The following is a 56,292-nucleotide window of genomic DNA, read 5'->3' as shown; positions in this document are numbered from 1 at the left end:
GCCAAGGCCGAATCCGCGTCCACGCCGTACTGCCGCCCATCGCCGCAAACGGCACCTGCCTGTCGCTGCGCGTCCTGCGCCCGGTGACTCACGACCTAGCCGCACTACAAGCACACGGCTCCATCGACGCAACCGCCCGGAGCATCCTCGAAGCAATCCTCAAGCACCGCCTAGCCTTCCTCATCACCGGCGGCACCGGTGCCGGAAAGACGACCCTCCTGAGCGCCCTGCTGGGCGCGGTAGCCCCGACCGAACGAATCGTCTGCGTAGAAGACGCCGGTGAACTACGCCCGACCCACCCACAGTTCGTGAGCCTCGTCGCCCGCCCCGCCAACGTAGAAGGCGCCGGTGCCGTAGAACTCCCAGAGCTGGTCCGCCAAGCCCTGAGAATGCGCCCAGACCGCCTGATCGTCGGCGAAGTCCGCGGCGCGGAAGTGTGCTCGCTGCTGAACGCCCTGAACACCGGCCACGACGGCGGTGCCTGCACCCTGCACGCGAACTCCCCCGCAGAAGCCCCCGCCCGCCTGGAAGCACTAGCCGCCCTAGGCGGTCTCTCCCGAGACGCCCTGCACAGCCAACTAGCCGCAGCAGTGCGCGTAATCCTGCACATGCGCCGAACAACCGCTGGCCGCCGCCTGACGGAAGTCGCGGTACTCCAGCGCTACCACGGAGAAGTAAAAACCCACCCCGTCTGGCGCGACGGCCACTGGACGAGCCGCCGCTCCCTCTTCACTGCCCTGACTACTCCCGGATCCAGCTCGTGACTAGCTCCCCGCGCGGCCGCTCGCCGCCTGTGCATTTGCGGCCAGCTCCCGTGCTCGCCCGGGCAGCCACTCGCCAGTCAACCTTTGCCCTCAACAGACCTCGCGCCAGCCCGGGACATGCGCTCTCCTTCCCGCCCGCCCCACTTCGTCCCGCGGCGAACCCTTCCCGCAAGAACCGCGTCCCGCCCTACCGCCGTCTGACCGCCCAGCGCGCACTGTCTCCCGGCAGAACTGCGTCTCATCCCGCCGTCCCCTGGCCGCCTCAGCGCACATTGCCTCCCGGCAAGAACCGCGTCTCATCCCGCCGTCCCCTGGCCGCCCCAGTGCACATTGCCTCCCGGCAAGAACCGCGTCTCATCCCGCCGTCCCCTGATCGCCCCGGCGCACATTGCCTCCCAGCAAAAACCGGGTCCTACCCCGCCGCCTGACCCAAGCCCCGCGCACTGCCTCCAGCATTTGCGGCCAGCTCCCGTGCTTGCCCCGGGCAGCCACTCACCAGTCGCCCCTCGCCCCAACCACCCCCGCGCCTGCCCCGGAGCACACGCACTCCCCTCCCAGCCACCAGCCCCAACGTCGTCCCGAAGCAAAGCCCCCGCAATAACCGCGCTCAACCCCGCCCCCGTCCAACCGCCCCAGCATCGAGGTGCCCCCGTTGATCTCCGCATGGCCGTTCCTCTGCGCAGGCACCGGAATCCTGTGCTGGCCCACCACCCCCAACCGCCTGCTCCCGCCGCCCCGCATCCACCTCCGCCTCCCCATCCCGCCCCGCCAGTCCCTCTGGCTTGCCCCAGCCGCCGTCGCCCTGCCCCTGGGCGGCATCGGCGCGGCGATAGCAACCGCCCTGCTCACCCTCGCCGTACGCCAGGAATGGCGCAGCAGAAAGGAAACCGCCGAAACCCTGGTCCGCGCCGAACGCACCTCGACCGTCCTCCGCACGATGGTCTCCGAACTCCGCGCCGGCGCCCACCCAGTAACCGCCGCCGAAGCAGCCGCCGACGCCGTCCCCGAACTAGCCGCAGAACTGCACAACCTCTCCACCGCCGCCCGCCTGGACGGAACCCTGGACTCGCCCGCGCTCCCCGCTCTCGCCCAATCCTGGAACCTCGCCCGCCGCCACGGCCTGCCCATCGCCGACGCCCTCGACGCCACCCGCCGAGACGTCGACGCCGAAGTCGCCTTCGCCCGCCGCCTGCACGCAAAAATGGCCGGACCGCGGATGAGCGCAATAGTCCTCACCGTGCTGCCCGTCGGCTGCCTGGCAATGGGTCAGCTGATCGGTGCCGACCCGCTAACCGTCCTCACCGAAACCCTTATCGGACAAGCATTCCTGGTCACCGGCGCAGCTTTGCTATGGGCAGGAACCGCCTGGTCCAGAGCCCTGACCAACCGCAAGGCCGCCCCATGACCGCCCTGAGTCTCGCCTTGACCGCCGCCGCACTACTGCTCTGGCCCAACTCCGCCCCACCCCGACACCTGGCCAGACCCAACCGCCCACACCGAACCCCACGACCAGAGCTCTGGCACCCCGCCGCCGCAATCGTCATAGGCCTGTCCGCCACCGTCCTCATCGGAATCCCAGCAGGACTAGCCACCGGAGCAGGAGCCTGGTGGCTCCTCCGCCGCTCCCGCCACCCTAAAAACCCTGACGACGCCTCGGAACGACTCCGCTCAGCATCCGTCCTAGACATGCTCGCCGCCTGCCTGCGCGCCGGAATGCCAGTCCCCACCGCCCTGGAAGCAGTAGCACCCGGCGCACCGCCGGACACCGAAAACGCCCTGCACGCAACAGCGAACCTGCTAGCCCTAGGCGCTGACCCAGTCCCCTCCTGGGCACCGACCCGAGCCAGACCAGGCTTCACCGAACTGGCAGTCGCAGCCACCCGTACCGCGCGGTCCGGGGCAGCACTCGCCTCGACCGCGGCCGACCTGGCCCGCCGCATCCGCGACGGACTGGGCGTCGAAGCCGAAGAACGCGCCGAACGAGCCGGGGTCGCCCTGGCCCTTCCGGTCGGTTTGTGTTTCCTGCCAGCGTTCTTCGCCCTCGGCGTGCTGCCGGTGGTGCTCGGCCTGGCCGGGCGAATCGGCGGCCTGCTGTGAACCCATCCACGACAGAAAGGGAAACCGACCATGTGGTTCTTGCCCGGAGACGAGGGCACCACCACCGCCGAATACGCCATCGGCACGGTAGCCGCGGCAGCGTTCGCCGTGGCACTCTACGTGCTGCTCAGCGGAGACTCCGTTTCCGCGGCGTTGGCGGGACTGGTGCAAAAAGCCCTGACGGTGGCCACCTGATGGCCAGCCGTCGCCGGGACGGCGGATTCGTCACGGTGGAAGCCGCTCTTTCGCTGGGCGCGCTGACCGCCGTGCTGGCGCTCTTGCTCGCGGGAACCAGCGCGATCGCCGGACACCTCCGATGCCTGGACGCAGCCCGCGAAGCCGCCCGCCTCACCGCGGCCGGACAGCCAGGAGCCGCCGACTCAGTGGTCCAAACCATTGCCCCGCACGGCGCGCACCTCACGATCCACCGCACCGGCGACGGCCTCACCGCCGAAGTAACCACTGACACGTTGGCGGCCCTCCGCCTGAGCGCAACCGCCTACGCCATCGTCGAACCAGGCTCAACCTCATGACCCAAGAACAACCAGCCGACGCGGGCGTCGCCACGATCTGGACGGCCCTGGCCGCAACCACCCTGATCGCCCTGACAGTCCTGGTGTGGTGGCTAGCCGCGGCCATCACCGCCCGCCACCGCACCGAAGCCGCCGCCGACCTAGGCGCACTGGCCGCGGCCGCCCACGCCGCCGCCGGACCGACCAACGCCTGCGCCCGAGCCCAAGAGGTCGCCGACCACGAACGTGCCGTGATGACAAGCTGCCGCTGGCACGACCGCGACGCTTACATCGAAGTCCGCGCCACCATCGCCCCGATCCCCGGCCTGCCCACCCCAACCGCGAAAGCCCGCGCTGGCCCAGTAGACGAACCTCCCTGACTGGGAAACCGCTGCGGGCCTGCCCGGTTGGGCATCTGCGGGCCTAGCCGACCTGTCTGCTGACCGGCCCAGTAAGCGGACCTCCTGACCGGGCGATCGCTCCGGGCCTGCCCAACTAGGCACTTGCTGGCCTGGCGGACCTGCCTGTTCACCGGCCCATCAGGCGAGCCTCCTTGGTCGGGAACCCGTTCCGGGCCTGTCCGGCTAGACGCCTGCTAGCCCGGCGGACCTGTCTGCCTAACCGGGCAACCGCTCCAGGCCCGCCCGGGGCCAGCTGTCGGTCGCTTGGCCGAGGTGGGCTGCCTCCGAACCTGCCCGATTTGCCACTACGAGACCGGTACGCGGTCTGCCGCAACGACCCCACCACCAGCCCGCCGACCAGCCCCCCGAACCAACACCGACCCGACCTCTCCCACCCCGACCGAAAGGAGTTGCAACCTGCCAACCGCCCCCGCGCACCCCTCCCGCCCCGTCACCGTGCGCCGCCGTAAACGGCGTTCCGGTCACCCACCGGAACCGCTCATCGGCGGCGCGCCGGGCCGGTGACCGGTCCCCGGGTCAGCCCGTCCGTCCGGACTTTTCCGGCACCAGCGACGAGTGGCGTACGCCACGAGCAGCGGTCGCTGGCGCACGCCGAACGGTTAAATCCCCAGGTCAACGGGCTGCTTTGCGGGATGCGCCAGCACGCGTGCGAAAAGGCGAGAAACTGTCGAATCCCGTGGTGGGCCCGTTCTCGCGGGTCGGACGGCGGGGTCAGCGGCCGGTGATCGGCGCGTTGTTATCGGCCGGACAGTGGGCTACTGGGCGTTCATCGCTCGGTAACCGCCGGTTGTCGCGTGGAGTCTTCCCGGCAATGTGCAACTTGCCGTTTAGTGAGACATGCGCCACCACGGCCCCGACCCGGACGGCGCGAAAACCGGACCTCGAAGGCAGGAAAGCAATGTTGGACGCGAATTGGCCGGACAGCTGGCGGAACGCCTTCCGCATCGAACTGCGTGCGGAGGCGATCGGCCTCGCCTGGCGCGGCTGGCCGGTGCTCCCGGGGGCGACCCCGGAAGCGATCACCGCGGAGGGGGACGACCTGACCTGGCGCCGGCCGATGCCGGTGCGCGACGAGTGGCGTGAGCTGGTCGGCTCGCACGCCCACGAGGTCGCCAGCTGGTTCAGCGACCGCACGCACAGCCTGCTCGTGGCGACCGGCACCGTGCTCGACGCGGTCGAGGTCGACCAGGAACTGGGCAAGCGCGCCGCGCGGCTGCTGCGGTCCATCGGGCACCCCGCCCCGATCGTCGCGATGCCGAACGGCCGGTGGCTGTTCCTCACCTTGCCCGCCGAGCACCTTCCCGCCGAACTCGCCGACGAGATTTCCGTGCAGTGGCACGGCAAGGACAGCTACATCCCGCTGCCTCCGTCGCCGTTCCAGCACGGTGTCGTGCACTGGCGCGTGAAGCCGGAGGTGTGCGGCTGGCAGCTGCCGCCCGCCGCCGAGGTGCAGGACGTGCTGGTCCGCGCCCTCGCCGACGAGCACGCCTCGCTGCTGGTCGAGAGCACCGCCGCCTGATCCGGTTCCACCCCGGCAGGCAGCACGCGACAACCGAAGACAGTCTTCACGTTCCACCGTGGCCACACTGTTCCCCGTGCTGACGCAACGCCCCGAGCACGGCTCCCAGTACGGCCACCGCCCCTGCCTTGTCCAGCGGATCGTTGCCGTTCCCGCACTTCGGCGACTGGACGCAGGACGGGCAGCCCGTCGGGCACTCGCAGGAGACGATCGCCTCCCGCGTAGCGGCCAGCCACGGGACAATCGCGGCATAACCGCGGTCGGCAAACCCCGCACCCCCGGGATGCCCATCGTGCACGAACACCGTCGCCTCCCCGGTGTCGTCGTGCCACGCGGTAGACACCCCGCCGATGTCCCAGCGGTCGCACGTAGCGAACAGCGGTAGCAGGCCGATCGCCGCGTGCTCGGCGGCATGCAGGGCACCGGGGACGCGCGCCGGAAGCAAACCGGCGCCCCCCGGTGCCCTGCCAGCACCCCCGGTCCCCACCGGCCCCACCGCAACACCGAGTTCCACTCCGGCACCGGGCCCCCGCCCAGCCGCCGGATCGCCCGAAACTTCGCCGGTTACCCCGACAACCGACGAGGCACCCCCGGTCCCCACCGGTTCTTCAGCCGCTGCCCCCGCAGCGGTCTCGCCGATTCCAGCGGCGGTTGGCGAAGTGCTTCCGGTCCCCACTGGTTCGTCAGCCGCATGACTGGTCGCCGACCCCGCAGTGGCCCCGCCGATTCCCGTGGCGGTCGGCGATGTGCTTCCGGTCCCCACTGGTTCGTCAGCCGCATGACTGGTCGCCGACCCCGCAGTGGCCCCGCCGATTCCCGTGGCGGTCGGCGAAGCGCTCCCGGTCGGTTCTCCAACGGTTGCCCCCGCAGCGGCTCCGCCGGTTCCAGCGGCAGTTAGAGAAGTGCTTCCGGTCTCGACTGGTTCGCCAGCCGCACGGCTGGTCCCCGATTCCGCAGCGGTCCCGGTGATCTCCGTGGCGGTCGGCAACGTGCTTCCGGCCCCCACCGGTTCTCCAACCGCACGACTGGCCGCCGCTCCGCCGATTCCCGTGGCGGTCGGCGATGCGCTCCCGGCCCCCGCCGGCTCGCCAACCGCACTGCTGTCCGCCGACCCCGCAGCGGTCCCGCCGATTTCCGCAGAGTCCGGCGACAAACTCCCGGTCCCCACCGGCTCTCCAGCCCCTTCACCGGTCGTCGACTCCCCACCGACTCGGCCGAGATTCCCGGCAACCGGTGCCGTGCCCTCAGCCCCCGCCGGTCCGCCGTCCGTCCCATCGGCCGCCGACCCCGCAGTGACTCCACCGAGATCCCCAGCGCCCCGCGAGCCCGCCACCGAACCCCGGCCACCCCCAGCCGGAGATTCCAGCAGGTCGCCCGAAATTGTGTACCAAACCGCCCTCGTGTGGAGGCTCTGTTCCGGCAGGTCAAGCGGCGTATGGTCCAGCACCTCACCCGATGGCCGCCGCCGCAGATACCCCACCACCTGCGACGTCACCGCTACCTCGCCCAGGCACACCGTCACCCCGCCGTGGCGGCACTGTTCTTCCGTCGACAGCACCGAAATGTCCACGATCTCGCGCGGCGAAGTCGTCCAGTCCGGATCCTCCGCGTGCACGAGCGCGAGTCCCGTCTCCAAATCCAGCTCATCGACGACATACGACGACCCCTGATGCAAATACACCGCACCGGGGTGCACCGAATAGCAGGCCGAGCCGGGGTCGACGGTGCCAAGCATTCGGCCCGAGTCCGCTTCCACTACCGCGATCTGGTCGCCGCCCGAGCCGCGGATGCCGACGTCCACGTGCGGGCGGTCGCGCGAGGTCCAGTACCAGCCGCTCGACCGACGGCGCAGCAACTTTTCCGACGCCAGATCCGCCAGCACCGCCCGGGCCGCGTCGCCGCCGAAGGTTTCCAACTCTGGTTCGGTGAGCGGCAACTCCGCGACGGCGCACGCGAGCTGCGGGCCCAGCACATAAGGGTTCGTCGGGTCCAGCACCGCCGTCTCCACCGGGCGTTCCAGCAACGCGGCCGGATGGTGCACCAGGTACGTGTCGAGCGGATCGTCTCGCGCGACGAAGACCACCAAGGCCTCATCGCCCGAACGGCCGGCGCGGCCGGATTGCTGCCAGAAAGACGCGAGGGTGCCGGGATAGCCCGCCAGGACCACGGCGTCGAGGCCGGCGATGTCGACGCCCAGCTCCAAGGCATTCGTGGTCGCGACGCCTAGCAAGCGGCCAGAGAGCAGGGCTTGTTCCAGGGCCCGACGCTCCTCGGGGAGATAGCCGGATCGGTACGCGGCAACGGTATCCGCCAACCGAGGGTCCACTTCGGACAGTAGGCGGCGGGCGCCAAGCGCGGTCAACTCGGCACCGCGACGGGAGCGGACGAAAGCCAGCGATCGCGCGCCTTCGACGACCAGCTCGGTGAGAATCCGCGCGGTCTCGACCCCAGCCGGACGGCGGACAGGCGCGCCGTTCTCCCCGGTCAGCTCGTCAAGCAGCGGCGGTTCCCACAGCGCGACCGTGCGCGCCCCGCGCGGAGACGCGTCATCGGTGACCGCCGAACACTCCACCCCGGTGAGGCGCGTGGCGAAGGAAGCGGGCGAGGCGGTGGTCGCCGAAGCCAGCACGAACACCGGTGAAGCGCCGTAATGCTCCGCCACCCGGCGCAGGCGGCGCAGCAGCAGCGCGACGTGCGAGCCGAAGACGCCGCGATAGCTGTGGCATTCGTCGACCACGACGTACCGCAACCGGCGGAAGAACTGCGTCCATCGGGAGTGCGCCGAGAGGATGCCGCGGTGCAGCATGTCGGGGTTGCTGAACACCCAGTTCGCGTGCGCGCGGACCCAGTCGCGCTCTGTCATCGGGGTGTCGCCGTCGAACGCCGCGGCTCGTACGCCCGGGACGTCCAAAGAGGACACCGCGCGCAGCTGATCAGCGCCGAGCGCCTTCGTCGGCGACAGGTACAGCGCGGTCGCCCGCGCGTCCGTGGCCAGCGCGCTGAGCACCGGCAGCTGATACGCCAGCGACTTCCCGGACGCGGTGCCGGTGGACACCACGACATGCGCGCCCGAATGGGCCAGCGAAGCCGCCTCGACCTGGTGCCGCCACGGTTTCTTCATTCCGGCCGCGCCGAACGCGGCCACCACCGACGACTCCGCCCACTCCGGCCACGGCTCGTGCCGGGCCGCGCGTTCCGGCAACCGGGACACGTGCGTGACCGGATTCTCGTGCGCCGGGATCCCCGCTGTGACCCGGTCCAGCAGCCTCCGTCCTCGCTCTCCCACCACGTGCCGAAGCTTCGCACAGGGCACCGACAAAACCTGGCCGAGATCGATCCAGTGACCAATCACACAAGGTTACCGAACGTGCTGTCGCCGGGACGCATTGCGGACGCGCAGATCACTACCAATACACTCCCTCGATCCACACCCACTGTGGCGAGCGTCATGTGAGACGTGCATTGCTTGCACGGCTAGCGTGTCCTTCGGCACAGATCCCCGCCAGTGCAGGCGCGCCGGGTACGACGGGCCCGCGCTGGCCAGACGGCGTTCCCAGGAGGACGAATGTCCCGGCAGTTCCTCGCGGAGGGCGGTATCACGCTCACCGGGGGTGGCTACACCATCGTCGGTGTGGTCGCCGTGGTCGCCCTTGTCGCACTGGCCATCGGTTACGTCCTGCTCAAGGAGGTGCTGGCCGCGGGCCAGGGCACCGCCAAGATGCAGGACATCGCGAAGGCAGTGCAGGAAGGTGCGGCCGCATACCTGAAGCGGCAGCGCAACACCCTCGCCATCTTCGGCGTGATCGTGTTCCTGCTCCTGTTCGCACTTCCCGCGGACGACTGGAGCGAACGGATCGGCCGGTCGCTCTTCTTCCTCGTCGGGGCGATTTTCTCGTTCACCATCGGCTACCTCGGCATGTGGCTGGCCACGCAGGCGAACCTGCGCGTGGCCGCCGCGTCGCGCGAGGAAGGCGGTCGCGAGACGGCGATGCGCGTGGCGTTCCGCACCGGCGGCGTGGTCGGCATGATCACCGTCGGGCTCGGCCTTCTCGGCGCGGCGATCGTGGTGCTCGTCTACACCGGCCAGGCACCAAAGGTGTTGGAGGGCTTCGGTTTCGGCGCGGCGCTGATCGCCATGTTCATGCGAGTCGGCGGCGGCATCTTCACGAAGGCCGCCGACGTCGGCGCTGACCTCGTCGGCAAGGTTGAGCAGGGGATCCCCGAGGACGACCCGCGCAACGCCGCGACGATCGCCGACAACGTCGGCGACAACGTGGGCGACTGTGCGGGCATGGCCGCGGACCTCTTCGAGTCCTACGCGGTGATGCTCGTGGCCGCGCTGATCCTCGGCAGCTCCGCGTTCGGTGCCTCCGGCCTGATCTTCCCGCTGATCGTGCCCGCTATCGGCGTGATCACCGCGGTGATCGGCGTCTACATCACGAAGGCGCGCCCGGGCGAGGGCGGTCTGGTCACGATCAACCGCTCGTTCTACATCTCCGCGGTCATTTCCGCGGTGCTGTCGGCGGTCGCGGCGTTCATCTACCTGCCGAGCAGCTTCGCCGAGTTCGGCGAGGGCTACGCGCACAACACCGGCAACCCGGCGGTGATCGCGACGGTCGCGGTGATCATCGGCATCGTGCTCGCCGCGCTGATCCTGCGCATCACCGGCTACTACACCGGCACCGAGCACAAGCCGGTGCAGGACGTCGGCAAGACGTCGGAAACCGGTGCGGCGACAGTGATCCTGTCCGGTATCTCGGTCGGTTTCGAGTCCGCTGTGTACACCGCGCTGGTGATCGCCGCTGCTGTGTTCGGCGCTTACCTGCTCGGCGGCGGCGTCGCGCTGTTCGCGGTGGCGCTGGCCGGCACCGGCCTGCTGACCACCGTCGGCGTCATCGTCGCGATGGACACCTTCGGCCCGGTCTCGGACAACGCGCAGGGCATCGCCGAGATGTCCGGCGACGTCGACGAGAAGGCCGCGCAGATCCTCACCGAGCTCGACGCGGTCGGCAACACCACTAAGGCCATCACCAAGGGCATCGCGATCGCGACCGCGGTGCTGGCGGCGACGGCGCTGTTCGGGTCCTATTCGGACGCGATCGCAAAAACGGTCGCCGAACGCGGCGAGGGCGCGGTCACCACAGTGACCTCGTTCGTCAATCAGGTGGTCAGCCCGAACACGCTGGTCGGCATCATCGTCGGCGCGGCAGTGGTGTTCCTCTTCTCCGGTCTCGCGGTCAACGCGGTTTCTCGTGCCGCCGGCGCGGTGGTGTACGAGGTGCGCCGCCAGTTCCGCGACATCCCCGGGATCATGGAGGGCACCACGCGGCCCGAGTACGGCCGGGTCGTCGACATCGTCACCCGCGATTCGCTGCGGGAGCTGGCGACGCCGGGTCTGCTGGCCGTTTTCGCGCCGATCGCGGTCGGTTTCGGCCTCGGCACGGGTGCGCTCGCCGGGTATCTGGCGGGCGCGATCGCGACCGGCACGCTGATGGCGATCTTCCTCGCCAACTCCGGTGGGGCCTGGGACAACGCCAAGAAGCTCGTCGAGGACGGCAACCACGGCGGCAAGGGTTCCGACGCGCACGAGGCGACGATCATCGGCGACACCGTGGGCGACCCGTTCAAGGACACCGCCGGTCCCGCGATCAACCCGTTGATCAAGGTCATGAACCTGGTCTCGGTGCTGATCGCGCCCGCGGTGGTCACGCTGACGCTCGGCGGCGGCGCGGACACCACGTGGCGGATCGTGATCGCGGTGGTCGCGGTCGCGGTGATCGTCGCGGCGATCGTCGTGTCCAAGCGGCGCGGCAGTGTCATGGCGGAGACTCCGGCGGAGGCGAAAGCCTGACGCGTTGCTCCATTCGGGCCCGGTACGCCTTGTGCGTGCCGGGCCCGTTCGCGTCCACGGCCCGGGGCGAGTTGCGGACTACTGGCGGGTCGGTACCGTGGCCGGGACACGGATTTCGAGGCGGAGGAGTGGTGCGAGTGCGGCCGCGGTGGACCGGTTTAGCCGCGCTGGCAACAGGAATCGGCATCGGGCTGACCGGTTGTGGGCAACCGCCGCCACCGGCTGAGCAGGTCTCCTCCGGCGGGCACGCGGAGGCGGCGGGCCAATTCGATCCGGCCGCGAAATGGGCCGACGGATACTGCGGCGCGGTCACGCATCTGGTTCGCGCACTGGCGAATCTGCCTTCGATCGACCCGAGTTCGTCGGCGCGGGCCACGCGCACGTCCAGTGATCTCTTGGCGTCGGTCGTCACCGGCATCGACCAGACCGTGTCCGGGCTGCACCGGGTCGGCCCCGCGCCGCTGCCCGGCGGCGAACCGGCGCGCACGGCTTTGCTCGGCCAGTTCACCTCGGTGCGGCAACAGGCCGATCAGGTACGCGGCAAACTCGACGCGGCCGCCGATCCCGACGCGGTGAAAGCGGCGCTGGACGACGCGAAATCGGCTATCGACCAGATTTCCCGGCTCGACGTCCTCAAGGGCCTGGACGCGACGCCAGCCCTGTCCGCGGCGGGCAAGCGCGCGGCGGGCTGTCAGCAGTTGGTAGTGCCGCCCGCGCCGCGCTGATCGAACGCACGCCGAAGGGCGGCGGCCCGCTTCGCGTCATGGTGTTCGACGGCGGCCAGGTAGTGCTGAAGCAAAGCCAGCCGGGAGCGTTCGAGTTCGGTCAAGCCGACCGACGCCGCCCGGCCGTCCCGCAACGTCTCCAGCACCGGCTCGGGCAGCCGGTCGACTTCTCGCCCGTGCCAAGGATTCACGCCGTGCCGCAGGCATTCCAGCGTGATGATCTGCTCGCGAAAGTGGTCGAGCATCAAGACCGTTTGCCACGTCCGCCCGCGAGCGATGGCCGAGCGGGCATGCAACGCGTACAGCCACGCCAGGCCGATCACCTGCTCGCTGCTCGGTTTCGGGGCACTGGTCGGCTCGTTGTCCTGACCGAAAACGAGCTGGAAGCCGTCTTCGGTGGCTCGGAACAGATCGTGGGGCCAGAACGACAAGTCGATTTGGAGCGACGAGTCGAGGAGGAAGACCCGGTAGCGAACGCCCTCGCGCGAGGTCACGTCGAGGGTGTCGGCGACTCCGAATTTCTCGTCGAGCGATCGGGTCCAGCGTGCGACGACCGCGGGCTCGTCCGCGTCCTTCGCGAGCTGGAGGACGAGATCGATGTCCGACCAGCGGTCCTCGGCGTCCCGAGCAGCCGATCCGACCAGGGCGGCGCCAGTGATGTCCACGTCCTGCCGGGCCGCGGCGATCAGCTGGTCACGCACCTGGACGCGTTCGGCGGCTTCGAACATGGCAGCTCCCCAAGTATTGCTATACCGGTATTACTATACCGGCAACGCTGTGTGCCCGGGAAAAACCTCGCCGTGACGCTCGCCTTCAATCGAACTTGTGTTCTATCATCGGCCGCGTGGATCGGACGATCTCGCTGTTCTCGGCGGAGGCGACCGGCCAGGGCCTGCCCGACCTGGCCGGGCTGTTGTGCTGCCAAGGGCAGATCGCCGGGTTCGGCCGCACGGCGGCGCGGCTGTCGGTGCTGGTCGAGGAGTCGTGGCGGGCTCGGGTGCTGGCGCGGGAATGCCGGAGCCGGGGCGCGGACGCGCAGGTCGCGGTGGCCGACTGCGGCAGTCCGCAGGTGCGCACCTCGTTCCGGGTCGATCTGCTCGGGCTCGCCGAACAATGGCTCCGGCCGGGACACACCGGTCCGGCCGAGGACGACTCGGGCAAGGCGGTGCCCGGCGGGTTCCGGCTGAGCGGCGCGATGCTGCGGATGTGGGCGCTGGCGGCAGGTCGGCCCGAACCCGGCGGCTACCTGCTGGGCGTCGATCCGCTTGCTCCGGGAATGCACGAGGAGATGCTGACCGTGCTCGCGCCGCTGGGCGTCCAGGCGCGGTTGCTCGGGCCGAAGGCGGAGCAGCCCGCAGTGCGGGTCAGCGGGAGGCGGAAGCTGGCCGGTCTGCTGGAGCTGATCGGCGAACCGCCGGTGGGAGCGGAAGCGGCTTGGCCGGAGCTGCCGCCAGCCGGGGAACGTCGCGAACGGACGCAGGGAGAGGTGCGTCGCGGGGCTCCGGCGGAGAGTCCTTCACAGTATTTACTGGAGGCTGTCGGGTAGCTGCGCAAAGAAAAAGGCCCCCGTCGCCCAGCGCGGCGACGAGGGCCTTTCCGGTGGGGGTGCCTTACGGTTTCGGCAGGGTGCAGCCCTGCTGGTTGAGGTCGATCTCGTTGGCCGGGGTCAGGCAGGCGGGGATGCCGTAGGTTTCCTGGCCGTACTTGTAGTTCGGCCGCACCGTCACGTTGCCGGCTTCGTCGACCTCGCACGGGTTGTTCAGCGTGCAGCTCTCGCCGTTGTCGTTGGAGGTGTTGTTCACGCCGATGACCTTGCCGGTGCCGCGGTCGACGACCGGCGAGCCCGACGTGCCGCCGATGGTCGCGCAGCCCGGCACGTAGCGGATCGAGTCCTTCCAGACCCAGTTGTTCTCGTGTAGTTCGTGCACGAAACCGTCGATCGAGCAGGAGTAGATCTGCTTCCAGTACCCGGACACCACGTCGATCGGCGTGCCCGCCTGCGGATGGCTGTTGACCAGTTCGAGCGGCGGCACGTTGTACTTCTGCTGAATGTCGGCGTAGGTGTCGGACAGCTGGTAGAGCGAGATGTCGGTGTCGGTCATCGTCGCGTAGACGACCTTGGTCGCGGTCACGGTGCCCACCGAGCTCTGCCCGTCCGGCGACAGCAGGTCGAACGAGCGGTTCGAGGCCTGTCCGACGATCACCTGGCCCGGATCGGGCATGCCTTCTTCGAGACAGTGCCCGTTCGAGAGCACCATCGCGGGCGCGTCCATCGGCGTGGCGGCCGGTTTCACGACCGAACCAGAGCAGTTGGACAGCGCCACGGCACCGGTGAACGTGGTGGTCGCCGCGCTCGCTTCGGGGGCGGTGACCAGCGCGAATGTCGCCGTGACGGCGATCGCGGTGCCAACCAGTCGGCGGATCATGGTGGGTTCCTTTCGGCTGGGGGGAAGAATAAGTGAACCGTCGCCGTACTTGGACCCGCCACCGTCTAACGGAGGGTCTCGGTGGTATGACCGGTTACCCTGCACGGCACGTGTCCGACATCACGTGCTAGGTGTGGAGGAGAAACATCGCCGAGGTCAGCGGCGATCCGACGGGCAGGGGCCCGGCGGCTCGTCAGGGCACCTCGACGCTGCGCGGACACCGGGGACGTGCACACTGACAGGTCGAGACGCGGGCGCAGTACCCCTCTGGTGCAGGGGTGAGAGCGCCGCTGCGGCGGCGCGGAGATGAGTGGAGAGCAGGGCAGCGTGGCAGGAACACGGACCAAGAAGAGCGGTGCCGGGGGCAGCGGTGCCGATCGACGGCGGCTGGTGATCGTCGAGTCGCCAACCAAGGCCCGCAAGATCGCCCCTTATCTCGGCGGCAATTACGTCGTCGAGTCCTCCGTCGGGCACATCCGGGACCTGCCCCGCGGCGCCGCCGACGTCCCCGCGCAGTACAAGGGCGAGTCGTGGGCGCGGCTCGGCGTCGACATCGACAACGACTTCAAGCCGCTCTACATCGTCACCCCGGACAAGAAGTCCAAGGTCACGGAGCTGAAGGGGCTGCTGAAGGACGTCGACGAGCTCTACCTCGCGACGGACCCCGACCGCGAGGGCGAGGCCATCGCGTGGCACCTGCTTGAGACCTTGAAGCCCAAGGTCCCGGTGCGCCGGATGGTCTTCCACGAGGTCACCGAGCAGGCCATCCAGGCGGCGGCCGCGGCCACCCGCGAACTGGACGTCGACCTCGTCGACGCGCAGGAGACCCGCCGCATCCTCGACCGGCTTTACGGCTACGAGGTCTCGCCGGTGCTGTGGAAGAAGGTCATGCCGAAGCTCTCGGCGGGCCGCGTGCAGTCCGTGGCGACGCGGATCGTCGTGGAGCGCGAGCGCGAGCGGATGCGCTTCACCTCGGCGTCGTACTGGGACATCTCGGCGACCATGGACGCTGGCGCGGACGCTTCGCCGCGTACGTTCCCCGCGCGCCTCATCGCGGTCGACGGCTCGCGCCTCGCGACGGGTCGCGACTTCGACTCCAACGGTCAGCTCAAGGGCAACTCCGCGGACATCCGCGTGCTCGGCGAGTCCGACGCGCGGGCGCTGGCCCAGGGGCTGAACGAGCGTGACTTCAAGGTCGCGAGCGTCGAAGAGAAGCCGTACACGCGGAAGCCGTACGCGCCGTTCATGACGTCGACGCTGCAGCAGGAGGCGGGCCGCAAGCTGCGCTTCACCTCCGAGCGCACGATGCGGGTCGCGCAGAAGCTGTACGAGAACGGTTACATCACCTATATGCGTACCGACTCCACGACGCTGTCGGAGTCGGCGATCACGGCCGCGCGCAGCCAGGCAACGCAGCTGTACGGCAAGGAGTACGTCTCGCCGTCGCCGCGCCAGTACACGCGCAAGGTGAAGAACGCGCAGGAAGCGCACGAGGCGATCCGGCCCTCAGGCGAGGTCTTCCGTACGCCGGGCCAGGTCGCGAAAGAGCTGGACACCGATGAGTTCCGGCTCTACGAGATGATCTGGCAGCGCACCATCGCGTCGCAGATGGCGGACGCGAAGGGCACCACGATGTCGGTGCGCATCGTCGGCACCGCGGTGACCGGCGAGGAGTGCACCTTCGCCGCTTCGGGCCGCACGATCACCTTCGCGGGCTTCCTGAAGGCGTACGTCGAGGCAGTCGACAGCGAGGCCGGCGGCGAGGCCGACGACAAGCAGAGTCGGCTTCCGGTGCTGGTCAAGGACCAGGCCCTGACCGCGCCCGAGCTGTCCGCGGACGGCCACTCCACGTCGCCGCCCGCGCGCTACTCCGAGCCGAGCCTGGTCAGCAAGCTGGAAGAGCTGGGCATCGGCCGTCCGTCGACGTACGCGTCGATCATCAAGACGATCCAGGACCGCGGCTACGTCTGGAAGAAGGGCTCCGCCCTGGTTCCGTCGTGGGTCGCGTTCGCGGTGATCGGCTTGCTGGAGCGGCACTTCGAACGGCTGGTGGACTACAACTTCACCGCCGGTCTCGAGGACGAGCTGGACCGCATCGCCAGCGGCGACGAGCACCGCGTCGAATGGCTGTCGAAGTTCTACTTCGGCGGCGACTTCGGCGTCGAGGGTTCGGTCGGCCGTCTCGGCGGGCTGAAGAAGCTGGTCGACGGCAGCGTCGAGGGCATCGACGCACGCGAGATCAACTCGATCCCGATGTTCAGCGACGCCGAAGGCCACCAGGTCGTGGTGCGCGTCGGCCGCTACGGGCCGTATCTGGAGCGCGAGGTCAACGGCGAGTCGCAGCGCGCGAACCTGCCCGAAGACCTGCCGCCGGACGAGCTGACGGCGGAGATCGCGGAGAAGCTCTTCGCGACGCCGCAGGAAGGCCGCGTGCTGGGCACCGACCCGGTCAGCGGACACGAGATCGTGGCGAAGGAAGGCCGCTTCGGTCCGTACGTCACCGAGCTGCTCCCTGAGCCGGAGCTGCCCGAGGACGCCACCCCGGCGCAGAAGAAGGCCGCGAAGGCGAAGCTGCCGAAGCCGCGTACGGGTTCGCTGTTCAAGTCGATGTCGATCGAGACGATCACGCTCGACGACGCGCTGAAGCTGCTGTCGCTGCCGCGCGTCGTGGGCAAGGACCCGGAGTCGGGCGACGAGATCACCGCGCAGAACGGGCGCTACGGGCCGTACCTGAAGAAGGGCACGGACTCGCGTTCGATCCAGACCGAGGACCAGCTGTTCTCGATCACGCTGGAAGAGGCGCTGAAGATCTATTCGGAGCCGAAGCAGCGCGGCCGGTCGGCCACCGCGCGTCCGCCGCTGAAGGAACTCGGCGACGACCCGGTGTCGGGCAAGCCGATGGTGGTCAAGGACGGCCGCTTCGGTCCGTACGTGACTGACGGCGAGTACAACGCGACGCTGCGGAAGTCCGACAGCATCGAGGAACTCACCGCGGAGCGCGGGGCTGAACTGCTGGCGGAGAAGCGCGCGAAGGGACCGGCTCCGAAGAAGCGGACTACGACGCGCAAGGCGCCGGCGAAGTCCACCGCGGCCAAGTCGACGACGACCAAGTCCGCGGCGGCGAAGTCGACGACTGCGAAGAAGGCCCCGGCCAAGCGGAGCAGTACCGCGACGAAGTCGAAGTAACGAGGATCCGAAGGGCCACCTGGAAAACTCCGGGTGGCCCTTTCTCGTGTCAGGGGGACGGATGGGGGAGACGCAACGCGCGCGTGCCGCGGTTTCCGTGGTTTTCGCGGTGTGTGGTGCGGCATTCGCCTCGTGGGCGGCTCGAGTGCCTGCGGCGCAAGCGAAACTCGGCCTCAGCGCCGGAGAACTCGGGATCGGGCTGTTCGGGCTCGCCGCCGGTTCGGTCGTCGCGTTGCTGGCCGCGGGACCGTTGATCACGAAGATCGGCAGCCGGCGCGGGGTTCTGTGCGGGGCCGCGGTGTTGTGCGGAGGGCTGCCGCTCGTCGCTTTCGCGCCGGACGCGCCGCTGTTCGTCGCGGCGCTCGTCGTGCTCGGGGTGGGGAACAGCCTGCTGGACGTCTCGATGAACGCGCACGCCGCGCGCGTCGAAGAGGCTTACGGACGACCGATTTTCGCCGGGTTCCACGCTTTCTGGAACATCGGCGGGCTGGCTGGCTCGGGCGTCGCGGCGCTGATGGAGATTTGGCGAGTGCCGATCGAAGCGCACTTCACCGTTGCTGGCGTGGTTTTGCTGGTGCTCGCGGTGTTCGCGGCTTCGCAGTTCCTGCCGGGTGCCGACCGCGGACAGGGTGAGGCGGCGTTTGCCTTGCCCGGCAAGGCATTGATCCCGTTGGGCGTGATCGCGTTCTGCGGTTTCGTCGCGGAGGGCACGGTGAACGACTGGAGCGCGGTTTATCTCCGGCAGGTCACCACGGCGAGCGCGGCCGTCGCGTCGCTGGGCTACTTCGCGTTCTCGATCACGATGATCGCGGTGCGCACGGTGGCCGACCGGGTCGTCGAGCGCGTCGGCGCGGTGCTGTTCATGCGAGTCGCGACCGCGGTGACGGTCGGCGGGTTCGTGCTGGTGGTCGCGGTTCCGGAGCCGGTGGTCGCGGTGGTCGGGTTCGCCGTGGTCGGGCTCGGGGTGTCGGGGATGGTGCCGCTCGCGTGGAGCGCGGCCGGGCGCAAACAGCCGGACGCGCCGGGCCGGGCGATCGCGGCCGTCGCGGCGTGCGGGTACCTCGGGTTCCTCGCCGGTCCGGTGCTGGTCAGCGGCCTGAGCGGGGGGATCGGCCTGCACTGGGCGCTCGCCGTGGTGGGTGCCCTGGTGGTGACGGTCGGCTTCCTCGCCCCGACGATGCGGGTCGGCGATCCGGTTTCGCGGAGCTGACCGACCGCTCGGCGCACGGATGGGTTGACTCGAACAAAAGTTCGAGAAATTGTCGGTACCAGGGTGTTCAATGACGGGGTGAGCAGTTCAGCACCCGTCGTCTTCGACGTCATCGACGAGGTCATCGGACCGCTGCGGGCCGAGATGCTGCAGCGGCCTTCGGTGATGGAGTTCTACGACCCGCATTTCGAGGTGCCGCCCGTGCTGGCCGAGGAGGAGCCCGCCGGAGCGGCTTCGGGACTGAGCCTCGCCGAGGAGGTCCGGCAGTCGTTCGGGCCGATGCTCGGCGCCGGGCTGGCCGAGGAGGTGGAGCAGTACACGCGGTTCGTCGCCGGGATGGCCGCGCTCGGACTCGCCGCGGATGGCGAGGTGACCGCCGAGGCGGTCGAGCTGTACCGAGTGCTGCGCGGAGGGTTCATCCGGGGAGTGGTCACCGGGGTGTTCCCGGCGAGCGAGGAGCCGTGGGAGGTGCGGTTCTTCGGAGACGAGGACTTCACCACGGTGATGAGCAAACTGGGCCGCCGGGCGCGGCTGCGGTCCGGGATGCTGAGCGCACTGCCCGGGTGGGTGTTCGACGGTCTGCCGGACCGCCCGCCCGGCCCGGGGCCGGCGGTGCGCATCGAAACGGACGACAGCGGCCTGATCCCGCGGGCGGCCTGGGGAGACCTGGACGTCATCCGGGCAGCGGTGGCCCGGCCCCGGCAGGGGACAGTGCTGGTGGACCTGGCCGTGCGGGACGCGGTGCTGGCGGAGTACCCGCACGGGGCGTTCGGGCTGGTGGACAACGACCAGGGGAGGTACCAGTTCCGAGCCGCACCGAGGGCCGGCGGCGGTGGATGGGTGGTGACGTGGTCGCCTGCCACGCGGGGGACCGCGGAGGCTTGGATCGTGGAGGCGGTGCGGAGCCATGCTTGACCGGCTGGGGTGAGGCGGGTTCGGCTCCCGCGAGGCTGGTTCCAGACAGGGCCGGTTCTAGCCAGGCCGGTTCTAGCCAGGCTGGGGCGAGCCGGGCCCGGGGTGAGCCGGGCCCGGGGTGAGCTAGGCCCGGGGTGAGCCAGGCCGGGTGAGTCGGGCTGGGGTGAGCCAGGTCGGGGTGAGCGAGGCCGGGGTGAGTCGGGCCGCGAAGCGCCGGTCCAGCGTGGCCGGTGCCGGTGCCGGAAGCCCTTGCCGGAGCCGGAGCGGTTTGGTCGGCCCCGCCGAGGCTGGCAGGCGGAGCGGCCTGGCTTGGCGGGAGTCGCCCGTGATGCGGACGGGACTGGGTTCCTGGCGCGGTTCGGCTGAGTCGAGCCTGGCTCAGCCGGATTGGCCCCGCTGCCCGGCCTCGGCCAGCTCGTCAAGCCGACCGGCTCGGCTGATCCCGCCTGCCCGTCGCCCATCCATGCCCGCTCCGCCCAGCCCGATCCGCTCCGCCCAACCCGCCCAACCCAGCTCGCCCAGCCCATCCATGCCCGCTCCGCCCAGCCCGCTCCGCCCATCCACCCATGCCCGCTCCCCCCCAGTCCGAATCCGCTCCGCCCAACCCGCCCAACCCAGCTCGCTCCGCCCAGCCCATCCACGCCCGCTCCGCCCAACCCGCCCAGTCCAACCCGCCCAACCCGGCTCCATCCCACTCCTAACCCGCCCCGCCCCTCCCGCCCAAAAACCCGCCACACCGCCGTCTATCAGCGGTCACTGGCCCGGGTGGGTGGGCCTCCCCTCGGGCGCGGGCAGTAGTGGTTCTGCGGCCATTGGGCGGATGCGGGGACCGGTACTCTCGCCGACACTGGACGCAGCGGACATTCCGTAGTGAGGTGGTCACCATGAGCACGAGCGACGGGACTCCGTTTTTTCCCGCCCCCGGGCCGGACCGGGACGGGACGTTGGCCGGTGACGTCGGGGGCGAGCGGTTCTCCGATCCGTTGTCCGGGTTCGAGATGGCCTCCGGCCGCGGGCCCCGGCCGTTGCCGACCGCCAAGCCGGTCGAGCACGATCCGGAGGCCGTCAGGCGGATGGTCGAGGCCGCGCTGAAAGAGGAAGCCAAGAAGAAGGAAGTCGTCAAGACGCCGAATCCGATTCCGCCGTCCGATCGGCCGGATCTGGTTCCGCTCGGGCTGTTGCCCCGGCAGCGGACGTGGCCGACCAAGGCTCCTCAGCTGCTGAAAAAGGTGCCCCGGCCGCGGCCGAAGCGGGTTACCGAGATCGCCGACGACGACATCGAGGAGGAGCTCGCCGGGCGGCAGAGCCGGCGCGGGCTGCCCTCGCTCAGCATGCCCAGCTTCGGCCGTCCCTCCAGCAGCACGGCGGGCGTGGTGCTCGCCGTGGTGTTGCTCATCGTGTTCGGAATTGTCGCGATCGAGCTCATCGCTAGCCTGGTGAGCAGTGTGAAGGGGCTGTTTGGCTGACCCCGCCCGCTCACCCATATCACGGGGCGTGCCGTACCCGCGTCCGCGGCGGGACTACCCTGGCCACCACACGGTCGGGGGATCCGCAGGGGTCCCCTGACGCCGCCGTGACGAGTGGGGTGGGCGTATCAGCGAGGGCATACGGTCGGTGCCTGGCACCGGCTCGGGCGGATCGGGCGGGACGTCCACGATCCACCGGGCCCGCCGAGTGCTGGCGATCAAACCATTCCGTCGGCTGTGGGGCGTCACGTATCTGTGCAGTGTCGCCGACTGGCTGAACCTGCTGAACCTGACCAGCCTGAGCACCAAGCTCCTCGACAACTACTCCGCGCAGAACTACGCGTTCGTCGGCGTCATCGTCACCGCGCTGCTGCCCGGCCTGCTCTTCGCGCCGCTCGGCGGCCTGCTCGCGGACCGGTTCGACCGGCGCAAGATCATGGTCGTCTGCGACCTGCTGCGCTGCGGGTTCCTGCTCTCGATCGCCGTGGTCGGCGCGCCGTGGTGGCTGTTCGTCGCGAACTTCCTGGTCGGCAGCTGCTCGATCATGTGGATCCCGTCGAAGGACGCGGCGGTGCCGAACCTGCTGCGCCGCCCCGAGCAGGTCGAGACCGCCAACCAGCTCGGCATGGTGATGACCTACGGCCTCGCCGTCATCACCGCCGCCGGGGCCAACGCGCTGATCCTCGGCGCGAACTCCACGTTCCACCTCTTCCAGGGCCCGGGCGTCGACCTGTACATCGCCAAGGTCGTCGTCGTCATCACCGGCCTGCTGTACCTGACCAGCGGCATCATCGTCGCCACCCGCATCCCCGAGCTGTCCCTGCGCGACGTCCACTCGACGCCGCAGCAAAAGGTCAAACGGGCTGACGAGGAGAAGTTCGGCTTCGGCGCGATGATGCGCGACGGGCTGAAGTTCGTCCGCAGCACGCCGATCGTCCGCGGTCTGCTGATCGGTGCTTTCGGCGCCTTCGCGGCCGGTGGCGCGGTCATCGGCGCGGCCAAGCCGTACTCGTCCTCGCTGCTCGGCGGCGACGCGGCGTTCAACCTGCTGATGCTGGCCGTCTTCATCGGTCTGGCCACCGGCATGGCGCTCGCCCCGAAGCTCGCGCACCGGCTCCCGCACGACCGGCTGTTCGGCATCTCGATCGTCCTCGCCGGGCTCGCGCTCGGCGTCGTCGCGTTGTCGCCGCACCTGTCGATCTCGGTGGGCGCGGTCGCCTTCGTCGGCGTCTGCGCCGGCACCGCCTTCCTCACCGGCGTCACGATCATCGGCTCCCGTGTCGAGGACGCGATCCGCGGCCGGATCAACGCGATCTACCAGGCGATGCTCAAGATCGTGCTGTTCGGCGCGACAGTGGTCACGCCGGTGCTGATCGGCCTGGTCCGGCAGCGCAAGATCGACCTGTTCGGCACCCCGATCATCGTCGACGGCACCCGTCCGGTCATCCTCGGCGGCGGCCTGCTGGCCGTGCTGCTCGGCATCATCGCTTACCGGCAGATGGACGAGCGGCGCACCGAGAAGATCTTCACCGACCTGCGCAACGCGCTGCGCCGCAACCCGCGCCGCGTCAACGGCTTCCTGATCGCCATCGAGGGCACCACCGCGGTCAACACCGCCGAGCAGGCCGCCCGTCTCGCGCGCTGGCTCGGCACTGGCACCCGGCCGGTCGTCCTCACCGCCGACCCCGCGCTCGGCGAACAGCGCTTCCGCACGCTCGTTTCGGACGCCGCCCTCACCGGTGTGCGGGCGCAGGCGCTCGTCGCCGCGGCCGTGCGCGCCGAACTGGTCGAACGGCAGATCCAGCCCGCGCTCGACGCCGGGTCCGTGGTCGTCATGGAGCGCTTTGTCGACTCCCCGCTCGCGTCGCTGTCCGCGGCGGGCGAGCTGGACCGCGGCGAGCTGGAAGGGCTGGTCGACTGGGCCACCGGACGGCTCCGCCCGGACCTCACCGTGCTTCTCGACTCCGAGCACCCGGAGGATCCGCAGCCGTCGCTGAAGGACCAGTTGTGGGTGCAGAAGCTGCTCGCCGAGATGGCCGCCGCCGACCCGGACCGGTACGTGGTGGTCGACGCCGAGGGCTCCGACGGCGACGTCGCGGGCCGGGTCCGCACCGCCGTCCAGTCGGTCTTCGTCGGTTCGCTCGCCGGGCTCGCCCCCACGGAACCGGCGGAGGAGGAACCCGAGCTCCCCGAAGACACCGCCGCGGCGGACGTCGTCGAGGCGGCCGAAGCCGAAGCGGAAGCGGCGCAGAACGGCGCGGACGCGCTCCCCGTAGTGTCCAAAGTGGAGGATCGGTGACGACTCCGATCGGCGTCTGGACCGAACTCGTCGGCCAGGAGCCCGCAGTGGAAACGCTGTCCTCGGCAGCGTCCGCGGCGGCCAAAATCGTTGCCGGGGAACCGGTCGCGCCCGCTGCGATGACGCACGCCTGGCTCCTCACCGGCCCGCCGGGCTCCGGTCGTTCGGTCGCCGCGCGCACGTTCGCCGCTGCCCTGCAGTGCAGCACCGGAACCGGCTGCGGCGCGTGCCCGGGCTGTCGTACGACGATGGCCGGAACCCACGCCGACGTGCGCCTGGTCGTCCCGGAAGGACTGTCCATTTCGGTCGCCGAGATGCGTGCGCTCGTGCAAGCGGCGGCGCGACGGCCGACGACCGGCGAGTGGCAGATCGTGATCATCGAGGACGCCGACCGGCTCACCGAGGGCGCGTCGAACGCGCTGCTCAAGGCGGTGGAAGAGCCGCCGGCGCGCACGGTGTTCCTGCTGTGCGCACCGTCGGACCACCCGGAGGACGTCTCGGTCACCATCCGCTCGCGGTGTCGGCTGGTCCCGCTGCGCACCCCGCCCGTCGAGGCGATCGCGCAAGTGCTGATCTCCCGCGACGGTGTCGATCCCGAGCGCGCCAACTGGGCCGCGGCGGTGTGCAACGGCCACGTCGGCCGCGCGCGCCGGCTCGCCACCGACGAGGCCGCTCGGCAGCGTCGCGCCACCGTGCTGCGGATCCCGCTCGGGCTGCGGCGCCCGGACGACGTTTTCACCAGTGCTGACCAGCTGATCAGCGCGGCGGAGGCGGACGCGGGCGAGGAGAGCAAGGGCCGCGACGAGCAGGAACGCTCCGAACTGCGCACCGCGATGGGCGGCGACGGCACCGGCAAGGGCGTCGGCGGAGCGAAACGCGCTGCCGAGGCCGCGGTGAAGCAGTTGGAGAAGCGCCAGAAGTCCCGCGCGACGCGAACCCAGCGCGACACGCTCGACATTGCTTTGGTGGATCTGGCCGGGTTCTACCGCGACGTGCTCGTGACGACTTCGCGTTCCGGTGCGACGCTGACGCATCCCGACCACGCCGAGCAGATCAACTCGGCCGCGGCGGCTTGGTCGCCGGAATCGACGATGCGCCGTCTCGAAGCGGTACTGGAGTGCCGTGAGGCGATCGGGCTGAACGTTAAGCCGCGGATCGCGGTGGAAGCCATGGTCACCACGCTTCGCCAAGGCTGACTCAGACAGCGACGAAAACGGCCCCCTCGCCAGCAGCGAGGGGGCCGTCTTCGTTGACTAGCGAAGTCAGTCGCGCGGATGCGGCGACGGCTTGAACGGCGCGTCAGGACCACCGGACGGCCGCTTCAGCGCCAGCACGGGACGACGCCGGTTCGGGAACGCCGCGACCATGACGACGCCCATCAGCAGCATCGCCGTGCCCGTCCAGAACAGCGGCACCGTGTCGTACGCGCCGTTCGTGTAGGCCAGGTGCTTCACCGGACCAGCCGGTGCGGCACCGCCCTGCGGCGGGGCGGGCGGAGTCGTCGTCGTACCGCACACGACGCCGCCGGTCGGGGCGTACGCGCGGGCGATCTGCTCGCCAAGCGACAGCTGCGCCAGCGACGACGGCAGGTTGTCGCCCGCCTGCTTCGGCAGCAGTGCCTTCAGCTTCTGCGTCGGCAGCACCTGAAGGTCGAGCAACCGCGCCGCCGCGCCGATCTGGTAGCCCTTGAACGGCGTGGTCGCCTCGGACTGCTTCTGGTCGAGGTTCGCGATGCTCAGCCGCAGCACGCCGAGGTCGAGCACCTTCCCGGTGGTGTCGCCGAGTTGCTGCAGGCCCTTCGTCGCGGTGGCGACGAGGCCGCCGACCACCGGCACGTTGTCCAGTGCGCCGAACTGGTCGCTCAGCTGCGAAAGCGGCAGGCCGATCGGGATGTCCTTGGTCGGGTGCGCCGCGTCGAGCGTGTACAGCGTCTTGCCGCCGGCGCCGATGGTGATCACCGGTGCCTGGTAGTCCACTTTGGACGTCTTCGCGTCACCGGTGGAGGTGACGGTGAGCGTCGGCTGGCTGGCCACCTTGAGGTTCAGCTCGAGCGGCGTGCCCTTGAGAATGTTGATGTCCGCCGCCTGCAGCGTGGACTTCGACTGCACGGCCTTGTTCTTCGAACCCGGGATGTCGACGAGCTTGACCTGCGACCGCGACGACAGCGTGTTCGGCAGGCTCAGCAGCGAACCGGTGCCCGCGGTGGGCGTCTGGCCGCCGCCGGGCAGCAGGCCGCCGAGGCTCTGCAGCCCGCTCTTCGGGTCGAAACCCTGCGCGAGCTGAGTGCCCTGCGGCAGGTTCAGCCCGCCGCTGCCGAGCAACGGGACCTGCGGCAGCGTCGGAATGACGTTCAGCAGCGACAGGCTCGCGACGGACGTGCTGGCGTCGGCGATCGTGTCCACGCACGGGCCGAGCGATTCGCTCCAGCGGGCGTGCGCGGTGCCGTTGAGCAGCCCGATGTTCAGCAGCGGGTTCGACGGCGCGTTCAGGCCCCCGCTGATCTCCTTCGGGTTGTCCGGCAGCGCGGTCTGCACGAGGCTGCCCGGCGTCTGCGGAGCCTGGCCCCCGACGGCCAGCCCGAACGGAGACGACTGCGCGATCGACTTCTCGTAGGCCAGGTACGCCTCCGAGTTCGCCGACGCGCTGGACAGGCCCATGCCCGCCTCGAGCGCGGACTGCTTCGGCAGCGTCTGGCCGAAGCCGGGAAGGATCGTGCTCGTGGTGACCGAGTTCGGCAGCAGCCGCAGGACGCCGAGCGCGGTGCCCGCGTCGCCGACCGCGTGCCCGAGCGGCTGCGGCCCGATGGGCGCGGACGCGGGCGGCTGCGAGGGATTGTTCGGCTGCGGGATCGGCGTCGTCGGAATCTCCTGCGCACCGGCCGGCGCGGCCAGGAGCAGCAGCAACGCGGCAGTGGCGGGCAGTGCCAGCGCACGGGGCAGTCTTCGCTGCATGTGCCGGGTCCTCCAGGTGATCGCCGGGTCGGGGAGTGAGACCGAAGTCATAGGAGCCTAACGACGCGGCCCCTGCAAGGTGACGCACCATGGCTCCGCTACACTGAAGACCGTCGCGCAGCGGCATGCCGCCTTAGCTCAGTCGGCCAGAGCGATTCACTCGTAATGAATAGGTCGGGGGTTCGATTCCCCCAGGCGGCTCCCCAGGTCAGGCCCCATCCGAAGCTCTTCGGATGGGGCCTGACTCGTTTCCGGACCGCGCGCTGGATTTCGCCGAATTCACCCGTTCGGAGAGCTGGCCTAGCTGCTCCGTTCGGCGAGCAGCTCCAGCCCGCGAGACCCGAGTCGCAGGACTGACGGGACCAGTTCCGTGGTCTCGCACGGCGAGGCGAGCACCTGCTCCCGGATGATTTCCGCCGGGCGGGAACCCTCCCTGGCGGCGTGCAGCTCGTCTGGGCAGGGCAAGCCGACGATCAGGTCCGCGGTCCCGAGGTGCGGCGACAGCCGCGCGTGCAGATCAGGCAGTGCGAGCGCGGACGCCACCAGCCGGTTCTCCCTGGTGAGCGAGACCAGTACGTTCTCGCCGGAACTGCGCACCTCGAACTTCAGTCCGCGGGTCAGATAGCCGAACCCGACGTCGAGAAGTTCCTCGAGCGGCGCGCCCATCTGCTTCTGCACGTGCCGGGTGACGTGGTTCATCCCGATCTGGCCCTCAGGCGTCTGCGACACCACCGCGAGCGCGACCGACAACTTGCCGGGCACGAGTGGGCGGTGCGGCAGTGCCTCGAGCAGTCCGGCGCGCGGCGAGGACGCGCTCCAGAGGATCGGCAGTATCTCCTCGGCGCTTTTCCGCTGCTCGGTTTCGGCCATCACCGCGCGGGCTTCGGCGAACGCGCGGTCCCATTCACCGTGAGCGGGCCGGGTGAAGCTGTAGGTGCACTCGGCCTTCCGGAAGTTCTTGGCCATGAATTTCTGGTCGGCCGCGGAGGGCTGCCATTCGCTGTACACCGCCAAAACGGCGGACCCACGCACTTTGTGCTGCCGGCGGACGCTCGTCCACGCCTGCTCGACGGCGTCCTCGGCCTGAGTGGGCGCGCTGGCCAGCACTGGTTCGGGTAGGCCTTTGATTCGGAAGACGACGAGGTTCTGGGAAACGTCATCGTTCATCGGATTCCCTTGAGGGAAAAGGATCTTCGCATGCTTCCTAGCTACCACAACCGGCGCGCAGTCCGGCGAGGCTGAACGAGAGCGTGCGCCGCCACGCGTCCGGGGTTGCCTCAACGGTCTCGCGCACGATCAGCGCGTTCGTGAAGATCAGCAGCATCAGATCTTCGGACGTGACATCCGCGAGCAGGGCTCCGGCCCGCTGCGCGCGTTCGAGCAGTCGTACCGACTTCGCGAGTTCGGCGGTGCACCGCGCGGTCAGCTCCGGCGCGTCCTGGAGCTGCCGGCTGACCGCGTCCCGGAACGCGGGGTCGTCGGCTTGCTGTTCGCACAGCACGGTCACGTAGGTGACGAACGATTCCCACGGGTCGTCGACCGCCTCCGCGCGGCGCATCGCCTCGGCCATCCGCTCGGCGACCAGTTCGGGCATTACCGCGTCGATCAGCCCTTCGCGCCCGCCGAAGCGGTTGTAAAGCGTTCCGGCGCTGACGCCCGCCCGCTGCGCGATCTCCTCCAGCGGCACCGCCAAACCCTTCTCCCGGAAGGCTTCCGCCGCCGCGGCGAGGAGTCGCTCCTGGTTTCGCCGCGCGTCTCGTCGCAGCGTTGGCTTCCCCTCCGTTTGCACCAGGTCATCGTAGGTCCGGGCGAGAAAGTTGACAATGGTCTCAACTTGGCGCCAAAGTTGAGACCATCATCAACTTATGGAGGTTCTGTGCCGAAAACCCTGGTCCTGCTCGGTGCTGGCACCGGCCTTGGTCCCGCGATCGCCCGGCGCTTCGGCCGCGAGGGGTTCCGGATCGCCCTCGTCGCGCGCAACCGTGAACGGCTCGCGGCCTTGGCCGATCAACTGGCCGCGGAGGGCATCGAAGCCGCGGCGTTTCCCGCGGATCTCGCGCGTCCGGCGGAGATTCCCGCGCTGGTCGACGAGATCCGCAACCGCTTCGAGCGGATCGACGTGGTGTCGTACTCGCCGTTGGACCTGAACGGTTTCACTCCCGCCGCCGACTTGACCACCGCGACGGCGCAGCGGCTCCTCGACCTGTATTTCCTCACCCCGATCGCTTTGGTGCAGGCCGTTTTGGGGGAACTGCGCGACCGCGGCGAGGGCAGCATTCTGATCAGCCAGAGCGTCTCGGCCACCAATCCCGCTCCCGTTCTCAGCGGCATCGGCCCGGCGATGGCCGCGACCCGCAACTACCTCCAGAGCTTGGCGGCCGAGATCTCGCCCGACGGCGTGCACGCGGCGACGCTTCAGGTCGGAGCCATGATCCAGGGAAGCGCCGTCCACGCCGCTCTGCTGTCCGGGGCCATCGAGCCTAATTCCGAGTTTCCGGAGATCGACCCGGCCGACATCGCCGAGACGCTGTGGGGGATGCACGTCAAGCGCGACACCTCCGATCTCCAACTCCCCTGAGGGAATTATTCGGCAGGCTGGCTTTCCGGGGCTTCCGATTTCGGGATCGGCTGGCCGACGCCGGTGGTCAGCAGCGCGTGCAGGCTGGTGTTGACGCAGCTCGTCCAGCCTCGGGAGCAATCGCGGTAGCAAGCGCTCTCCGGGGTCAGGCCGTGGTGGGTGAAGCGCAGCGTCGTACCGCCGGGACCGGGCGTGATGTCGAAGGTCATCCGGGTGTCGGTCCACTCGTCGTGCTGGTCGATGAAGGCGATGTACGCGTCTTCGACGTGCCAGGCGATCCGGCGGCCGGGCACGAGTTCGGTGACCCGGATCCGGCTCGTCGGGATGCTCTTGTCGATGAACGAGAACTCGTCGCCGACCGCCGTCGCGATGCCGGTGATCGACTCGCTGAACCAGGCTCGGACGTCGGTGACCGCGGCGAAGACCTCCTCGGGGGTGCGGTCGACGGTCAGTTCGGTGGTGAAGGAGTTCATCGGTCTTCCTCTCGCGAAGTAATGCAACTGGACGGTTGCGACACTATGGCAACCGTCTGGTTGCGTCAATGGGGTGTGGTTGCCTAGGCTCGGCCCGGAAGGAGCACGGCATGGGGTTTCCCGACCGCATCGAGCGGACGGTCGAGCTGGCACAGCCGCCTGCGGCGGTGTGGACGGCGTTGACCACGGCCGACGGCCTGAGCGCCTGGTTCGGCGACGAGGCCGAGATCGACCTGCGCCCGGGCGGAGTCGGGCGGGTCGCGTGGATCGGCGAGCGCACTGCCGAGATCCGGGTCGAACGCGTCGAGGAGCCCGCGGTGTTCGGCTTCACCTGGCAGGTCGACGGGATGCCGGAGGGCGACCCGCGGCGCACGTACGTCGAGTTCACGTTGCGGGCGCGCGACGGCGGAACCCGGCTCACTGTGGTCGAATCCGGGTTCGCGCAGCTGCCGGACAGCCAGTACCCGGCCACCTATCGCTCGCACGTCGAAGGCTGGGCGCGGGAACTCGACGAGCTGGCGGCCAGTCTCGATGCCGGCTGACTCCGAAGCGGTCGCCGAGCAGGTTTTCGCCGCGCTCGCCGATCCGACCCGCCGCTCGATCCTCGCCGAGCTGGCCGCGCGCGGTCCGGCGACGGCGACGGATCTCGCGGCCCGGCTTCCGATCTCGCGGCAGGCCATCGCCAAGCACCTCGGCCTGCTGTCCGACGCCGGATTGGTCGCCGCCGAACCCGGTGAGCGCCGCCGCGTGCGGTATCGGCTCGATTCCGCGCCGATGCGGGTCGCGCAGCAGTTCCTCGCCGCGCTTGCGCGGGACTGGGACGGTCCGCTCGCCGCGCTGCGGGCTCATCTCGACCGCGAAGAATGACCCGCGATTTCACTCATCTGAGGGACGGAGTCGGCCGACTGGCCAGCAGCTAGGGCCGGAAGAACGAGGGCGCGCCACGCCGGTCTCGGTTGACTGGAAGCCATGAGCAACGTGCGGAACAAGACGGTACTGGCCGCGACCGGGATCGCGGCGCTGGCCACGGTCGCGTCGTGCGGCGTCGGCGCCTCGATCGAGGAGAAGTCGAACGGCCACGTGAAGACGGTCTCCTACGACACCGGAAAACAGGGCAAGGCCAACCCGGACGCCCGGCTTCCGTCGTGGGTGCCCGACGACGCGAAGTCGGTCACCGAGCTGATCCGCACCACCGGTTCGGAGCGGATCCTGCGCTACCAGCCAGGCGCGTCCGGGCTTCCTTCCCTTTGCCGGCCAGGAAAAGCCGAGGCGAAGGCCCCGACGCTCACCGCGGACTGGTGGCCGGCGGGCGAGCACAAGCGGATGGACAAGGACTGCGGCGGCTGGCACGTCGCGGTCGAGAACGACGGCGTCTACGCGTATCAGGCCGAAACGGTGGCCGGCGCGGACCAATGACAATGGCCGCCCCGGAGACCGGGGCGGCCATTGTCTGTCCTATGTGGTCAGTTAGCGGGCGGGGTCAGCTTCAGCACCGTCGCGGTGGCCTGTCCACGCGGGGTGCGGTAGCTGATTTCCTCGCCTGCCTTCGCTTTCGACAACGCGATGCCGAGCGGGCTGTCGGAGGTGATCGCGTCGGCGTCCTCGCCGGGAAGGGTCACCACGGTGAACTCTTCCTCGTCACCGTCGGAAAAACGCAGCGAAACGCGCGTGCCGTCCGGAAGCAGCGAGCTGTCGTACGCGCCGTGCTCCAGCTTCGCGGTGACGTCGGCGATCTGCCGGTCCAGTCGCGCCGCTGCCTCGGCGCGGTCGATCACGTCCGCCTGGTCGGCGGCGTCCCCCGTGCGTTCCTGCTCGCCCGGCTGCGGCGCGAGCGCCTCCCGTTGCGCGCGCAGGTCCGCGATTTCCTTTTCCAGCTGGCGGCGCGCCGCCTCGCTGAGCCCCTTGTCCCCTGAGATCACCATGCCGGGCATTGTCCGCTGCGCGGACCGGGGTGGCCAATCCGGTTTTTCACCCGCCGGAAGACGTTGGGACGACTGGCCTAGGATTCAGGGCTGCCGTCCTGACAAACGTAACGAGGATCACCGTGAGCGCCGTGCCCGGCCGCAGCACCCAGCTGTCGCCCAATCAATTGCAGAAGCAGGAACAGATCGTGGAGGCGGCTCGCAAGGTCCTCGCCCGCGAAGGACTCGGCGGCTGCACGGTACGCGCGATCGCGGAGGCCGGACCGCTCACCAAGAGCGCGATCCACTACTACTTCGCCGACATCGACGTGCTCATCGACCGGGCGATGGCCGCGCACATCAACACTTTCGCGGCGGATCTGCGCAAGGTCGCGGACAAGCACTCCGACCCGCGCCGGCGGCTTTTCGCGGTGACCGAGGCCTACCTCGCCGAGTTCGCCGACCATCCGCGCGGCGCGTTCCTCTGGTTCGAGTACTGGATCGCGGCGGGCCGGGCGCAGCATCCGCAGGCGATCGACGCCATGCTCACCTCGATCACCGAACTGCTCGTCGAACTCCTCGCCCCGCTCGACGTCGACGATCCGCGCGCCCGCGCCCGCTCGCTGCTGAGCTATCTGCTCGGCGCGGTAGTGCAGCAACGGGTCCGGCCGCGGTCGTCGGCGAGCCTCCGCGGCGACATCGAGGCGCTCTGCTTCGCCGGATACCGCTGACGCCGCTTAGGCTCCCGGCATGCCTTTGTTCTCCTTGGACGGCGTCAGCCCGCAGGTCCACCCGGACGCCTGGATCGCCCCCACCGCCACCCTGATCGGCAACGTGACCGTCGAGAAGGACGCTTCGGTCTGGTACGGCGCGGTGATCCGCGCGGACTTCGGTCCGATCGTCATCCGCGAGGGCGCGAACATCCAGGACAATTCGGTGATCCACTCCGGACCCGAGATGACCGAGGTCGGCCGCAACGTGACCGTCGGGCACCAGTGCCTCGTGCACGACTGCACGGTCGGCGAACAAGCGTTGATCGGCAACGGTTCCACGGTGCTCGACCGCGCGGTGATCGGCCCGCGCGCGTTCGTCGCCGCGGGCTCGACGGTCACGCCCGGCACCGAGGTTCCGGCGGAGATGATCGCCATGGGCAGCCCGGCGAAGAAGTTCGTGGAACTCACCGATTCCGCGCGGGTGTGGGTCGACCACAACGCGGCGGTCTACCAGGAACTCGCGCGGCGCCACCGCGGCGGCCTCGAGCAGGTCTGAGCCGTTTCCCGCGGACCGGACGGGGCTGGCGGGGTGCACTAAACTGCGTCCGCAGCAGCGACTGGCGCCATTTAAGAGGTGGAGCACCACCGGGGAGCGACGACGAGGCCGGCACCGCGCGCCTGGGTGCGGGCCACTGCAGAGCCGGAGTACGCCATGACACACCAGCCCGCCCTGTCCGCCCTGTCCGCGGCGGATCCGCGGATCGCCGGTCTCGTCGAGGACGAGGCGAAACGCCAGCACGACAAGATCCGCCTGATCGCGTCCGAGAACTACGTTTCGCAGGCGGTGCTCGAGGCCACCGGCAGCGTGCTCACCAACAAGTACTCCGAGGGCTACGCCGGCAAGCGCTACTACGAGGGCCAGCAGTTCATCGACCAGGTCGAGCAGGTGGCGATCGAGCGCGCGAAGGCGGTGTTCGGCGCAGACCACGCGAACGTCCAGCCGTACTCCGGCTCCCCGGCCAACCTCGCGGTGTACCTGGCGTTCGCCAAGCCCGGCGACACCGTGCTCGGCATGGCGCTGCCCGACGGCGGCCACCTCACGCACGGCTGGAGCGTGTCCGCCACCGGCAAGTGGTTCACGCCGGTCCGCTACGGAGTGCGTAAGGAAACCGGCCGCGTCGACCTCGACCAGGTCCGCGACCTCGCCCGCCAGCACCGGCCGAAGCTGATCTTCGCGGGCGGCACGGCCATCCCGCGCACCATCGACTTCCCGGCGTTCGCGGAGATCGCCCGCGAAGTCGACGCCGTGCTGGTCGCCGACATCGCGCACATCGCCGGCCTGATCGCGGGCGGCGCGCACCCGTCGCCGGTCGGCCACGCGCAGGTCATCACCACGACCACGCACAAGACGCTGCGCGGTCCGCGCGGCGCGATGATCCTCTCCGACGCCGACCACGCCAAGGCCGTCGACAAGGCGGTGTTCCCCGGCCTGCAGGGCGGCCCGCACAACCACACGACGGCCGCCATCGCGGTCGCGCTGGGGGAGGCGCAGCAGCCGTCGTTCTCCGAGTACGCGCACACGATCGTCGCGAACGCCAAGGCACTGGCCGAAGCGCTGGTCGAGCGCGGCTACGACCTCGTTTCCGGCGGCACGGACAACCACCTGCTCTTGATCGACCTGACCAACAAGGCGGTGCCCGGCAAGCCCGCCGCGCAGGCGCTGGACCGCGCGGGCATCGAGCTGAACTACAACACCGTGCCGTTCGACCCGCGCAAGCCGTTCGACCCGTCCGGCATCCGGCTGGGCACGTCGGCGATCACCACGCGCGGGCTCAAGCCCGAGCACCAGGTGCAGGTCGCGGACTGGATCGACCGGACCGTGACCGCCGCGGCGGCGCAGCAGGACGGCGCGCTGGACGCGATCGCGGCGGAGATCCGCGAGTTCCTGCAGCCGTTCCCGATCCCGGGCTACAGCGAGTGACCTCCTGAGTGGCGATCGCGGTGCTGACCGTGATCGCCACTCACGAGTGGTTGAGCCGGGCCGCTTGGCTGATCAGGTGATTGCGCTCGGCCACGTTGGGTGCTTTCCCCGCCGCCTCCCGATACAGCCGCGCAGCCGTGCCGATGTCTCCGTCGCGTTCGTGCAGGTAAGCCGCCACCGCGGTGTGTCGGGGCAGTTTGTCGTCCAGTTCCGACAGCGCCTTCAGCCCGGCGCGAGGTCCGTCCGCCTCGCCGACCGCGACCGCCCGGTTGAGCCGGACGATCGGGCTGTCGGTCAGCGCGAGAAGCTCGTCGTACCACTCGACGATCTGCACCCAGTCGGTTTCCTCCGCCGCGAGGGCGTCGGCGTGCAGCGCGGCGATCGCGGCTTGGGCCTGGTATTCGCCGAGCTGGTCGCGGGCCAGCGCCGCCTGCAGGATGTCGACGCCCTCGGCGATCAGCCGGGTGTCCCAAGCGCCGCGGTCCTGTTCGGCGAGCGGCACGAGGCTGCCGTCCGGCTTCGTCCGCGCGGCCCGGCGCGCGTGGTGCAGCAGCATCAACGCGAGCAGACCGGCCACCTCGGGATGGTCGAAACCCGCCGCGAGCTGCCGGGTCAGCCGGATGGCTTCGGCGGCGAGGTCGAGTTCGCCGGAGTAGCCCTCGTTGAACACCAGATACAGCACGCGCAGCACGGTCGCGACGTCGCCGGGCGCGTCGAACCGGACGTCGGACACCGTCCGCTTCGCGCGGCTGATCCGTTGCGCCATGGTCGCTTCCGGCACCAGATACGCCTGCGCGATCTGCTTCGTCGTCAACCCGCCGACCGCGCGCAAGGTGAGCGCGACGGCCGACGACGGCGTCAAAGACGGGTGTGCGCACAGGAAGTAGAGCTGGAGCGAATCGTCCACGGCGGACGCCGGACCGGGCTGCGGCTCGGCGTCGATCGCCACTTCCCGGCCCCGGCGCGAGAATTCCGACCGCGTGGCGTCGAGAAAGCGACGCCACGCGGCCGCGATGAGCCACGCCTTCGGATCGCGCGGCGGGTCGTCCCGCCACGCGTCCAGCGCGCGGATCAGCGCTTCCTGCACGGCATCCTCGGCCGACGCGAAATCCGCTCCGCGCCGGACGAGGATGCCGATCACCGCGGGCACGAGCTCCCGCAGCAACTCCTCGTTCATTCGGTCACCGAGGGCGTCACGCCGTAGCAGGGGCGCAGTTCGAGCCATTCGTGGATCGGCTTGCCACCCGCGCCGGGCGCCGCGGACAGCTCACCGGCCAGTTCGAGCGCGCGGTCGTAGCTGTCGACGTCGATGAGCATCCAGCCCGCGATGACGTCCTTCGTCTCGGCGAACGGCCCGTCGGTGACCGGCGGGCGGCCCTCGCCGTCGTAGCGGACGAAGGTGCCTTCCGGCGACAGCGCCTGCTCGCTGACGAACTCGCCGGTCTCCACGAGCCGATCCGCGAAGTCGCGCATGTACTGGATGTGGGCGGTGACCTCTTCGGGCGTCCACTGGTCCATGGGGACGTTGTTCACCGAAGCCGGCGCGCCGCGGTAGTGCTTGAGCAGCAGGTACTTGGCCATTGTGGTTCTCCTCCGTGCTGGTGGCGGCTCGTCGCCGTCACGTTCGCGCCAGGGACGGAGCCGGTCGCGCGTTCTCGACATCGCCCGGCAGGAGACTAGCGTCACACGATATTTGGTTGATGAATGCAAGCTTTTCGGGAACAGTTGTGACGAGCAAGTAGTTGAGGGATACAAGCAAGTACTCGGGCACTGAGGGAGACCACCATGAGCGACACCGCCACTGCGGAAGGGGGCGCCACCACGAACGGACGGCTTTCACACCGGCAGATCCTCACGGTTCTGTCCGGACTGATGCTCGGCATGTTCCTGGCGGCCCTCGACCAGACCATCGTGTCGTCGGCGATGAAGACCATCGCCGACGAACTGCACGGACAGAGCCTGCAGGCCTGGGCCACCACCGCCTACCTGATCACCGCGACGCTTTCCACGCCGCTGTACGGCAAGCTGTCCGACCTCTTCGGCCGCAAGCCGATGTACCTGACCGCGATCTCGCTGTTCCTCGCCGGTTCGCTGGCGAGCGCGATGGCCGGATCGATGTACGAACTGGCCGCGTTCCGCGCGTTCCAGGGCCTCGGCGCCGGCGGTCTGATGTCGCTCGCGCTGGCGATCATCACCGACATCACCTCGCCGCGGGAACGCAGCCGCTACCAGGGCTACTTCATGGCCGTGTTCGGCGTTTCGAGCGTCGCCGGCCCGGTCGTCGGCGGGTTCTTCGCCGGACTCGACTCGTTCGCCGGCCTCACCGGCTGGCGCTGGGTGTTCATGGTGAACGTCCCGATCGCGCTCGCCGCGCTGGTCGTCGTGAGCAAGGTGCTGAACCTCCCGCACACCCGCGTGGACCAGAAGGTCGACTTCCTCGGAGCCGGCGCGCTGACGCTGGGCCTCGTGCCGCTGCTGCTCGTCGCCGAGCAGGGTCGCGAATGGGGCTGGGGTTCGCCCGCGTCGCTGGCGATGTACCTGGTCGGCGCGCTCGGCGTGGTGTTGTTCATCCTGCAGGAACGCCGGATGGGCGACGCCGCCCTGCTGCCGCTGCGGCTGTTCCGCAACGGGGTGTTCCGGGTGTCGACGCTGGTCACTGTCATCCAGGGCATCGGGATGTTCGGCGCGATGATGTCGCTGCCGCTGTACCTGCAGATCGTCAAGGGAGCGACGCCGACCCAGGCCGGGCTGCAGATGCTGCCGCTCACCCTCGGGATCATGGTCGCGAGCCTCGGCAGCGGCCGGATCATCGCCCGGACCGGCCGGTACAAGGGCTTCGCGGTCGCCGGACTCGGCCTGATGGCCGCGGCGGTGTACGCGTTCTCGATGATCGGCGTGGACACCGCGCTCGGAGTGGTCATGGCCATCGCGTTCGTGCTCGGACTGGGCCTCGGCTCGACCATGCAGACGCTGACCCTGGCCGCCACGAACGACGTCTCGCCCCGCGACATCGGCGTCGCGACCTCGTCGGTCACGTTCTTCCGGCAGATCGGCGGCACGGCGGGCACCGCGGTGTTCCTGTCGATCCTGTTCAGCACGGTCGGCGACCGGATCGCGGCGGCGGTCCGCTCGGCGACGGCCTCCCCGGCCTACACCGCGGCGCTGGCGCAGCACCCGGAGTTCGCGCGGCAGATGGCGGGCGGCGGGCTCGACGTGAACGACACCTCGTTCCTGTCGACGCTCGACCCGGTGCTCGCCCGGCCGATCCTGGAAGGGTTCTCCAGCTCGATGAGCACGGTGTTCCTGATCGGCGGCGCGGTGCTGACCGTCGGGTTCGCGCTGGTCTGGCTGCTGCGGGAGAAGCCGCTTTCGGACAAGTCGGCGATGGAGCAGCGCGCCGAGCAGGAAGCGAGCGAACTGGCCCTCGCGGGCTGATCGGCCAGTAAAAAGGGGCCGTCCACCAGAGAAGGTGGACGGCCCCTTTTCGCGTGGCTCAGTGGTGCTCCGCGCCGTCGATCTCTTCCTTGGCGAGGCGGTCCTTCTCGCGCTCGTACGAGCGGGTGATCTCGGCCTCGGCCTCGTTGCGGCCCACCCAGGAGGAGCCCTCGACGCTCTTGCCCGGCTCGAGGTCCTTGTAGACCTCGAAGAAGTGCTGGATCTCGAGCTTGTGGAACTCGTTCAGGTGGTGGATGTCGCGCAGGTGCTCAAGGCGCGGGTCGTTCGTCGGAACGGCGAGGACCTTGTCGTCCGGGCCCTTCTCGTCGGTCATCCGGAACATGCCGATCGCGCGGCAGCGGATCAGGCAGCCGGGGAACGTCGGCTCCTGGACCAGCACGAGCACGTCGAGCGGGTCGCCGTCCTGGCCGAGCGTGTCGTCGATGAAGCCGTAGTCGGCCGGGTACTGGGTCGCGGTGAACAGGGTCCGGTCGAGCTTGATCCGACCGGTCTTGTGATCGACCTCGTACTTGTTGCGCTCCCCCTTGGGGATTTCGATCGTGACGTCGAATTCCACGGCCGTCCTCGCTGCTTCTCGAATCTCGGTGTCCCACGCGCTCGTGGGCGGCAACCTAATGACCTCGTTGACGTCACTAGTGTGGACTACGCCCCATCGGCGGGTCGCGCCGATGTCGGCCAGACGGCATGTGACCTTGGCCCCTCCGGGGGCGGGTGAGAAGGAGTGGTGGGTGCCGGAAAACGACCAGCCGAGGTGGCCCACGGGCGATGAGGACACCTCGTCCGCAACGGACCGGGCGACCTCCCGCCTCCCCCTGCCCAAGCGCGACGCGGGAGCCACCGCGCAGCTTTCCGTGCCGAACGTCACACCGGGAGAGGGGCCGGGATCGTGGTTCAAGCCGAACGTCCCGCCGGAGGAGGTCCCCGGGCTCAACGCGCCCTCGGACGCTCCCGCCTCGCCGCCGGAACCGCCCCGCTCGAACCTGGCCGACCGGATGAGCGGCGCGTCGGCGCCCGGGTCTTCCGGCCGCGCTGAGGAGCCGAAGCCGCAGGCCCCGTGGGTGCCGGTGGAGGGGCCGACCCGGTTCGTGGCCGGGGTGCCGCGGCCCGGCGACAACGCGGGCCGTCCGGACGCCGAGGCGACGGTGCAGTCCTCGACGGTCGATTCCGCGGAGGGGGCCGCGGAGGAGACTTTCCAGGTTTCGCAGCAGCGGCCGAGGCCGTCCGCGGAGGAGACTTCCCAGGTTTCGCGGCAACAGTCCAGGCCGTTCGCGGCGGGGGCCGCGGAACAGACCGTCCGGGCGCAGCCGAACGTTTCGGCTGGTCAGCCTGGCAACCAGGAGTCCTCGCCCGCGTGGCAGGCCGCGCGGAAGCCGGGGAACTCGCTGTTCGAGCCCGCCGGAGCTGGTTCGGGGGCGTCGGGCGATGGGCAGGGGTGGAATCCGTTCCAGTCTGGCCAGTCTGGCCAGTCCGCTGGGCCTGCCGAAGCCGCGGGGAAGCCGGGGCAGCAGTTCGCCGCGTTCCGGGACGAAAACCCTGGAACGGGCGAAAACAACCAGGGCTGGGCGGCGTTCCGCCCGATCGTCGCGCGGGACGAGCAGGGGGAGGAACCGCCCAAGGAGGGCTGGACCGCCTTCCGCAACGAGTCCGGCGAATCGGCTGCCGCTGGACCCTCCGACCAGGCGCAGGGGCGAGGCAACGCGCAACCGGGTCGTGGCGGGGACGACCGGACTGGCTTCCGGGGCGAACCCGCTGGCCCCGGCTCGGCTCAGCCCGGCCGCGCTGGTGACGGATCGGCGGAGAACTGGCCCGGCTACCGCGGCGAAACCGGCCCGGCCCCGGGGCCCGCGGCCGCTCGGCTCAATCCGGGACAGTCTGGCCGAGCCGGGAATGAGTCGCAGGAAAGCTGGGCTGCCAGCGCCAGCCCGGGTCAGTCTGGCCGTTCCGGGAGCGAGTCGCAGGAAAGCTGGGCTGCCAGCGCCAACTCGGGTCAGTCCAGCCGCCCCGGGAATGAGTTGCAGGAAAACCGGGCTTCCAGCGCCAACCCAGGTCAGTCCGGCCGTCCCGGGAACGAGTCTCAGGCGAACCGGAACGAATCCGGATCCGAGCCGTGGTCGCAGCAGATCGAGATCCCCGTCCGTCCCGGGCTGCCCGAACCGCAGCCCGGCACCGTCCCGCCCGCGGGGGCGGGGCACGTGCGGCCGATGCGGATCGACCCGCACGGTGGGCAGTTCCCGGCGGAGGCGACCGTCGGGATCCCGCGTCCGGCCGGAGGCTTCCCCGTCGCACCTGATGCGCGGCAGGGGCCGTCCGAGGCGACCGTCGGCATTCCCGCGCCCGCGGAAGGCTTCGCGGAACGCCCAGGTCCGGAGCAGATTCCGCCGCGCGCCGCCGTGGAGCCCCCGGAGCCTCCCGCTGGTGGCGGGCCGATTCCGCCGCAGGGCGACGAGCCTCGTCCCGAGGGGAAGAAGCCGCGGCGGAAGGTGTTGATCCTGGCGCTCGTCGTGCTGCTTCTGCTGGCCGCCGCGGGTGGTGCGTCGGCCGTGCCTGCCGTGTCCAACCGGCTTGGGCTGCCGTGGGCGCCGAACGCGCCGAAGGGCAGCGAGCCAGACCCCGCCGACGCCAGCCTCGCGCTGCACGGCCCGGACACCTCCGCACAGGGACCCTCCGCGAACGGCGTTGCCTCGAAACTGTCCGGTCCCGCCGGTGCGGCAGCGCTCTCCCAGCTCAGCGGCAGTGTGATCGACCCGGCCAACGGCGCCGTGCTGTGGGACCACGCGTCGAACACGCCGCTGACCCCGGCGTCGACCACGAAGATCCTCACCGTCTCCGCCGCGCTGCTCGCGATGGAGCCGACGAAGCGGATCTCCACCAAGATCGTCCAGGGCGCGCAGCCGGGCACGGTCGTCATCGTCGGCGGCGGCGACCCGTCGCTCACCGCGCTGCCGGTCGGCACCGATTCGCCGCTCTACCCGGGCGCGGCGCACGTCGACGACCTCGTCAACCAGGTCAAGAAGGCCGGCGGAACCGTCACGAAGGTCCAGCTCGACGCGAGCGCCTTCAGCGGTCCGAACACCGCGCCGGGCTGGGAACCGGGCGACGCGCCGTCGCTGTACGGCGCTCCGATCGTCCCGGCCATGACCGACGGCGGACGCGGCAACCCGAAGGCCGACGAGACTATGCGCTCGGGCAACCCGGGAACCACGCTCACCCAGCTCGTCGCGGACAAGCTCGGCGCGTCCCCGGCCGGGGCCGCCAAGGCTCCCGAAGGCGCGAAGGTGCTCGGCGAAGTCCAGTCGGCTCCGCTGCCGGACCTCGCGTACGCGCTGCTGCAGATCTCCGACAACGTGCTCGCCGACTCGCTCGGCCGCCAGGTCGCGATGGCCACCGGCGGGGAAGCGTCGTTCGCCGGTGCGTCCGCCGCGGTGAAGAAGGTGTTGGCAGACCACGGTTTCGACGTCAACGGCCTTCAGCTGTTCGACACCAGCGGACTGTCCAATCAGAACAAGGTGCCCGCCAGGCTGCTGGCGCAGGTGCTCGCCGCGGCGGCCGGTCCGGACGGCAAGGACCCGAACACGCCGAAGCTGCGTCCGCTGCTGGCCGGGCTGCCGGTCGCGGGCAGCCCGGAAGGCACGCTGCACGGCCGGTACCACTCGGGCGAAACCCAAGGGGGCAGGGGCTGGGTGCGGGCCAAGACCGGCACGCTCACCGGCGTCAACACCCTCGCCGGGTATGTGCTCGACAGCGACAACCGCGTGCTCGCCTTCGCGTTCATGTCCAACGGCTCGGACAAGAACTCGGGACAGGCGGCGCTCGACGTGCTGGCGACGGCGTTGCGGGGCTGCGGCTGCAAGTAGCCCGGCACTGGGCCGACTCGCTGAACCCGCTCGGCTGAACTGCCCACGATTCCGGACCGGAAGGTAGCGTCGGAAGGGTGAGCCAGGAAACCGAGACCCGACGGCGGCCCATGGTCGACTGGGACCGGGCGGCCGCCACCGGCGCGCTGCTGGTGCGCGGCGGCCCGCAGGTCGCCCGTGGCGAGGCCGACCGCGCGGTGGTCGACCTGCGAGAGCTGACCGCCGAGGCGGAGGAGCACGTCCGCGAGCTGACCGGACTCGGCCGGGACCTGCCGCTGCTGCCCGGCACCGTGGTGGACCGGCCCGGCTGGGTCCGGTCCGCGGCGTCCGGTCTCGGCGTGCTCACCGGCCGCGCGCTGCCCGCGGCCCAAGGCGGTCCGCTCGGCCCGATCCTGGCGTCCGGGGCGGGCGTGCAGACCGGGCTGCTGCTCGCGTTCCTGGCGTCCCGCGTGCTCGGCCAGTACGACCCGTTCGGCGGCCCCGAGAACAAGGGCGAACTGCTGCTCGTCGCGCCGAACGTGGTGGCCGCCGAGCGCGCGCTGAAGGTGCCCGCGCGCGATTTCCGGCTGTGGGTCTGCCTGCACGAATGCACGCACCGGCTGCAGTTCACCGCGGTGCCGTGGCTGCGCGACTACTTCGCCGACGAGGTCGAACGGCTCGTGTCCGGGCTCGCGGAGAGTTCCACCGACGGTCTGGCCGAGCTGGTCGGCAGGCTGCCCGACGCGCTGCGCAACCGCGGCAAGGGCGGCGGCATCGCGGAGCTGTTGCAGTCGCCGAAGGAGCGTTCGGTTTTCGACCGGCTGCTGGCGTTGTCCACGCTGCTGGAAGGCCACGCGGACTACGTGATGGACGCGGTCGGCCCGCAGGTCGTGCCCAGCGTCGAACAGATCCGGGCCCGGTTCACCGCGCGTCGCCAGGGCGGCGGGCTTTTCGACCGGCTGCTGCGCGCGGTGCTCGGTCTCGACGCGAAGATCCGCCAGTACGAGGAAGGCGCGAAGTTCACGCGGCACGTGGTCGACGCGGTCGGGATGGACGGGTTCAACAAGGTTTGGCGCTCGCCGAACACGTTGCCGACCCGCGCCGAGATCGCCGACCCAGCGGCCTGGGTGCGGCGACTGCACGGGTGAGCGCGCTCGCCGCGGTCCGGACAGCGGTCCGCGATTTCCTCGGGACGGTCGCTGTTCCCGGCGAAGTGTGCGTCGCGGTGTCGGGCGGCGCGGACTCTCTAGCGCTCGCTGAAGCGACGGCGTACGTCCTTCGGCACCGAGACGTCCGTACGCGGGCACTCGTCGTTGACCATGGCCTTCAGGCCGATTCAGCCGTCGTTGCCGCCGAAGCGGCGACAGCCGTGAAGGGCGTCGGCATCGACGTCGTCGAGGTGCACGCTGTGCACGTCGTGGGCAAAGGCGGTCCCGAAGCAGCCGCGCGCGCCGCGAGGTACCACGCGCTGCGCGAAGCGTTGCCAAACGGCGAAGGGCTCGTACTGCTCGGCCACACCCAAGACGACCAAGCGGAGACAGTGCTGCTCGGTCTAGGCCGTGGCTCCGGACCGAGGTCGTTGGCCGGCATGCGTCCGCACGATCCGCCGTGGGGCCGTCCGCTGCTCGGCGTCACTCGCGCGCAAACCGTTGAGGCGTGCGCGGAACTCGGCCTAACGCCGTGGCAAGACCCGCACAATGCTGATCCGCGCTTCACCCGCGTACGGCTGCGTACGGAAGCACTGCCACTGCTGGAGGACGTGCTGTCGGGTGGAGTCGCTCCAGCTTTAGCCCGTACGGCCGCGCAGCTGCGCGAAGACACCGAGGCGTTGGACACACTCGCCGCGCGCGTGCACGAGCGCGCGGCCCGCGAAGACGACCTCGACGTAGCCGTCCTCGCGGCCGAGCCCGCTGCGCTGCGCAGACGGGTTCTCCGCAGGTGGCTGCTGGACTCCGGGGTCCGCGAGCTCACCGACGCGCACCTGCGTTCGGTCGACGCGCTCGTGGCCCGTTGGCGGGGTCAGGGCGGGGTCTGGCTGCCAGGCAACTTGGAGGCTCGACGGCGGCGTGGCAGGCTTTCGCTTGCCGGACCCGAACCCACCACCCGAGGGGAATGACCCGTGTACGAGGGCGAGATCGCCTCCGTGCTCATCACCGAGCAGCAGATCAAAGACAAGATCGCGGAGCTGGCGGCGAAGATCGCCGCGGACCACCCGGAAAACGGCCAGGGCGACCTCCTCCTGGTCGGAGTCCTCAAGGGCGCCGTCATGTTCATGACCGACTTCGCGCGGGCGCTTCCGGTGCCGACGCAGCTGGAGTTCATGGCCGTGTCGTCCTACGGGTCGTCGACCTCGTCGTCGGGGGTGGTGCGGATCTTGAAGGACCTCGACCGCGACATCGCCGGGCGCGACGTGCTCATCGTCGAGGACATCGTCGACTCCGGGCTCACCCTGTCTTGGCTGCTGAAGAACCTGGCGAGCCGGAACCCGGCCTCGCTCGAGGTCGTCTCGCTGCTGCGCAAGCCGGAAGCCGTGAAGGTCGAGGTGCCGGTCAAGTACATCGGCTTCGACATCCCCAACGAGTTCGTCGTGGGCTACGGCCTCGACTACGCCGAGCGCTACCGCGACCTGCCCTACATCGGGACGCTCGATCCGCACGTCTACACGTCCGGATAGTCCGGTTCGAGGTAATCCTTTCGGGTGCGGAACCCAGAAGCCCGAAATCGCGTCATAGGGCTCGACCAGGTGCGTTAACCTATGCGAAGACCTATTGCCATGCGGACGAGTGACACCAGCCGACGGGCTGGTCCTCGCGCGGGGGAACGGAGAGAGGGCAGATGGGCAACAACAGCTCGGCGGATGCCGCGGCGTTCAAGAACGCCGCTGTCAACGGCCAGGTCGGAATCGACCCGGACGCCGCGCAGACCGTGCTGAAGAAGATCCGGACCGGTCGGGACGCGGTCGAAGCTCTCCTGAACAGCGCGGGCACGCTCGCGCAGCCGCCGAAGCTCGGCGCGAACCCGGTCGGCAAGGCGATGGCGACCAAGTTCGTGCAGCGCGCCGACGGCGGCGGCGACTCCTACTCGTCCGCGCTGCAGAACCTGCTCGGCCAGTACCAGGCCGCGGAGGAAGGCATCGTCGCGGCGATGGCCCGCTACCACGAGATCGACCAGTCCGCCGGCGACCCGTTCCGCAACAAGGCCTGACGTCCTAGGGGGATCACGCAGTCATGGCACCGAACACCAACACCTCGGCCCCGGGCGGCTCCGTCCCGGACGGATCGGGCTACAACACCTCCGGCTACGGCACGTCGTCCTCGGTCCCCGCGCCCGGCTCCGCCGTCGCGATGGGCTCGAACTCGACCGCCAACGACATCGTCGCGTCCGCGCGCAGCAGCTCCGGCGGCTTCGAGATCGGCGGCGACCGCGCCATCGGCAACCCGCCGAACTGGCAGTCGCAGGAAAGCCACCAGCTCTACGTCGGCGCGACCACGGACAACGACCCGGGCACCGCCGAGTCGACCGGGCAGCACTGGACCAAGCACGGCACCGAGCTGAAGCAGGCGTCCGACGACCTGTACAACGCGATCACCGAACTGGGCAACGTCTGGGTCGGGCACGGCGCGGCGGGTGCGCAGGGCGCGCTCGTGGCGATCGCCAACTCGGGCACGCAGGCGTCTGACGCCGCGCACACGATGGCCGACCGGCTCGCCCGGCAGGCCGCCGCGGCCGCCGAGGTCAAGAAGATGCCCGCCCCGCGCGACTACGACCCGAAGCAGGCCATGACGGCCGCGCTCGCGGGCGGCCCGGCGGCGCTGGCCGCGGACCAGAAGGCGCAGGCGGACGCCGCGAACGACGTCAAGGCGCAGCAGGTCGCGTTCTTCAACGCCTACACCCAGGCGATGAGCGAGGTCGACGGCTCGACCCCGAGCTTCGGCCCGGATTCGCTCGGCATGAAGCCGACCGCGAACCACTTCAACGGCAACTCGTTCAACAACGTCAACAACATCGGCCACACCGACGGTCCGGGCGCACTCGGTTCCCCGGCCAGCTTCGGCACGGTCGGCGCGCACGGCGTGGCAGGCGGCGCTGGCGTCGCCGGGCACGGCGCTCCGGCGCACGTCTCGGCCGACTCGGGCAAGTACGGCACCTCCGGTCTCGAGGGCGGCTCGCTCGCCGGCGGTGCCGGCGTGGGCGTGGGCGCCGGAGCTGGTTCCGGCGTCGGCGCGGCCCCGGTCGCTCCGGCCGCGCCCGCGAGCACGGGCGGCAGCGGGCTCGGTTCCGCGCTCGGCCTCGGCGCCATCGGCGCGGGCGCCGGATTCGCCGGCGGCAAGCTCGGCGAGGGCAACCGCAGCGGTTCGCGCAAGGACGAGGAAGGCAAGACCTCCGCGGCGTCCGAGCACCAGAGCGGGCAGAGCGCCGCGTCGGCGGCTCCGCAGCAGCAGGGCGTGGTCCCGGCGGGCGGCACCATCGGCCAGTCCCAGGGCGGCATGAGCCCGATGGGCGGTATGGGCGGTGCGGGCGCGCACGGCGCGGGCGAAGAGGACGAGGAGCACACGCACGCTTCGTTCCTCATCGAGCCGGACCCGGACGACGCGTTCGGGGCCAACGAGGCCACCCCGCCGCCGGTCATCGGCGCGTGGTCGGACGACGACAACTGACGCAGTGCTCGCGGGCGCGTGACCGGAAGCGGTCACGCGCCCGCGAGCGTTCGCAAACACTCGGGGTAGGGGGTTGGTCGATGCCGAACGCGGAGCTGCTCGCACCGATCGAGGTGGACTTCCTGTGGGAGTCGGCCGGGTTGGGCGAGCTGCCGTATCCGCTGCGGATCCGTTCGCACGGCGCGACGATGGACGAGCGCTCGGCGCTGCGCACGCGCACGCTCGGCGCACTGGCCGACCGGGGGCTCGCGGACGATCGCGGCAGGCCCGCCCCGCACGTCGAGGACTACTTCGGCATCCTCGCCTCGCCGGACGTCAGCCTCGACACCGTCCAGCTGCTCGACCCGAACGGCGAACCGCTGCTCGCGGTCGCGGGCAGCGCCAACGGCGAGGGCCTGTTCGCCGTGCAGGACCAGCGCGGGCTGCACCTGCACCCGTGCGCGCCGGACGGCCTGGCCACGGCGATCATTTCGCTCCTGCCGGGCGCTCCGCGCGGTACGGAGAAGTCGATCACGGTGCCGCTGGAGCAGCTGGTCGGCGCGTCCGGAGTCGACTTCATGCAGCGGCGCGGCAACCAGGTCGACGCCTCCGGCCGCGCGAGCGTCGACGAGGACCGCAAGGCTCTCGCCCGGCTGCACGCCCAGCAGCGCCTGCGCGGCGGCCAGATCGGCGCGAACGCCCGCAACCGGCTCGGCGGCCGCAGCCGGTCGACGGTGCTGAGCTGGTTCGACACCGAAACCGGACGGTACTTCACGCAGGCCAGCCAGGGCCACGACGGACGCGACTGGATCACCATCGCCCCCGCGGACCCGGCGACCTTGCGGCACCGGCTCGGCGAAATGCTCGCCGGGGTGGCCGACCAGGCCAGCGCGGGCGCGTTCTGACCCTGCCCGCCGTGGCACGGGGGGCAGTCGCCGAGCCCGATGGGGCCTTGCGGGGCTTGAAGACTGCCGATCCGGCGCTACGCTGGCGGGAAATCGTTGACCGGAGGGTGAGCAGCACCGGATGCACCAAGAGTTCTTCTCGCCGCTGGCATTCGACTTCCTGTGGGAGTCGGCGGAGCTGGGCGAGCTGCCCTATCCGCTGCGCGTGCGCTCGCACGGCGCGACCGAGGACGAGCGCGTGTCGCTGCGGCACCGGGTCGACACCGAGCTGAAGGCCCGCGGCGTCCGCGACTCGCGCGGCCGGCTCGAGCCCGCCGCCGAGGACTGGCTGACCTTGCTCGCGCGTGCCCCGCACTCCATCGACGCGCTGCACATCCCGCAGTTCGAGGCGCATCCGGTCGCGCTGCTCGCCGCGGGCGACGAGCGCACCGGCGTGGTCGCGATCCAGGACGCGGACGGCATCTGGCTGCGCGAGATCCAGCCGGACGCGCTGGTGTCCACGATCGTCGAGCTGCTGCCGGGCGGCCCGCGCGGCAGTGAGGCGTCGATCACTCTTCCGCTGGACGAGGCGCTGCACACCCAGCCGATCCGGGTGCCGGTCGCCGCGGGCGGCGGTCAGCCCGAGGAAAAGGGCGGACGGCGGGCGAAGCGCCAGTCGCTCAGCGAGCGCGCCACCGTCGATCCGCGCGAGACCTACGCGCTCATCGCGGGCCAGCCGCGGCTGCGCGGCGGTCAGCTTGCAGCGAACAGCCGGTCCCAGTTGGGAAGCAGGCAGCGGTCCCGGGTTCTCGGCTGGTTCGACACCGCCACCGGACGGTATTTGAGCTTGTCGAGGGCGGGTTCGGACGGTCGCGAATGGGTCACCGTCGCCCCGGCGGACCCGGCCACGCTGCGGAGCAGGCTGGGTGAAATGGTGGCTTCGGTGGCGGTGGACACCCGATAGCCGGGTGACGTGCCGCCCGGTACCGGGAACCCTCGCGCGGGATTGGCCGTTGACCTGCGAGAGGCTCGCCAGGCTTCCCCGCCCGTCCGGACGGTACCCTGGTGGGACGGGTGCCCTGCGGCGCCCAAGGGTTGTCAAGATCGCGATGGCGGGTATCACAAGAGCCGCCCAACCAGGGAGGGTCGAGGCCGCAAGGGCCGAGTCGTATGAACCGGAAGAGCGTGCTCAGGAACCCACTGCTGTGGATCGTCGCGGGGTTGCTGGCGTTGTTCGCCTACAACACGATCTTCGACAGCGATCGTGGCTACACCCAAGCTCCTATCTCCACGGCGATGCAGCAGGTCAAGGCTGGACACGTCAAGGAAGCGAGCCTCGAGGACAAGGAGCAGCAGCTCAAACTGCTGCTCACGCAGAAGATCGACATCGACGGCCAGCAGACCGATCAGGTCGTCGCGCAGTTCCCCGGCGGTGCGACCGACGACATCTACAAAGAGCTCCTCGGTGCGAACGTCGACAACCAGGCGAACCATCCGATCAAGTTCACCACCAAGGTAACCCAGCAGAGCCTGCTGACCCAGATCCTGATCTTCGCGATCCCGCTGGCGCTGGTGCTCGGCCTGTTGATGTGGATGATGAACAACGCACAGGGCGGTGGGAACCGCGTCCTGAATTTCGGCAAATCGAAGGCGAAGCAGCTCAACAAGGACATGCCGAAGACGACCTTCGGCGACGTCGCGGGCGCTGACGAAGCGGTCGAAGAGCTGTTCGAGATCAAGGACTTCCTGCAGAACCCGGCGCGCTACCAGGCGCTCGGCGCGAAGATCCCGAAGGGCGTTCTGCTCTACGGGCCGCCCGGCACCGGTAAGACGCTGCTCGCGCGTGCTGTCGCGGGCGAGGCGGGCGTGCCGTTCTACACGATCTCCGGTTCGGACTTCGTCGAGATGTTCGTCGGTGTCGGTGCTTCGCGAGTGCGTGACCTGTTCGAGCAGGCGAAGCAGAACGCGCCGTGCATCATCTTCGTGGACGAGATCGACGCGGTCGGCCGCCAGCGCGGCGCCGGCCTCGGCGGCGGCCACGACGAGCGCGAGCAGACGCTGAACCAGCTGCTGGTCGAGATGGACGGCTTCGACGCCCGCGGCGGCATCATCCTGATCGCGGCCACCAACCGGCCGGACATCCTGGACCCGGCGCTGCTGCGCCCGGGCCGGTTCGACCGGCAGATCCCGGTGTCCGCGCCGGACCTGCTCGGCCGCAAGGCGATCCTCGAGGTGCACGCCAAGGGCAAGCCGATCGCGCAGGGCACCGACCTGACCGGGCTGGCCAAGCGCACCGTCGGCATGTCCGGTGCGGACCTGGCGAACGTGCTGAACGAGGCCGCGCTGCTCACCGCCCGCGAGAACGGGCACGTGATCACCGATGTCGCGCTCGAGGAATCGGTCGACCGGGTGGTCGGCGGTCCCGCGCGCAAGAGCCGGATCATCTCCGAGAAGGAGAAGAAGATCACCGCCTACCACGAGGGCGGGCACGCGCTCGCCGCGTGGGCGATGCCGGACATCGAACCGGTGTACAAGCTGACGATCCTGCCGCGCGGCCGTACCGGCGGGCACGCCCTGCTGGTGCCGGAGGACGACAAGCAGCTGATGACCCGGTCGGAGATGATCGGCCGGCTGGTGTTCGCGATGGGCGGCCGCACGGCGGAGGAACTCGTCTTCCACGAGCCCACTACCGGTGCGTCCTCGGACATCGAGCAGGCGACGAAGATCGCCCGCGCGATGGTCACCGAATACGGCATGAGTGCGCGCCTGGGCGCGGTGAAGTACGGCCAGGAGCAGGGTGACCCGTTCCTCGGCCGGTCCGCGGGCCGCCAGGCCGACTACTCGCTCGAGGTGGCGCACGAGATCGACGAGGAGGTGCGCAAGCTCATCGAGACCGCGCACACCGAGGCGTGGCACGTGCTGAACACCTACCGCGACGTGCTCGACAACCTGGTCATGGAGCTGCTGGAGAAGGAAACGCTGCAGCGCAAGGACCTCGAGCGGATCTTCGCGACCGTCGAGAAGCGCCCGCACATCACCGTCTTCAACGAGTTCGGCGAGCGCACGCCGTCGGACAAGCCGCCGATCAAGACCCCGGGCGAGCTGGCGATGGAGCGCGGCGAGCCGTGGCCCCCGCCCGCTCCGGAGAAGGAGAAGCCTGCTCTGCAGCCCGCTCCGACCCCGGTCGGCACCGCCCCGGGTGCGGGCGAGCTTCCCGGCGGCCCGCCGTATCAGGCCCCGGACCCGAACGCGAACCCGTACGCCCCGCCGGCCAACGGCGGACGTCCGGCGGGCGGGCCGAACGGTGCCGGCCGCTGGGGCCAGCCGTATGGTGGTCCGCAGCAGCCGGGCGGTCCGGCAGGCGGCGGCTACCAGCCCGGTGGCCCGGGCGGTGCGCAGAGCGGACCGCCGAACTACGGGGCGCCTCCGGGCTGGACCCCGGCGACGTCCCCGGGCGGCCAGCAGCCGTGGCGCCCCGCCGAAGACCGTCCGCGTGAGCAGGGCTGGTTCGCCGACGGCGCGAACGGCCAGCAGCCGGACGAGGGGCAGCATCGGCGTGACGTCGACGGATCAGACAAGCAGTAAAGACGGCATCCGCCCGGTCTTCGATCAGGACCGGGCGGAGCGCGCCGTTCGCGAGCTGCTGCTCGCCTGCGGCGAAGACCCGGATCGGGACGGTCTCCAGGACACCCCGGCCCGGGTCGCTCGCGCTTACCAGGAGATGTTCGCCGGCCTCTACACCGATCCGGACGAGGTGCTGGCGCGGACGTTCGACGAATCGCACGAGGAGCTCGTGCTCGTCACGGACATCCCGATGTATTCCAACTGCGAACACCACCTCCTGCCGTTCCACGGAGTAGCCCACGTCGGCTACATCCCGAACGGCGAGGGCAAGGTCACCGGGCTGTCGAAGCTCGCCCGGCTGGTCGATCTCTACGCTCGCCGCCCGCAGGTGCAGGAGCGGCTCACCTCCCAGGTCGCTGACGCGCTGGTCCGGAAGCTGGAGCCGCGCGGGGTGATCGTGGTCGTCGAGGCCGAGCATTTGTGCATGTCGGTGCGCGGGATTCGGAAGCCCGGTGCGCGGACCACCACGTCGGCGGTGCGCGGGATGCTGCGGTCGTCGGCGACGTCGCGTGCCGAGGCGATCGAGCTGATCCGGGGGCGCCGGTGATCCCCCGGCCGGGGCGGTGCGCCGTGATGGGCGTGCTGAACGTGACGCCGGATTCCTTTTCCGACGGCGGCCGGTACCTCGACCTCGACCAGGCGCTGGAGCACGCGCGCGAGATGTGGGCGCGCGGCGCGGACCTGATCGACGTCGGCGGCGAGTCGACGCGGCCGGGTGCCTCGCGGGTCGACGCGGAGACCGAGGCCGCGCGCGTTCTGCCGGTGATCCGGCAGCTGGCTTCCGAAGGCGTCGTGCTGTCGGTCGACACCACGCGGGCCGCGGTCGCGGAAGCCGCGGTGGCGGCCGGGGCGAAGGTGATCAACGACGTGTCCGGTGGGCTCGCCGACCCGGCGATGGGGCGGGTCGCGGCGGAAACCAAGGTGCCGTGGGTGTTGATGCACTGGCGCGGGCACAGCAAGGACATGAACGCGCTGGCCACGTATGCCGACGTCGTCGCCGAAGTGCGCGGCGAGCTGCTGCAACGGGTCGACGAGGCGATCGCGGCTGGGGTTTCCGAGAGCGAGATCGTGCTCGACCCCGGCCTCGGGTTCGCGAAGCACGCGGAGCACGACTGGGCGTTGCTGCACGGGCTGAATTCGTTGCTGGACTTGGGTTTCCCGGTTTTGGTGGGTGCTTCGCGCAAACGTTTCCTCGGCCGGCTGCTGTCCGGAAAGGACGGTGTGCCGAGGCCGCCGGACGGCCGCGAGATCGCCACCGCGTCGCTCTCGGCGCTCGCCGCCGCGGCCGGTGCGTGGGGGGTGCGGGTGCACGAGGTGGGGGCTTCACTGGACGCCGTGGCGGTGGCCGCGGCCTGGCAGCAAGGACGGGCCGATGGCTGACCGCATCACGCTCACTGGACTGCGCGTGTTCGGCCGACATGGCGTCTTCGACCACGAGAAGCGCGACGGGCAGGAATTCGGCATCGACATCGTCGCGTGGCTCGACCTCGGGCCCGCCGCGGCGTCGGACGACCTGACCAAGACGCTGCACTACGGCGAACTGGCCGAGCTGGCGGCGGGGATCGTCGCCGGGGAGCCCTACGACCTGATCGAGAGCGTCGCCGGGAAGATCGCCGACGAGGTCATGCGCGACGACCGGCTGACCGCCGTCGAGGTCACCGTGCACAAGCCGTCCGCGCCGATTCCGCTGACCTTCGACGACGTCGCGGTCACCATCCGGCGGGAGCGGTGAGCCGCGCGGTCCTGTCGCTGGGCTCAAACCTCGGTGATCGGCTCGGCTACCTGCGCAGTGCGGTCGACGCGGTGCGCCCGGCGCTCGTCGCGGTGTCCGGGGTGTACGAGACGAAAGCCTGGGGCGTCGAGGACCAGCCGGATTTCCTGAACGCGCTGTGCGTCGTCGACGACCCGGCGCGCGACCACTGGGCGTGGCTGCGCGCCGGGCAGGCTGCCGAACAGGCGGCGGGCCGGGTGCGCGAACTGCGCTGGGGCCCGCGCACCCTCGATGTCGACATAGTGACAGTGCAGGGCGTGACGTCCGACGATCCGGAGCTGCTCCTGCCGCACCCCGGGACCCCGGACCGGGCGAGCGTGCTGATCCCGTGGCTCGAGATCGACCCGGACGCCGAGGTCCCCGGGCACGGCCGGGCCGCCGACTTGCTCGCCCGGTTGCCGGAGGCCGACCGGGCGGGCGTCGTCCTGCGGCCCGACCTGACCCTCGTCTAGTCCGGGCTGTCCCCGCTTACGAGACCCGCAGCGCCGCCAGCAGGAACTGCACCTCGTCCTGCCTGCTGGGGATAGCGGGCCAGCCGTTGATCGTGGCGAGCAACTGCCAGTACCGCTCGGCGCGCGGATCCGCCCCGACAGCGATTCCGTCGGCCATCTTGTAACGGACCTCCGGGTCGGCCGGGTCCTGGTCCGGCCGGGCCGAGGCGGTCGCGATCGCGTCCGCCAGCGCCCGTCCGGCCGGGGAGTCCGGCGCGTGGCCCGCGTCGAGCGCGGACCGGGCGTCGGTCATCCAGGCCGCCCAGTTTTCCTGCTGGGCCTTCGACGGCCGCTCGTACTCGCCTGCTTCCCGCGCGGTCGAATGCCGCTCGCTCATCGTGCGGATGGACTGCCGGAATCCGGGGTCCCGCACGAGTTCGGCGAATTCGATCCAGGCCTCCAGCTGTTCCGGAGCCGGATCATCCGGAAGATCCGGTTTCGCCGACTGCATTCGCGCGTAGAACTCGGGATCGACATCGAGCCCTTCCATCATCTCGGACCAGAACTCATCCACCAAACGGCGGCGTTCCTCATCCGGCATTTGGGCGATTCGATTCATCAGTTTCACTTCCTCCAGCTCGGAATCCCGTTTCAGCACCGCGCGCAATACCGCGCGGCGCAGCCGCAACCGCCGGATCTGCTCGTCGAGGGCGTCGACGTGGCTCGTCGCCAGGTCGCGCACCGTCGTCTCGCGCGCCAGTGCGCGGGAGACCTCGGGCAGGCCGATGCCCAGCTCGCGCAGCGTCCGCACCAGCTCCAGCCGGGCGAGCGCGTGCGCGTCGTACAGCCGGTAGCCGGCGTCGGTCCGCTGCGTGGGCGGGAGCAGGCCCTCGTCGGAGTAGAACCGGATGGTCTTCACCGGCAGCCCGGTGCGCCGGGACAGTTCGCCGATCGTGAAGACCGTGGTGGCAGGCATGTCAGGCATCGTGGAGTCTCCAGTCGCTGGAGAGTCAAGCCTGCCAGAACGGGCTCGGTACGGTGGACACATGCACTTCACGCGGTCCCGGGACCTGGTCGTGGCCGCGGTCCTCGGCCTCGCCGTGGTCTACGTGCTGTTCCAGGCCGCTTACGGCGATCTGCCGCGGCTGCCGTTGCTCGCCGGCGTGACCTTCGCGGTGCTCGCGATCGCCGAGGCCGGATTGGCCCTTTCGATCCGGTCGCGGATCAAGTCGGGCCGGGTGCACGGCAACGCGGTCGGGATCGCAAGGGCGGTGGCGCTGGCGAAGGCGTCGTCGCTGGCCGGGGCGTTTCTCGGCGGCGGCTGGCTCGCTGCGTTCGGCTACGTTTTCCCGCGACGTGACGAACTCGTCGCCGCGGTCTCCGACAGCAAGTCGGCGGTCGTCGGGACGGTGTCGTCGGCGCTGCTCGTAGCTGCCGGTTTATGGCTCGAGCACTGCTGCCGGACGCCACCGGAGGACCGTCGGGGGACGACCGGTTAACGCGTCGATGGCGCCGCTCGAAGTACCGACTAGGTCTCATTCGGATCACCGGAAGGTACGGTGTCAGGCATGACTGGCGTGGGTGACGACTCGCACGGCCGCCGCCCTGGCAGGCCGTGGCTTGTCGTCGGATTGCTCCTCGCCGTCGGCGCCACCCTCGCATTGGTGCTCAGCGACGACCTCCGGTACCTCCGGCTCGGGATCGTCGCGGCGCTCTGGGCTGCCCTGATCGGTGCCTTTCTAGCTGTCCGGGCCCGCAAGAACGCGGCGCACAGCGAGGACGCGGTCGCCGAGGCGCAGGCGGTGTACGAACTGGAGCTGGAACGCGAGATCGCGGCCCGGCGGGAATACGAACTCGAACTCGAGACGGAAACGCGCGAGGCCGCGCAAGCACAGTCGCGCGAAGAATTGGATGCGCTGCGTACCGAAGTGGCTGCGCTGCGCGAAAGCCTGCAATCGCTGTTCGGCGGCGAGGTGCTGCTCGAACGCGTCGCGCTCACCGCACAGGCGACCCGGATGCGCTCGCTGAACGACGAGCAGCGGCTCGTTTCCGCTGGTGCGGAAACCAAGAACGGCAATGGCAAGAAACCGGCTCAGCTGCTCGCTCCGAAGAAGCAGGTGGTCGATGTTCCGGAGCGGCCGACCGAATTCATGGACCGAGTGCTCGACGCGACGCCCGCGGAGCGTCGCCGGGCGCCGGTGAACGGCGGTTCGAACGGGGCCGCGAAGACCAATGGCGCCAATGGGACTTCCGGTGCGAATGGCTCGATCAGCGCTGGACTGAACGGTTCCGGACTGAACGGTTCCGGCCGCAACGGCGACCGGTCGACCCAGCTGCGCACCCAGCAGATGCCGCGCCTCAAGCCGAAGCGTCCGGAACCGCCCGCCGAGCCGGAGCCGTTCGAGGACGACGTCGAGGCGGAGAGCCCGGCCCCGCGCGGTGGCCGCGATTCTCGGGCCAGCCTGGCGGAGGCGTTCGTGCCCCGCGGCAGCTCGGGTCCGCACGAGGGACGCGCCAGTGTGGCGGACGCTTTCGCCGCGCGTGAGCCGCGCAACGGCGCGCCGGAACCGCACGCTGAGCGGCCGCCCGCTCGCGGTGGTGCACCGGAGCCGCAGGCCGGTCCTCGTGGTGGCGCGGCGAAACCGCGCGGTGATCGTGCGCCGGAGCCGTATGAAGCCGAGCGTCGTTCGGCGGCCGATTCTGGTTCGCATGTGCTTCCGGAAGCGTTTGAACAGGACGTTGTCGAGCGTGGGCAACGCAATGTGACTGAGCCGTTGCCTCGCGAGGCTGACCGGGTTCGTGAGCCGCGTGGCTCGTTCAGCCAGGGCACGCGAGCTGCTCGGCCGCAGAACGACGCGCCGGAGCCGCCTCGTCGGCCGGTCGAGGCGCAGCCGACCCGGACTGTGCCGCCGGTGAGCAAGCCGGAGCCGCCGGTCAAGGAGGAGCGTCCGGCGCCCCGGTTGGCGGCGCGGCCCGCTCCGCAGCGGGCTGAGGAGCGTCCGGAACCCGCCGCGATTTCCCGGCCCGCTGAACCGGTCGCGCACCGGCACGCGGAGCCTGCCCCGAAGAAGTCGGAGAAACCTGTGCCGGAGAAGGAAACCGCGGCTGAGCCGCCGACGCGCGCGCCGTCTCGGCTGGAGCAGTTCTCTCGGTCGGATCTGTCGCCGTTGGCGGAGGACACGCCTACTGGACGGCATGGGGCGCCGGGGGCGGACGCGGTGAATTCGACGTTGCCGGAATCGGTGCGCAGCGCGGTCGGCAGTGGGGCTGGGGGGCGGCGGCGTCGGCCGGAGGCCGAGGCTGAGTCTGCTTCGGCTCCGGTGCCGGGTGGGCGTCGGCGGCGGCCGGAGGGGGAGCCTCCTGCTTGGGAGGCGTCTGCTGAGGAGAGTGCGGAGGAAGAGTCTCCGCACGGGCGGCGGGCTGCGGAGGCGTCGTCGGCTGGGCACCATGCGTCTGGGCGGTCGGTTACGGAATTGCTTGCGGCTAATGGGAAGACGGAGGGGAGTCCTCGGCGGCGTCGGCGGGCTGAGGATTGATGTCGGCGGTGGGGGCTCGTCGCCTGGCGGCGACATTGCGGCCTCGGTTGCGTGGGGCACCCCGAAGCTGATTGTGACTACGGCGCGGGGGTGCTTGTCAAGGCGGGAAAGATGCCTTGACAAGCACCCCC

General features: G+C 70.2%; 52 protein-coding genes, 1 tRNA gene and 1 riboswitch (1 of these 54 only partly in view). Of the genes, 40 read left to right on the top strand and 13 right to left on the bottom strand.

Going from position 1 to position 56,292, the window contains the following annotated elements; genetic code table 11:
* The 7 genes from ACZ7SW_RS23745 to ACZ7SW_RS23715 all read left to right on the top strand — a co-directional run.
* A protein-coding gene (locus ACZ7SW_RS23745) for a TadA family conjugal transfer-associated ATPase (RefSeq protein WP_470232584.1) crosses the window boundary here: on the top strand, nt 1–764 show its 3' portion. Its footprint begins 385 nt before the window's first position; the window shows 764 of its 1,149 coding nt (coding positions 386–1,149); its start codon lies off the left edge, out of view; its stop codon occupies nt 762–764.
* Between the two features lie 652 nt (nt 765–1,416).
* Entirely contained in the window at nt 1,417–2,169 is a 753-nt protein-coding gene (locus tag ACZ7SW_RS23740; RefSeq protein ID WP_470232583.1) for a type II secretion system F family protein, read from the top strand.
* 281 nt (nt 2,170–2,450) lie between these two features.
* Entirely contained in the window at nt 2,451–2,861 is a 411-nt protein-coding gene (locus tag ACZ7SW_RS23735) for a type II secretion system F family protein (RefSeq protein ID WP_470232582.1), read from the top strand.
* A 30-nt stretch (nt 2,862–2,891) separates the two neighbouring features.
* Nucleotides 2,892–3,056, top strand: a complete 165-nt coding sequence (locus ACZ7SW_RS23730; protein WP_344265646.1) for a DUF4244 domain-containing protein — start codon at nt 2,892–2,894, stop codon at nt 3,054–3,056.
* Entirely contained in the window at nt 3,056–3,394 is a 339-nt protein-coding gene (locus ACZ7SW_RS23725; protein ID WP_470232581.1) for a TadE family type IV pilus minor pilin, read from the top strand. The genes ACZ7SW_RS23730 and ACZ7SW_RS23725 overlap by 1 nt, the downstream gene beginning before the upstream one ends.
* Nucleotides 3,391–3,753 (top strand): Rv3654c family TadE-like protein, encoded by a 363-nt coding sequence (locus ACZ7SW_RS23720; protein WP_470232580.1) that lies wholly within the window; start codon nt 3,391–3,393, stop codon nt 3,751–3,753. The genes ACZ7SW_RS23725 and ACZ7SW_RS23720 overlap by 4 nt, the downstream gene beginning before the upstream one ends.
* A gap of 940 nt (nt 3,754–4,693) precedes the next feature.
* Entirely contained in the window at nt 4,694–5,314 is a 621-nt protein-coding gene (locus ACZ7SW_RS23715) for a bifunctional DNA primase/polymerase (RefSeq protein ID WP_470232579.1), read from the top strand.
* 46 nt (nt 5,315–5,360) lie between these two features.
* On the opposite strand, the gene ACZ7SW_RS23710 is transcribed toward ACZ7SW_RS23715, so the two are convergent.
* Nucleotides 5,361–8,603: a DEAD/DEAH box helicase gene (locus tag ACZ7SW_RS23710; RefSeq protein ID WP_470232578.1), complete on the bottom strand. Its 3,243-nt coding sequence runs from the start codon at nt 8,601–8,603 to the stop codon at nt 5,361–5,363.
* Nucleotides 8,604–8,879: 276 nt separating this feature from the next.
* On the opposite strand from ACZ7SW_RS23710, the gene ACZ7SW_RS23705 reads away from it, so the two are divergent.
* Nucleotides 8,880–11,165 carry a sodium-translocating pyrophosphatase gene (locus tag ACZ7SW_RS23705; protein ID WP_470232577.1) on the top strand — a complete coding sequence of 762 codons (2,286 nt, stop codon included), beginning with the start codon at nt 8,880–8,882 and terminating at the stop codon, nt 11,163–11,165.
* A gap of 137 nt (nt 11,166–11,302) precedes the next feature.
* Nucleotides 11,303–11,890: a hypothetical protein gene (locus tag ACZ7SW_RS23700; protein WP_470232576.1), complete on the top strand. Its 588-nt coding sequence runs from the start codon at nt 11,303–11,305 to the stop codon at nt 11,888–11,890.
* Here the strand turns inward: ACZ7SW_RS23700 and ACZ7SW_RS23695 are convergent.
* The gene (locus tag ACZ7SW_RS23695) at nt 11,857–12,618 is read right to left on the bottom strand and encodes a nucleotidyltransferase domain-containing protein (protein ID WP_470232575.1); all 762 of its coding nucleotides are present in this window, start codon (nt 12,616–12,618) and stop codon (nt 11,857–11,859) included. The genes ACZ7SW_RS23700 and ACZ7SW_RS23695 overlap by 34 nt on opposite strands.
* Nucleotides 12,619–12,734: 116 nt before the next feature.
* Between ACZ7SW_RS23695 and ACZ7SW_RS23690 the strand changes: the two genes are divergently transcribed.
* Nucleotides 12,735–13,436, top strand: coding sequence for a hypothetical protein (locus ACZ7SW_RS23690; protein ID WP_470232574.1), 702 nt, complete (start codon nt 12,735–12,737; stop codon nt 13,434–13,436).
* A gap of 64 nt (nt 13,437–13,500) precedes the next feature.
* Here the strand turns inward: ACZ7SW_RS23690 and ACZ7SW_RS23685 are convergent, their stop codons facing one another.
* On the bottom strand, nt 13,501–14,316 hold the full coding sequence (locus ACZ7SW_RS23685; RefSeq protein WP_470232573.1) for a S1 family peptidase: 816 nt from the start codon (nt 14,314–14,316) through the stop codon (nt 13,501–13,503).
* A 306-nt stretch (nt 14,317–14,622) separates the two neighbouring features.
* Between ACZ7SW_RS23685 and topA the strand changes: the two genes are divergently transcribed.
* The 3 genes from topA (at nt 14,623) to ACZ7SW_RS23670 (ending at nt 19,627) form a co-directional block, all read left to right on the top strand.
* A complete protein-coding gene (topA, locus tag ACZ7SW_RS23680; RefSeq protein ID WP_470232572.1) occupies nt 14,623–17,502 on the top strand; it encodes a type I DNA topoisomerase in 2,880 nt (959 codons plus the stop codon).
* Nucleotides 17,503–17,563: 61 nt separating this feature from the next.
* The gene (locus ACZ7SW_RS23675; RefSeq protein WP_470232571.1) at nt 17,564–18,712 is read left to right on the top strand and encodes an MFS transporter; all 1,149 of its coding nucleotides are present in this window, start codon (nt 17,564–17,566) and stop codon (nt 18,710–18,712) included.
* Nucleotides 18,713–18,775: 63 nt separating this feature from the next.
* A complete protein-coding gene (locus tag ACZ7SW_RS23670; protein ID WP_470232570.1) occupies nt 18,776–19,627 on the top strand; it encodes an ESX secretion-associated protein EspG in 852 nt (283 codons plus the stop codon).
* A 378-nt stretch (nt 19,628–20,005) separates the two neighbouring features.
* On the opposite strand, the gene ACZ7SW_RS23665 is transcribed toward ACZ7SW_RS23670, so the two are convergent.
* On the bottom strand, nt 20,006–20,158 hold the full coding sequence (locus ACZ7SW_RS23665; protein WP_470232569.1) for a hypothetical protein: 153 nt from the start codon (nt 20,156–20,158) through the stop codon (nt 20,006–20,008).
* 353 nt (nt 20,159–20,511) lie between these two features.
* Between ACZ7SW_RS23665 and ACZ7SW_RS23660 the strand changes: the two genes are divergently transcribed.
* From ACZ7SW_RS23660 to ACZ7SW_RS23650, 3 genes are all read left to right on the top strand, one after another.
* Complete coding sequence (locus tag ACZ7SW_RS23660) at nt 20,512–21,093, top strand: hypothetical protein (protein WP_470232568.1); 582 nt, start codon at nt 20,512–20,514, stop codon at nt 21,091–21,093.
* A gap of 139 nt (nt 21,094–21,232) precedes the next feature.
* Nucleotides 21,233–23,392: a bifunctional MFS transporter/dTMP kinase gene (locus tag ACZ7SW_RS23655; protein ID WP_470232619.1), complete on the top strand. Its 2,160-nt coding sequence runs from the start codon at nt 21,233–21,235 to the stop codon at nt 23,390–23,392.
* A complete protein-coding gene (locus tag ACZ7SW_RS23650; RefSeq protein WP_470232567.1) occupies nt 23,389–24,588 on the top strand; it encodes a DNA polymerase III subunit delta' in 1,200 nt (399 codons plus the stop codon). The genes ACZ7SW_RS23655 and ACZ7SW_RS23650 overlap by 4 nt, the downstream gene beginning before the upstream one ends.
* 66 nt (nt 24,589–24,654) lie before the next feature.
* Here the strand turns inward: ACZ7SW_RS23650 and ACZ7SW_RS23645 are convergent, their stop codons facing one another.
* Nucleotides 24,655–26,343 (bottom strand): hypothetical protein, encoded by a 1,689-nt coding sequence (locus tag ACZ7SW_RS23645; RefSeq protein ID WP_470232566.1) that lies wholly within the window; start codon nt 26,341–26,343, stop codon nt 24,655–24,657.
* A 127-nt stretch (nt 26,344–26,470) separates the two neighbouring features.
* On the opposite strand from ACZ7SW_RS23645, the gene ACZ7SW_RS23640 reads away from it, so the two are divergent.
* A tRNA-Thr gene (locus tag ACZ7SW_RS23640) sits at nt 26,471–26,544 on the top strand.
* A 99-nt stretch (nt 26,545–26,643) separates the two neighbouring features.
* Here the strand turns inward: ACZ7SW_RS23640 and ACZ7SW_RS23635 are convergent.
* Nucleotides 26,644–27,510: a hypothetical protein gene (locus tag ACZ7SW_RS23635; RefSeq protein ID WP_470232565.1), complete on the bottom strand. Its 867-nt coding sequence runs from the start codon at nt 27,508–27,510 to the stop codon at nt 26,644–26,646.
* Between the two features lie 37 nt (nt 27,511–27,547).
* Complete coding sequence (locus ACZ7SW_RS23630) at nt 27,548–28,132, bottom strand: TetR/AcrR family transcriptional regulator (RefSeq protein WP_470232564.1); 585 nt, start codon at nt 28,130–28,132, stop codon at nt 27,548–27,550.
* 87 nt (nt 28,133–28,219) lie between these two features.
* Between ACZ7SW_RS23630 and ACZ7SW_RS23625 the strand changes: the two genes are divergently transcribed.
* Nucleotides 28,220–28,921, top strand: a complete 702-nt coding sequence (locus tag ACZ7SW_RS23625; protein ID WP_470232563.1) for an SDR family NAD(P)-dependent oxidoreductase — start codon at nt 28,220–28,222, stop codon at nt 28,919–28,921.
* Nucleotides 28,922–28,926: 5 nt separating this feature from the next.
* On the opposite strand, the gene ACZ7SW_RS23620 is transcribed toward ACZ7SW_RS23625, so the two are convergent.
* On the bottom strand, nt 28,927–29,394 hold the full coding sequence (locus tag ACZ7SW_RS23620) for an SRPBCC family protein (protein WP_470232562.1): 468 nt from the start codon (nt 29,392–29,394) through the stop codon (nt 28,927–28,929).
* Nucleotides 29,395–29,504: 110 nt separating this feature from the next.
* Between ACZ7SW_RS23620 and ACZ7SW_RS23615 the strand changes: the two genes are divergently transcribed.
* The 3 genes from ACZ7SW_RS23615 to ACZ7SW_RS23605 all read left to right on the top strand — a co-directional run bounded on the left by ACZ7SW_RS23615 (nt 29,505) and on the right by ACZ7SW_RS23605 (nt 30,810).
* Nucleotides 29,505–29,936: an SRPBCC domain-containing protein gene (locus ACZ7SW_RS23615; protein ID WP_470232561.1), complete on the top strand. Its 432-nt coding sequence runs from the start codon at nt 29,505–29,507 to the stop codon at nt 29,934–29,936.
* Nucleotides 29,926–30,261: an ArsR/SmtB family transcription factor gene (locus ACZ7SW_RS23610; protein ID WP_470232560.1), complete on the top strand. Its 336-nt coding sequence runs from the start codon at nt 29,926–29,928 to the stop codon at nt 30,259–30,261. The genes ACZ7SW_RS23615 and ACZ7SW_RS23610 overlap by 11 nt, the downstream gene beginning before the upstream one ends.
* A gap of 102 nt (nt 30,262–30,363) precedes the next feature.
* Nucleotides 30,364–30,810 carry a hypothetical protein gene (locus ACZ7SW_RS23605; RefSeq protein ID WP_470232559.1) on the top strand — a complete coding sequence of 149 codons (447 nt, stop codon included), beginning with the start codon at nt 30,364–30,366 and terminating at the stop codon, nt 30,808–30,810.
* 47 nt (nt 30,811–30,857) lie between these two features.
* Here ACZ7SW_RS23605 and ACZ7SW_RS23600 read toward each other — a convergent pair whose 3' ends face one another.
* On the bottom strand, nt 30,858–31,316 hold the full coding sequence (locus tag ACZ7SW_RS23600) for a GreA/GreB family elongation factor (RefSeq protein WP_449671601.1): 459 nt from the start codon (nt 31,314–31,316) through the stop codon (nt 30,858–30,860).
* 122 nt (nt 31,317–31,438) lie between these two features.
* Here ACZ7SW_RS23600 and ACZ7SW_RS23595 point away from each other — a divergent pair, with 122 nt between their 5' ends.
* The 3 genes from ACZ7SW_RS23595 to ACZ7SW_RS23585 all read left to right on the top strand — a co-directional run bounded on the left by ACZ7SW_RS23595 (nt 31,439) and on the right by ACZ7SW_RS23585 (nt 33,989).
* Nucleotides 31,439–32,026 carry a TetR/AcrR family transcriptional regulator gene (locus ACZ7SW_RS23595; protein ID WP_470232558.1) on the top strand — a complete coding sequence of 196 codons (588 nt, stop codon included), beginning with the start codon at nt 31,439–31,441 and terminating at the stop codon, nt 32,024–32,026.
* Nucleotides 32,027–32,045: 19 nt separating this feature from the next.
* Nucleotides 32,046–32,564 carry a gamma carbonic anhydrase family protein gene (locus tag ACZ7SW_RS23590; RefSeq protein ID WP_378304192.1) on the top strand — a complete coding sequence of 173 codons (519 nt, stop codon included), beginning with the start codon at nt 32,046–32,048 and terminating at the stop codon, nt 32,562–32,564.
* 47 nt (nt 32,565–32,611) lie between these two features.
* A riboswitch (ZMP/ZTP riboswitch) is annotated at nt 32,612–32,699 on the top strand.
* Nucleotides 32,700–32,720: 21 nt separating this feature from the next.
* A complete protein-coding gene (locus ACZ7SW_RS23585; RefSeq protein ID WP_470232557.1) occupies nt 32,721–33,989 on the top strand; it encodes a serine hydroxymethyltransferase in 1,269 nt (422 codons plus the stop codon).
* Between the two features lie 40 nt (nt 33,990–34,029).
* On the opposite strand, the gene ACZ7SW_RS23580 is transcribed toward ACZ7SW_RS23585, so the two are convergent.
* Together ACZ7SW_RS23580 and ACZ7SW_RS23575 are read right to left on the bottom strand one after the other, a co-directional pair.
* Nucleotides 34,030–35,166, bottom strand: a complete 1,137-nt coding sequence (locus tag ACZ7SW_RS23580; protein WP_470232556.1) for an RNA polymerase sigma factor — start codon at nt 35,164–35,166, stop codon at nt 34,030–34,032.
* Nucleotides 35,163–35,570, bottom strand: a complete 408-nt coding sequence (locus tag ACZ7SW_RS23575) for a YciI family protein (protein WP_470232555.1) — start codon at nt 35,568–35,570, stop codon at nt 35,163–35,165. The genes ACZ7SW_RS23580 and ACZ7SW_RS23575 overlap by 4 nt, the downstream gene beginning before the upstream one ends.
* 204 nt (nt 35,571–35,774) lie before the next feature.
* On the opposite strand from ACZ7SW_RS23575, the gene ACZ7SW_RS23570 reads away from it, so the two are divergent.
* Entirely contained in the window at nt 35,775–37,424 is a 1,650-nt protein-coding gene (locus ACZ7SW_RS23570; protein WP_470232554.1) for an MDR family MFS transporter, read from the top strand.
* A 58-nt stretch (nt 37,425–37,482) separates the two neighbouring features.
* On the opposite strand, the gene ACZ7SW_RS23565 is transcribed toward ACZ7SW_RS23570, so the two are convergent.
* A complete protein-coding gene (locus tag ACZ7SW_RS23565; RefSeq protein WP_470232553.1) occupies nt 37,483–38,001 on the bottom strand; it encodes an inorganic diphosphatase in 519 nt (172 codons plus the stop codon).
* Between the two features lie 172 nt (nt 38,002–38,173).
* On the opposite strand from ACZ7SW_RS23565, the gene dacB reads away from it, so the two are divergent.
* The 13 genes from dacB to folK all read left to right on the top strand — a co-directional run bounded on the left by dacB (nt 38,174) and on the right by folK (nt 52,646).
* Entirely contained in the window at nt 38,174–41,299 is a 3,126-nt protein-coding gene (gene dacB / locus ACZ7SW_RS23560) for a D-alanyl-D-alanine carboxypeptidase/D-alanyl-D-alanine endopeptidase (RefSeq protein WP_470232552.1), read from the top strand.
* 110 nt (nt 41,300–41,409) lie between these two features.
* The gene (locus tag ACZ7SW_RS23555; RefSeq protein ID WP_470232618.1) at nt 41,410–42,426 is read left to right on the top strand and encodes a zinc-dependent metalloprotease; all 1,017 of its coding nucleotides are present in this window, start codon (nt 41,410–41,412) and stop codon (nt 42,424–42,426) included.
* A complete protein-coding gene (gene tilS / locus ACZ7SW_RS23550; RefSeq protein ID WP_470232551.1) occupies nt 42,423–43,394 on the top strand; it encodes a tRNA lysidine(34) synthetase TilS in 972 nt (323 codons plus the stop codon). The genes ACZ7SW_RS23555 and tilS overlap by 4 nt, the downstream gene beginning before the upstream one ends.
* Nucleotides 43,395–43,397: 3 nt before the next feature.
* On the top strand, nt 43,398–43,952 hold the full coding sequence (hpt, locus tag ACZ7SW_RS23545) for a hypoxanthine phosphoribosyltransferase (RefSeq protein WP_037369179.1): 555 nt from the start codon (nt 43,398–43,400) through the stop codon (nt 43,950–43,952).
* Nucleotides 43,953–44,113: 161 nt separating this feature from the next.
* Entirely contained in the window at nt 44,114–44,482 is a 369-nt protein-coding gene (locus tag ACZ7SW_RS23540) for a hypothetical protein (protein WP_067576922.1), read from the top strand.
* Between the two features lie 23 nt (nt 44,483–44,505).
* Complete coding sequence (locus tag ACZ7SW_RS23535; protein ID WP_470232550.1) at nt 44,506–45,936, top strand: hypothetical protein; 1,431 nt, start codon at nt 44,506–44,508, stop codon at nt 45,934–45,936.
* 80 nt (nt 45,937–46,016) lie between these two features.
* Nucleotides 46,017–46,820, top strand: coding sequence for an ESX secretion-associated protein EspG (locus ACZ7SW_RS23530; RefSeq protein ID WP_470232549.1), 804 nt, complete (start codon nt 46,017–46,019; stop codon nt 46,818–46,820).
* A 121-nt stretch (nt 46,821–46,941) separates the two neighbouring features.
* The gene (locus ACZ7SW_RS23525; protein WP_470232548.1) at nt 46,942–47,763 is read left to right on the top strand and encodes an ESX secretion-associated protein EspG; all 822 of its coding nucleotides are present in this window, start codon (nt 46,942–46,944) and stop codon (nt 47,761–47,763) included.
* 206 nt (nt 47,764–47,969) lie between these two features.
* Entirely contained in the window at nt 47,970–50,384 is a 2,415-nt protein-coding gene (gene ftsH / locus ACZ7SW_RS23520) for an ATP-dependent zinc metalloprotease FtsH (protein WP_470232547.1), read from the top strand.
* On the top strand, nt 50,356–50,970 hold the full coding sequence (gene folE / locus ACZ7SW_RS23515) for a GTP cyclohydrolase I FolE (protein WP_470232546.1): 615 nt from the start codon (nt 50,356–50,358) through the stop codon (nt 50,968–50,970). The genes ftsH and folE overlap by 29 nt, the downstream gene beginning before the upstream one ends.
* A gap of 26 nt (nt 50,971–50,996) precedes the next feature.
* The gene (folP, locus tag ACZ7SW_RS23510) at nt 50,997–51,803 is read left to right on the top strand and encodes a dihydropteroate synthase (protein WP_470232545.1); all 807 of its coding nucleotides are present in this window, start codon (nt 50,997–50,999) and stop codon (nt 51,801–51,803) included.
* Nucleotides 51,796–52,155: a dihydroneopterin aldolase gene (gene folB, locus ACZ7SW_RS23505; RefSeq protein ID WP_406639317.1), complete on the top strand. Its 360-nt coding sequence runs from the start codon at nt 51,796–51,798 to the stop codon at nt 52,153–52,155. The genes folP and folB overlap by 8 nt, the downstream gene beginning before the upstream one ends.
* Nucleotides 52,152–52,646 carry a 2-amino-4-hydroxy-6-hydroxymethyldihydropteridine diphosphokinase gene (gene folK, locus ACZ7SW_RS23500; RefSeq protein ID WP_470232544.1) on the top strand — a complete coding sequence of 165 codons (495 nt, stop codon included), beginning with the start codon at nt 52,152–52,154 and terminating at the stop codon, nt 52,644–52,646. The genes folB and folK overlap by 4 nt, the downstream gene beginning before the upstream one ends.
* A 16-nt stretch (nt 52,647–52,662) precedes the next feature.
* On the opposite strand, the gene ACZ7SW_RS23495 is transcribed toward folK, so the two are convergent.
* On the bottom strand, nt 52,663–53,601 hold the full coding sequence (locus ACZ7SW_RS23495; RefSeq protein WP_470232543.1) for a helix-turn-helix domain-containing protein: 939 nt from the start codon (nt 53,599–53,601) through the stop codon (nt 52,663–52,665).
* A 70-nt stretch (nt 53,602–53,671) separates the two neighbouring features.
* On the opposite strand from ACZ7SW_RS23495, the gene ACZ7SW_RS23490 reads away from it, so the two are divergent.
* Together ACZ7SW_RS23490 and ACZ7SW_RS23485 are read left to right on the top strand one after the other, a co-directional pair.
* Nucleotides 53,672–54,124 (top strand): DUF3180 domain-containing protein, encoded by a 453-nt coding sequence (locus ACZ7SW_RS23490; RefSeq protein ID WP_470232542.1) that lies wholly within the window; start codon nt 53,672–53,674, stop codon nt 54,122–54,124.
* A gap of 69 nt (nt 54,125–54,193) precedes the next feature.
* A complete protein-coding gene (locus ACZ7SW_RS23485; RefSeq protein ID WP_470232541.1) occupies nt 54,194–56,161 on the top strand; it encodes a DUF6779 domain-containing protein in 1,968 nt (655 codons plus the stop codon).
* The last annotated feature ends 131 nt before the right edge of the window (nt 56,162–56,292 follow it).

The sequence above is a fragment of the Amycolatopsis sp. NPDC114484 genome (assembly GCF_055633755.1).
This window is presented reverse-complemented; position numbering and strand designations above follow the sequence as displayed.

Coding starts and splice junctions, on each gene's coding strand:
- ACZ7SW_RS23735 (WP_470232582.1), top strand. CDS start 2,451: ATGCTCGCCGCCTGCCTGCGCGCCGGAATGCCAGTCCCCACCGCCCTG.
- ACZ7SW_RS23730 (WP_344265646.1), top strand. CDS start 2,892: ATGTGGTTCTTGCCCGGAGACGAGGGCACCACCACCGCCGAATACGCC.
- ACZ7SW_RS23725 (WP_470232581.1), top strand. CDS start 3,056: ATGGCCAGCCGTCGCCGGGACGGCGGATTCGTCACGGTGGAAGCCGCT.
- ACZ7SW_RS23720 (WP_470232580.1), top strand. CDS start 3,391: ATGACCCAAGAACAACCAGCCGACGCGGGCGTCGCCACGATCTGGACG.
- ACZ7SW_RS23715 (WP_470232579.1), top strand. CDS start 4,694: ATGTTGGACGCGAATTGGCCGGACAGCTGGCGGAACGCCTTCCGCATC.
- ACZ7SW_RS23705 (WP_470232577.1), top strand. CDS start 8,880: ATGTCCCGGCAGTTCCTCGCGGAGGGCGGTATCACGCTCACCGGGGGT.
- ACZ7SW_RS23695 (WP_470232575.1), bottom strand. CDS start 12,618: ATGTTCGAAGCCGCCGAACGCGTCCAGGTGCGTGACCAGCTGATCGCC.
- ACZ7SW_RS23685 (WP_470232573.1), bottom strand. CDS start 14,316: ATGATCCGCCGACTGGTTGGCACCGCGATCGCCGTCACGGCGACATTC.
- topA (WP_470232572.1), top strand. CDS start 14,623: ATGAGTGGAGAGCAGGGCAGCGTGGCAGGAACACGGACCAAGAAGAGC.
- ACZ7SW_RS23675 (WP_470232571.1), top strand. CDS start 17,564: ATGGGGGAGACGCAACGCGCGCGTGCCGCGGTTTCCGTGGTTTTCGCG.
- ACZ7SW_RS23665 (WP_470232569.1), bottom strand. CDS start 20,158: ATGGATGGGCTGGGCGAGCTGGGTTGGGCGGGTTGGGCGGAGCGGATC.
- ACZ7SW_RS23660 (WP_470232568.1), top strand. CDS start 20,512: ATGAGCACGAGCGACGGGACTCCGTTTTTTCCCGCCCCCGGGCCGGAC.
- ACZ7SW_RS23645 (WP_470232566.1), bottom strand. CDS start 26,343: ATGCAGCGAAGACTGCCCCGTGCGCTGGCACTGCCCGCCACTGCCGCG.
- ACZ7SW_RS23635 (WP_470232565.1), bottom strand. CDS start 27,510: ATGAACGATGACGTTTCCCAGAACCTCGTCGTCTTCCGAATCAAAGGC.
- ACZ7SW_RS23620 (WP_470232562.1), bottom strand. CDS start 29,394: ATGAACTCCTTCACCACCGAACTGACCGTCGACCGCACCCCCGAGGAG.
- ACZ7SW_RS23615 (WP_470232561.1), top strand. CDS start 29,505: ATGGGGTTTCCCGACCGCATCGAGCGGACGGTCGAGCTGGCACAGCCG.
- ACZ7SW_RS23610 (WP_470232560.1), top strand. CDS start 29,926: ATGCCGGCTGACTCCGAAGCGGTCGCCGAGCAGGTTTTCGCCGCGCTC.
- ACZ7SW_RS23605 (WP_470232559.1), top strand. CDS start 30,364: ATGAGCAACGTGCGGAACAAGACGGTACTGGCCGCGACCGGGATCGCG.
- ACZ7SW_RS23600 (WP_449671601.1), bottom strand. CDS start 31,316: ATGGTGATCTCAGGGGACAAGGGGCTCAGCGAGGCGGCGCGCCGCCAG.
- ACZ7SW_RS23590 (WP_378304192.1), top strand. CDS start 32,046: ATGCCTTTGTTCTCCTTGGACGGCGTCAGCCCGCAGGTCCACCCGGAC.
- ACZ7SW_RS23585 (WP_470232557.1), top strand. CDS start 32,721: ATGACACACCAGCCCGCCCTGTCCGCCCTGTCCGCGGCGGATCCGCGG.
- ACZ7SW_RS23580 (WP_470232556.1), bottom strand. CDS start 35,166: ATGAACGAGGAGTTGCTGCGGGAGCTCGTGCCCGCGGTGATCGGCATC.
- ACZ7SW_RS23575 (WP_470232555.1), bottom strand. CDS start 35,570: ATGGCCAAGTACCTGCTGCTCAAGCACTACCGCGGCGCGCCGGCTTCG.
- ACZ7SW_RS23570 (WP_470232554.1), top strand. CDS start 35,775: ATGAGCGACACCGCCACTGCGGAAGGGGGCGCCACCACGAACGGACGG.
- ACZ7SW_RS23555 (WP_470232618.1), top strand. CDS start 41,410: ATGGTCGACTGGGACCGGGCGGCCGCCACCGGCGCGCTGCTGGTGCGC.
- ACZ7SW_RS23540 (WP_067576922.1), top strand. CDS start 44,114: ATGGGCAACAACAGCTCGGCGGATGCCGCGGCGTTCAAGAACGCCGCT.
- ACZ7SW_RS23535 (WP_470232550.1), top strand. CDS start 44,506: ATGGCACCGAACACCAACACCTCGGCCCCGGGCGGCTCCGTCCCGGAC.
- ACZ7SW_RS23530 (WP_470232549.1), top strand. CDS start 46,017: ATGCCGAACGCGGAGCTGCTCGCACCGATCGAGGTGGACTTCCTGTGG.
- ACZ7SW_RS23525 (WP_470232548.1), top strand. CDS start 46,942: ATGCACCAAGAGTTCTTCTCGCCGCTGGCATTCGACTTCCTGTGGGAG.
- ftsH (WP_470232547.1), top strand. CDS start 47,970: ATGAACCGGAAGAGCGTGCTCAGGAACCCACTGCTGTGGATCGTCGCG.
- folP (WP_470232545.1), top strand. CDS start 50,997: ATGGGCGTGCTGAACGTGACGCCGGATTCCTTTTCCGACGGCGGCCGG.
- folB (WP_406639317.1), top strand. CDS start 51,796: ATGGCTGACCGCATCACGCTCACTGGACTGCGCGTGTTCGGCCGACAT.
- ACZ7SW_RS23495 (WP_470232543.1), bottom strand. CDS start 53,601: ATGCCTGCCACCACGGTCTTCACGATCGGCGAACTGTCCCGGCGCACC.
- ACZ7SW_RS23490 (WP_470232542.1), top strand. CDS start 53,672: ATGCACTTCACGCGGTCCCGGGACCTGGTCGTGGCCGCGGTCCTCGGC.
- ACZ7SW_RS23485 (WP_470232541.1), top strand. CDS start 54,194: ATGACTGGCGTGGGTGACGACTCGCACGGCCGCCGCCCTGGCAGGCCG.